Annotated in this window: 62 protein-coding genes, 2 tRNA genes, 2 rRNA genes, 1 other RNA gene and 4 pseudogenes (2 of these 71 only partly in view); 56 read left to right on the forward strand and 15 right to left on the reverse strand. The window is 65.3% G+C overall.

The annotated features are described in order from the left end of the window. The 3 genes from RGUI_RS12750 to RGUI_RS12760 form a co-directional block, all read left to right on the forward strand. A 23S ribosomal RNA gene (locus RGUI_RS12750) occupies nt 1–1,508 on the forward strand (it extends 1,350 nt beyond the left edge of the window). 77 nt (nt 1,509–1,585) lie between these two features. Continuing rightward, a 5S ribosomal RNA gene (rrf, locus tag RGUI_RS12755) occupies nt 1,586–1,700 on the forward strand. A 106-nt stretch (nt 1,701–1,806) separates the two neighbouring features. Next, a tRNA-Met gene (locus RGUI_RS12760) sits at nt 1,807–1,883 on the forward strand. Here the strand turns inward: RGUI_RS12760 and RGUI_RS12765 are convergent. The 4 genes and pseudogenes from RGUI_RS12765 to RGUI_RS12780 all read right to left on the reverse strand — a co-directional run. Beyond that, nucleotides 1,862–2,164 (reverse strand): hypothetical protein, encoded by a 303-nt coding sequence (locus RGUI_RS12765; protein WP_081533503.1) that lies wholly within the window; start codon nt 2,162–2,164, stop codon nt 1,862–1,864. The genes RGUI_RS12760 and RGUI_RS12765 overlap by 22 nt on opposite strands. 91 nt (nt 2,165–2,255) lie before the next feature. Continuing rightward, nucleotides 2,256–2,527, reverse strand: a pseudogene (locus RGUI_RS12770) (IS1634 family transposase); the annotation flags it as partial. 154 nt (nt 2,528–2,681) lie between these two features. Further along, nucleotides 2,682–4,328: an IS1634 family transposase gene (locus tag RGUI_RS12775; RefSeq protein WP_081532493.1), complete on the reverse strand. Its 1,647-nt coding sequence runs from the start codon at nt 4,326–4,328 to the stop codon at nt 2,682–2,684. Between the two features lie 279 nt (nt 4,329–4,607). Beyond that, a pseudogene (locus tag RGUI_RS12780) lies at nt 4,608–4,826 on the reverse strand (ATP-binding protein); the annotation flags it as partial. A 64-nt stretch (nt 4,827–4,890) separates the two neighbouring features. Here RGUI_RS12780 and RGUI_RS22170 point away from each other — a divergent pair. The 3 genes and pseudogenes from RGUI_RS22170 to RGUI_RS12800 form a co-directional block, all read left to right on the forward strand. Continuing rightward, nucleotides 4,891–5,846 (forward strand): annotated as a pseudogene (locus RGUI_RS22170) (IS3 family transposase); the annotation flags it as partial. A 170-nt stretch (nt 5,847–6,016) separates the two neighbouring features. Then, complete coding sequence (locus RGUI_RS12795) at nt 6,017–7,663, forward strand: IS1634 family transposase (protein WP_081532493.1); 1,647 nt, start codon at nt 6,017–6,019, stop codon at nt 7,661–7,663. Between the two features lie 73 nt (nt 7,664–7,736). Beyond that, nucleotides 7,737–7,973 (forward strand): annotated as a pseudogene (locus RGUI_RS12800) (integrase core domain-containing protein); the annotation flags it as partial. 130 nt (nt 7,974–8,103) lie between these two features. Here RGUI_RS12800 and RGUI_RS12805 read toward each other — a convergent pair. Continuing rightward, nucleotides 8,104–8,919, reverse strand: a complete 816-nt coding sequence (locus RGUI_RS12805) for a DUF5131 family protein (protein WP_156882956.1) — start codon at nt 8,917–8,919, stop codon at nt 8,104–8,106. 525 nt (nt 8,920–9,444) lie between these two features. Further along, the gene (locus RGUI_RS12810; RefSeq protein ID WP_081533510.1) at nt 9,445–11,190 is read right to left on the reverse strand and encodes a site-specific DNA-methyltransferase; all 1,746 of its coding nucleotides are present in this window, start codon (nt 11,188–11,190) and stop codon (nt 9,445–9,447) included. Between the two features lie 257 nt (nt 11,191–11,447). Between RGUI_RS12810 and RGUI_RS12815 the strand changes: the two genes are divergently transcribed. Both RGUI_RS12815 and RGUI_RS12820 read left to right on the forward strand, forming a co-directional pair. Continuing rightward, nucleotides 11,448–12,323, forward strand: a complete 876-nt coding sequence (locus tag RGUI_RS12815) for a DUF3800 domain-containing protein (protein WP_081533512.1) — start codon at nt 11,448–11,450, stop codon at nt 12,321–12,323. Between the two features lie 274 nt (nt 12,324–12,597). Further along, nucleotides 12,598–13,008, forward strand: coding sequence for a hypothetical protein (locus RGUI_RS12820; RefSeq protein ID WP_081533514.1), 411 nt, complete (start codon nt 12,598–12,600; stop codon nt 13,006–13,008). A 38-nt stretch (nt 13,009–13,046) separates the two neighbouring features. Here the strand turns inward: RGUI_RS12820 and yecR are convergent, their stop codons facing one another. Further along, a complete protein-coding gene (gene yecR / locus RGUI_RS22535) occupies nt 13,047–13,451 on the reverse strand; it encodes a YecR family lipoprotein (protein ID WP_081533516.1) in 405 nt (134 codons plus the stop codon). A 50-nt stretch (nt 13,452–13,501) separates the two neighbouring features. Continuing rightward, complete coding sequence (locus RGUI_RS12830; RefSeq protein ID WP_156882957.1) at nt 13,502–14,191, reverse strand: S24 family peptidase; 690 nt, start codon at nt 14,189–14,191, stop codon at nt 13,502–13,504. Between the two features lie 98 nt (nt 14,192–14,289). Between RGUI_RS12830 and RGUI_RS12835 the strand changes: the two genes are divergently transcribed. From RGUI_RS12835 to RGUI_RS13065, 48 genes are all read left to right on the forward strand, one after another. After that, nucleotides 14,290–14,535 (forward strand): hypothetical protein, encoded by a 246-nt coding sequence (locus RGUI_RS12835; protein WP_081533520.1) that lies wholly within the window; start codon nt 14,290–14,292, stop codon nt 14,533–14,535. Between the two features lie 213 nt (nt 14,536–14,748). Beyond that, nucleotides 14,749–15,582, forward strand: a complete 834-nt coding sequence (locus RGUI_RS12845; protein WP_081533523.1) for a ParB N-terminal domain-containing protein — start codon at nt 14,749–14,751, stop codon at nt 15,580–15,582. A gap of 1 nt (nt 15,583) precedes the next feature. Next, nucleotides 15,584–17,899, forward strand: a complete 2,316-nt coding sequence (locus RGUI_RS12850; protein WP_081533525.1) for a Mu transposase C-terminal domain-containing protein — start codon at nt 15,584–15,586, stop codon at nt 17,897–17,899. Nucleotides 17,900–17,929: 30 nt separating this feature from the next. Continuing rightward, nucleotides 17,930–18,706 (forward strand): AAA family ATPase, encoded by a 777-nt coding sequence (locus RGUI_RS12855; RefSeq protein ID WP_081533527.1) that lies wholly within the window; start codon nt 17,930–17,932, stop codon nt 18,704–18,706. Next, nucleotides 18,706–19,302: a type IV toxin-antitoxin system AbiEi family antitoxin domain-containing protein gene (locus RGUI_RS21265; RefSeq protein ID WP_156882958.1), complete on the forward strand. Its 597-nt coding sequence runs from the start codon at nt 18,706–18,708 to the stop codon at nt 19,300–19,302. The genes RGUI_RS12855 and RGUI_RS21265 overlap by 1 nt, the downstream gene beginning before the upstream one ends. Then, nucleotides 19,287–19,670 carry a hypothetical protein gene (locus RGUI_RS12860; protein WP_253798369.1) on the forward strand — a complete coding sequence of 128 codons (384 nt, stop codon included), beginning with the start codon at nt 19,287–19,289 and terminating at the stop codon, nt 19,668–19,670. Before RGUI_RS21265 ends, RGUI_RS12860 begins: the two co-directional genes overlap by 16 nt. Then, nucleotides 19,667–20,317, forward strand: a complete 651-nt coding sequence (locus tag RGUI_RS12865; protein ID WP_081533529.1) for a DUF3164 family protein — start codon at nt 19,667–19,669, stop codon at nt 20,315–20,317. The genes RGUI_RS12860 and RGUI_RS12865 overlap by 4 nt, the downstream gene beginning before the upstream one ends. 11 nt (nt 20,318–20,328) lie before the next feature. Beyond that, complete coding sequence (locus RGUI_RS12870) at nt 20,329–20,688, forward strand: hypothetical protein (RefSeq protein ID WP_081533531.1); 360 nt, start codon at nt 20,329–20,331, stop codon at nt 20,686–20,688. Between the two features lies 1 nt (nt 20,689). After that, complete coding sequence (locus RGUI_RS12875; RefSeq protein ID WP_081533533.1) at nt 20,690–20,935, forward strand: hypothetical protein; 246 nt, start codon at nt 20,690–20,692, stop codon at nt 20,933–20,935. Next, nucleotides 20,932–21,111 carry a hypothetical protein gene (locus tag RGUI_RS12880; protein ID WP_081533535.1) on the forward strand — a complete coding sequence of 60 codons (180 nt, stop codon included), beginning with the start codon at nt 20,932–20,934 and terminating at the stop codon, nt 21,109–21,111. Before RGUI_RS12875 ends, RGUI_RS12880 begins: the two co-directional genes overlap by 4 nt. A gap of 21 nt (nt 21,112–21,132) precedes the next feature. Continuing rightward, a complete protein-coding gene (locus RGUI_RS12885) occupies nt 21,133–21,402 on the forward strand; it encodes an HU family DNA-binding protein (protein ID WP_081533537.1) in 270 nt (89 codons plus the stop codon). A gap of 3 nt (nt 21,403–21,405) precedes the next feature. Next, an RNA gene (locus RGUI_RS12890) (hammerhead ribozyme type II) lies at nt 21,406–21,483 on the forward strand. A 7-nt stretch (nt 21,484–21,490) separates the two neighbouring features. Beyond that, complete coding sequence (locus tag RGUI_RS12895) at nt 21,491–22,018, forward strand: hypothetical protein (protein ID WP_081533539.1); 528 nt, start codon at nt 21,491–21,493, stop codon at nt 22,016–22,018. Continuing rightward, nucleotides 22,011–22,196: a hypothetical protein gene (locus RGUI_RS12900; RefSeq protein ID WP_081533541.1), complete on the forward strand. Its 186-nt coding sequence runs from the start codon at nt 22,011–22,013 to the stop codon at nt 22,194–22,196. The genes RGUI_RS12895 and RGUI_RS12900 overlap by 8 nt, the downstream gene beginning before the upstream one ends. Then, a complete protein-coding gene (locus RGUI_RS12905) occupies nt 22,193–22,402 on the forward strand; it encodes a hypothetical protein (protein ID WP_081533543.1) in 210 nt (69 codons plus the stop codon). Before RGUI_RS12900 ends, RGUI_RS12905 begins: the two co-directional genes overlap by 4 nt. 1 nt (nt 22,403) lies before the next feature. Then, nucleotides 22,404–22,757 carry a hypothetical protein gene (locus RGUI_RS12910; RefSeq protein WP_172841143.1) on the forward strand — a complete coding sequence of 118 codons (354 nt, stop codon included), beginning with the start codon at nt 22,404–22,406 and terminating at the stop codon, nt 22,755–22,757. After that, complete coding sequence (locus RGUI_RS12915; RefSeq protein WP_081533547.1) at nt 22,750–22,965, forward strand: hypothetical protein; 216 nt, start codon at nt 22,750–22,752, stop codon at nt 22,963–22,965. Before RGUI_RS12910 ends, RGUI_RS12915 begins: the two co-directional genes overlap by 8 nt. Then, entirely contained in the window at nt 22,962–23,390 is a 429-nt protein-coding gene (locus tag RGUI_RS12920) for a gp16 family protein (RefSeq protein ID WP_081533549.1), read from the forward strand. The genes RGUI_RS12915 and RGUI_RS12920 overlap by 4 nt, the downstream gene beginning before the upstream one ends. Beyond that, the gene (locus tag RGUI_RS12925) at nt 23,390–24,049 is read left to right on the forward strand and encodes a hypothetical protein (protein WP_081533551.1); all 660 of its coding nucleotides are present in this window, start codon (nt 23,390–23,392) and stop codon (nt 24,047–24,049) included. The genes RGUI_RS12920 and RGUI_RS12925 overlap by 1 nt, the downstream gene beginning before the upstream one ends. Beyond that, nucleotides 24,046–24,417: a hypothetical protein gene (locus RGUI_RS12930; RefSeq protein ID WP_081533553.1), complete on the forward strand. Its 372-nt coding sequence runs from the start codon at nt 24,046–24,048 to the stop codon at nt 24,415–24,417. Before RGUI_RS12925 ends, RGUI_RS12930 begins: the two co-directional genes overlap by 4 nt. 78 nt (nt 24,418–24,495) lie before the next feature. Further along, nucleotides 24,496–25,236, forward strand: coding sequence for a TIGR02594 family protein (locus tag RGUI_RS12935; RefSeq protein ID WP_081533555.1), 741 nt, complete (start codon nt 24,496–24,498; stop codon nt 25,234–25,236). Between the two features lie 10 nt (nt 25,237–25,246). Further along, the gene (locus RGUI_RS12940) at nt 25,247–25,528 is read left to right on the forward strand and encodes a hypothetical protein (RefSeq protein WP_081533557.1); all 282 of its coding nucleotides are present in this window, start codon (nt 25,247–25,249) and stop codon (nt 25,526–25,528) included. A gap of 17 nt (nt 25,529–25,545) precedes the next feature. Beyond that, nucleotides 25,546–25,794, forward strand: coding sequence for a hemolysin XhlA family protein (locus RGUI_RS12945; protein WP_081533559.1), 249 nt, complete (start codon nt 25,546–25,548; stop codon nt 25,792–25,794). After that, nucleotides 25,781–26,290, forward strand: a complete 510-nt coding sequence (locus tag RGUI_RS12950; RefSeq protein WP_081533561.1) for a DUF1804 family protein — start codon at nt 25,781–25,783, stop codon at nt 26,288–26,290. The genes RGUI_RS12945 and RGUI_RS12950 overlap by 14 nt, the downstream gene beginning before the upstream one ends. Beyond that, nucleotides 26,287–27,948: a phage terminase large subunit gene (gene terL / locus RGUI_RS12955; protein ID WP_081533562.1), complete on the forward strand. Its 1,662-nt coding sequence runs from the start codon at nt 26,287–26,289 to the stop codon at nt 27,946–27,948. The genes RGUI_RS12950 and terL overlap by 4 nt, the downstream gene beginning before the upstream one ends. Further along, nucleotides 27,945–29,330, forward strand: a complete 1,386-nt coding sequence (locus RGUI_RS12960; RefSeq protein WP_172841144.1) for a DUF935 family protein — start codon at nt 27,945–27,947, stop codon at nt 29,328–29,330. The genes terL and RGUI_RS12960 overlap by 4 nt, the downstream gene beginning before the upstream one ends. 11 nt (nt 29,331–29,341) lie before the next feature. After that, on the forward strand, nt 29,342–30,886 hold the full coding sequence (locus tag RGUI_RS12965) for a PBECR2 nuclease fold domain-containing protein (RefSeq protein ID WP_253798372.1): 1,545 nt from the start codon (nt 29,342–29,344) through the stop codon (nt 30,884–30,886). 101 nt (nt 30,887–30,987) lie between these two features. Next, nucleotides 30,988–31,554 carry a phage virion morphogenesis protein gene (locus tag RGUI_RS12970; RefSeq protein ID WP_081533564.1) on the forward strand — a complete coding sequence of 189 codons (567 nt, stop codon included), beginning with the start codon at nt 30,988–30,990 and terminating at the stop codon, nt 31,552–31,554. Nucleotides 31,555–31,830: 276 nt separating this feature from the next. Beyond that, nucleotides 31,831–32,940: a hypothetical protein gene (locus tag RGUI_RS12975; protein ID WP_081533566.1), complete on the forward strand. Its 1,110-nt coding sequence runs from the start codon at nt 31,831–31,833 to the stop codon at nt 32,938–32,940. 12 nt (nt 32,941–32,952) lie between these two features. After that, complete coding sequence (locus RGUI_RS12980; RefSeq protein WP_081533568.1) at nt 32,953–33,297, forward strand: capsid cement protein; 345 nt, start codon at nt 32,953–32,955, stop codon at nt 33,295–33,297. 12 nt (nt 33,298–33,309) lie between these two features. Next, nucleotides 33,310–34,263: a major capsid protein gene (locus RGUI_RS12985; RefSeq protein ID WP_081533570.1), complete on the forward strand. Its 954-nt coding sequence runs from the start codon at nt 33,310–33,312 to the stop codon at nt 34,261–34,263. A gap of 10 nt (nt 34,264–34,273) precedes the next feature. Beyond that, the gene (locus RGUI_RS12990; protein ID WP_081533572.1) at nt 34,274–34,546 is read left to right on the forward strand and encodes a hypothetical protein; all 273 of its coding nucleotides are present in this window, start codon (nt 34,274–34,276) and stop codon (nt 34,544–34,546) included. Then, nucleotides 34,546–34,728 carry a hypothetical protein gene (locus RGUI_RS12995; RefSeq protein WP_081533574.1) on the forward strand — a complete coding sequence of 61 codons (183 nt, stop codon included), beginning with the start codon at nt 34,546–34,548 and terminating at the stop codon, nt 34,726–34,728. Before RGUI_RS12990 ends, RGUI_RS12995 begins: the two co-directional genes overlap by 1 nt. Before the next feature lie 4 nt (nt 34,729–34,732). Next, on the forward strand, nt 34,733–35,167 hold the full coding sequence (locus RGUI_RS13000) for a hypothetical protein (protein ID WP_081533576.1): 435 nt from the start codon (nt 34,733–34,735) through the stop codon (nt 35,165–35,167). Beyond that, nucleotides 35,164–35,583, forward strand: coding sequence for a phage protein Gp36 family protein (locus tag RGUI_RS13005; protein WP_081533578.1), 420 nt, complete (start codon nt 35,164–35,166; stop codon nt 35,581–35,583). The genes RGUI_RS13000 and RGUI_RS13005 overlap by 4 nt, the downstream gene beginning before the upstream one ends. After that, nucleotides 35,583–36,023: a hypothetical protein gene (locus RGUI_RS13010; RefSeq protein ID WP_081533580.1), complete on the forward strand. Its 441-nt coding sequence runs from the start codon at nt 35,583–35,585 to the stop codon at nt 36,021–36,023. Before RGUI_RS13005 ends, RGUI_RS13010 begins: the two co-directional genes overlap by 1 nt. Beyond that, on the forward strand, nt 36,020–36,166 hold the full coding sequence (locus RGUI_RS21270; protein WP_156882959.1) for a hypothetical protein: 147 nt from the start codon (nt 36,020–36,022) through the stop codon (nt 36,164–36,166). Before RGUI_RS13010 ends, RGUI_RS21270 begins: the two co-directional genes overlap by 4 nt. A gap of 3 nt (nt 36,167–36,169) precedes the next feature. Then, the gene (locus RGUI_RS13015; protein WP_081533582.1) at nt 36,170–37,096 is read left to right on the forward strand and encodes a phage tail tube protein; all 927 of its coding nucleotides are present in this window, start codon (nt 36,170–36,172) and stop codon (nt 37,094–37,096) included. Nucleotides 37,097–37,157: 61 nt separating this feature from the next. Beyond that, nucleotides 37,158–37,532 carry a hypothetical protein gene (locus tag RGUI_RS13020; RefSeq protein ID WP_081533584.1) on the forward strand — a complete coding sequence of 125 codons (375 nt, stop codon included), beginning with the start codon at nt 37,158–37,160 and terminating at the stop codon, nt 37,530–37,532. After that, entirely contained in the window at nt 37,478–37,897 is a 420-nt protein-coding gene (locus RGUI_RS22175) for a DUF1799 domain-containing protein (RefSeq protein WP_253798387.1), read from the forward strand. Before RGUI_RS13020 ends, RGUI_RS22175 begins: the two co-directional genes overlap by 55 nt. Beyond that, on the forward strand, nt 37,894–39,726 hold the full coding sequence (locus tag RGUI_RS13030; protein WP_081533588.1) for a phage tail length tape measure family protein: 1,833 nt from the start codon (nt 37,894–37,896) through the stop codon (nt 39,724–39,726). The genes RGUI_RS22175 and RGUI_RS13030 overlap by 4 nt, the downstream gene beginning before the upstream one ends. After that, nucleotides 39,723–39,884, forward strand: a complete 162-nt coding sequence (locus tag RGUI_RS13035; protein ID WP_156882960.1) for a hypothetical protein — start codon at nt 39,723–39,725, stop codon at nt 39,882–39,884. The genes RGUI_RS13030 and RGUI_RS13035 overlap by 4 nt, the downstream gene beginning before the upstream one ends. Further along, complete coding sequence (locus RGUI_RS13040; RefSeq protein ID WP_081533592.1) at nt 39,881–40,549, forward strand: hypothetical protein; 669 nt, start codon at nt 39,881–39,883, stop codon at nt 40,547–40,549. Before RGUI_RS13035 ends, RGUI_RS13040 begins: the two co-directional genes overlap by 4 nt. A 1-nt stretch (nt 40,550) precedes the next feature. Next, entirely contained in the window at nt 40,551–41,144 is a 594-nt protein-coding gene (locus RGUI_RS13045; protein WP_081533594.1) for a hypothetical protein, read from the forward strand. Further along, nucleotides 41,141–41,554: a hypothetical protein gene (locus tag RGUI_RS13050; protein ID WP_081533596.1), complete on the forward strand. Its 414-nt coding sequence runs from the start codon at nt 41,141–41,143 to the stop codon at nt 41,552–41,554. The genes RGUI_RS13045 and RGUI_RS13050 overlap by 4 nt, the downstream gene beginning before the upstream one ends. Next, nucleotides 41,554–45,363 (forward strand): phage tail protein, encoded by a 3,810-nt coding sequence (locus RGUI_RS13055; RefSeq protein ID WP_081533598.1) that lies wholly within the window; start codon nt 41,554–41,556, stop codon nt 45,361–45,363. The genes RGUI_RS13050 and RGUI_RS13055 overlap by 1 nt, the downstream gene beginning before the upstream one ends. Nucleotides 45,364–45,410: 47 nt before the next feature. Then, nucleotides 45,411–45,677: a hypothetical protein gene (locus RGUI_RS13060; protein ID WP_081533600.1), complete on the forward strand. Its 267-nt coding sequence runs from the start codon at nt 45,411–45,413 to the stop codon at nt 45,675–45,677. Further along, the gene (locus RGUI_RS13065) at nt 45,674–48,418 is read left to right on the forward strand and encodes a glycine-rich domain-containing protein (RefSeq protein WP_156882961.1); all 2,745 of its coding nucleotides are present in this window, start codon (nt 45,674–45,676) and stop codon (nt 48,416–48,418) included. Before RGUI_RS13060 ends, RGUI_RS13065 begins: the two co-directional genes overlap by 4 nt. Nucleotides 48,419–48,644: 226 nt before the next feature. Here RGUI_RS13065 and RGUI_RS13070 read toward each other — a convergent pair whose 3' ends face one another. The 7 genes from RGUI_RS13070 to RGUI_RS13095 form a co-directional block, all read right to left on the reverse strand. After that, nucleotides 48,645–49,049 (reverse strand): hypothetical protein, encoded by a 405-nt coding sequence (locus RGUI_RS13070; protein ID WP_081533603.1) that lies wholly within the window; start codon nt 49,047–49,049, stop codon nt 48,645–48,647. Then, a complete protein-coding gene (locus RGUI_RS22375) occupies nt 49,039–49,161 on the reverse strand; it encodes a hypothetical protein (protein WP_256387850.1) in 123 nt (40 codons plus the stop codon). The genes RGUI_RS13070 and RGUI_RS22375 overlap by 11 nt, the downstream gene beginning before the upstream one ends. A gap of 159 nt (nt 49,162–49,320) precedes the next feature. Next, nucleotides 49,321–49,842, reverse strand: a complete 522-nt coding sequence (locus RGUI_RS13075; RefSeq protein ID WP_081533605.1) for a hypothetical protein — start codon at nt 49,840–49,842, stop codon at nt 49,321–49,323. 466 nt (nt 49,843–50,308) lie between these two features. Beyond that, nucleotides 50,309–50,385: transfer RNA gene (locus tag RGUI_RS13080), tRNA-Arg, on the reverse strand. 60 nt (nt 50,386–50,445) lie between these two features. Next, a complete protein-coding gene (locus RGUI_RS13085) occupies nt 50,446–51,912 on the reverse strand; it encodes a HAMP domain-containing sensor histidine kinase (RefSeq protein ID WP_081533607.1) in 1,467 nt (488 codons plus the stop codon). 29 nt (nt 51,913–51,941) lie between these two features. Beyond that, nucleotides 51,942–53,354 carry an NAD(P)/FAD-dependent oxidoreductase gene (locus RGUI_RS13090; RefSeq protein ID WP_081533609.1) on the reverse strand — a complete coding sequence of 471 codons (1,413 nt, stop codon included), beginning with the start codon at nt 53,352–53,354 and terminating at the stop codon, nt 51,942–51,944. A 1-nt stretch (nt 53,355) separates the two neighbouring features. After that, nucleotides 53,356–53,811 carry the 3' portion of a TVP38/TMEM64 family protein gene (locus RGUI_RS13095; protein WP_081533611.1) on the reverse strand. 273 nt of this gene lie beyond the right edge of the window, so the window shows 456 of its 729 coding nt (coding positions 274–729); its start codon lies off the right edge, out of view — the gene reads right to left on this strand; its stop codon occupies nt 53,356–53,358.

A 53,811-nucleotide genomic window follows, 5' to 3' on the forward strand; every position in this document is an offset into this window, starting at 1 on the left:
GATCACTAGCGAGAATGATGACATGAGTAGCGACAAGGAGGGTGAGAGACCCTCCCGCCGAAAGTCCAAGGGTTCCTGCTTAAAGCTAATCTGAGCAGGGTAAGCCGGCCCCTAAGGCGAGGCCGAAAGGCGTAGTCGATGGGAACCAGGTTAATATTCCTGGGCCAGGAGGATGTGACGGATTGTGGCGGCGTGCGTGCCTTATCGGATTGGCGCGTATCCAAGACAGTTCCAGGAAATAGCCCTCCGCCAGACCGTACCCTAAACCGACACAGGTGGACTGGTAGAGCATACCAAGGCGCTTGAGAGAACGATGTTGAAGGAACTCGGCAAAATACCTCCGTAAGTTCGCGAGAAGGAGGCCCGGCGTATGAGCGTCGGGGGCACAAACCAGGGGGTGGCGACTGTTTACTAAAAACACAGGGCTCTGCGAAGTCGCAAGACGACGTATAGGGTCTGACGCCTGCCCGGTGCCGGAAGGTTAAAAGGAGGAGTGCAAGCTCCGAATTGAAGCCCCGGTAAACGGCGGCCGTAACTATAACGGTCCTAAGGTAGCGAAATTCCTTGTCGGGTAAGTTCCGACCTGCACGAATGGCGTAACGACTTCCCCGCTGTCTCCAACATCGACTCAGCGAAATTGAATTGCCTGTCAAGATGCAGGCTTCCCGCGGTTAGACGGAAAGACCCCGTGCACCTTCACTACAGCTTCGCACTGGCATCAGGCACAACATGTGCAGGATAGGTGGTAGGCTTCGAAGCAGGGACGCCAGTCCCTGTGGAGCCATCCTTGAGATACCACCCTTGTTCTGCTTGATGTCTAACCGCGATCCGTTACCCGGATCCGGGACCCTGCGTGGCGGGTAGTTTGACTGGGGCGGTCGCCTCCCAAATCGTAACGGAGGCGCGCGAAGGTTGGCTCAGAGCGGTCGGAAATCGCTCGTTGAGTGCAATGGCAGAAGCCAGCCTGACTGCGAGACTGACAAGTCGAGCAGAGACGAAAGTCGGCCATAGTGATCCGGTGGTCCCGAGTGGAAGGGCCATCGCTCAACGGATAAAAGGTACGCCGGGGATAACAGGCTGATACTGCCCAAGAGTCCATATCGACGGCAGTGTTTGGCACCTCGATGTCGGCTCATCTCATCCTGGGGCTGGAGCAGGTCCCAAGGGTACGGCTGTTCGCCGTTTAAAGAGGTACGTGAGCTGGGTTTAGAACGTCGTGAGACAGTTCGGTCCCTATCTGCCGTGGGTGTAGGATACTTGAGAGGAGTTGCCCCTAGTACGAGAGGACCGGGGTGAACGATCCACTGGTGGACCTGTTGTGGCGCCAGCCGCAGTGCAGGGTAGCTATGATCGGACAGGATAACCGCTGAAGGCATCTAAGCGGGAAGCCCCCCTCAAAACAAGGTATCCCCGAGGGCCGTGGTAGACCACCACGTCGATAGGCCGGAGATGTAAGTGCAGCAATGCATTCAGTTGACCGGTACTAATGGCCCGATAGGCTTGATCCGATCCAGTAAAAGACAAACTCGGATCAAAAGCATACACACATGAAACTGTACTACTTGGATAACTGGATTTTCCTCGGTTTGGTGGTCATAGCGCGAGCAAAACACCCGGTCCCATTCCGAACCCGGAAGTTAAGTGCCGATGCGCCGATGGTACTGCGCCAATAGACGTGGGAGAGTAGGTCACCGCCAAACCTAGAAAAATCCAAAATAACTCTCAATACGAAAAAAATCAGGTCGCGCCAGAAGAGAAGACCCCAAAAACGCGCGGCACCGGCGAAAAGCCAATACAAAACCCTGTCGCGGGGTGGAGCAGCCCGGTAGCTCGTCAGGCTCATAACCTGAAGGTCGTAGGTTCAAATCCTACCCCCGCAACCAACGCGTCGCAGTAGCCAGTTGAATCCGGTGAGAGGCGTCCAAAGCGCCCTCCCGCAACCAACGATCGACCGGAAGTCGGGGTTTTGCTGTCCGGCTGCAAAGCGCAGGATCGCTCTCAGGTCGCCGGGCAGAACGATGAAGAGTTCGCCGTTCTGCGGCACGAGGCTGATTTCATCTAGTCGTGATCGAAGCACGTCGACGGCGGCGCCATCATCGTCCTCGGATTGCAGGTTCTCGCACAGATTCCCGATCCGATCCTGATACATTATGTCAATCGGCATCAGTTCAGACCCCTCAAGTTCACCAGTAAAACGCGTAAGTGATTGATATCGTTATGGCGAGATTGGCCAAAATGTAACTACGCGAGGGTGATCAGGCGGGTTTTGGCAGGTTCAGGGTGTCGAAGAGGTCCAGTTGTTCGGGGTCGGGGTGGTGAGGCCGTCGAGCTTTCGGTCGGCGATCCGGGCTTCGTGGCGGTGGATGCGCGCGAGCATGTCGAGGGCGGTTCGTGGGCTGGCGTCATGTCCTTTTGCCTTCAGCCGCATGCGCATGACGCGGTAGAGGACGAGGGCGAGAAAGCAGATCAGCGCGTGGGCGCGGATGCGGTCGGGCAGCCGATGGTGGACGGCGGCGCCATCATCGTCCTCGGATTGCAGGTTCTCGCACAGATTCCCGATCCGATCCTGATACATTATGTCAATCGGCATCAGTTCAGACCCCTCAAGTTCACCAGTAAAACGCGTAAGTGATTGATATCGTTATGGCGAGATTGGCCAAAATGTAACTACGCGAGGGTGATCAGGCGGGTTTTGGCAGGTTCAGGGTGTCGAAGAGGTCCAGTTGTTCGGGGGTCGGGGTGGTGAGGCCGTCGAGCTTTCGGTCGGCGATCCGGGCTTCGTGGCGGTGGATGCGCGCGAGCATGTCGAGGGCGGTTCGTGGGCTGGCGTCATGTCCTTTTGCCTTCAGCCGCATGCGCATGACGCGGTAGAGGACGAGGGCGAGAAAGCAGATCAGCGCGTGGGCGCGGATGCGGTCGGGCAGCCGATGGTGGACGGGGGCGATCTCGATATCGGATTTCAGGACGCGGAAGCCGCGTTCGATATCGGCCAGCGACTTGTAGCGGGTCACGGTTGCGGTCGGCGTCAGGTCGGGGGCATTGGTCAGCAGGGCGAGCTTGCCGTCGAAGAGTTCGGCTCGGGCGACGGCGTCTTCGTCGATGCTGTAGCTGAACCGGTCGGCCTGCAGGTCTGCCTTGAGGAACCGGGTCAGTTCGGCCTCGGCCACGGCGCGCGTGAAGCGGCTATAGGCGCCGCGGTCGGAGGCGCGGCGGCCCCGCGCCGTCTGGCCGTCGTCTTGCGCATCGAGCTTGGCGACCATCTTTTCGGCCTGGGCTTCAAGTTCGGCGATGCGGGCGCGACGTCGTTCGGATTGGTCGGCGGCTCGAACGGGATCATGGGCGACGATCAGGCGATGGCCGGCAAAATTGCTTTCCGCCAGGCCGCCTTCGTCGAAGGCAAGGCCCCGAAAGGTCTCGACCAGATCGGCATAGCGACGGGCGGGGACGGCGAGGATGAACTCCAGCTTGCGGTCGTCCTGATCGGCCAGGGCGGTCAGTTCGTCGATGTTTTCAAGGCTGAGCAGGCCACGGTCGGCGACCAGGATGACACGCTGCACGGGAAACCGCTGCAACACCGTCTGCAGCATGCCCTGCAGGGTTTTCGTCTCCCCGACATTGCCGGGGTGGACCGTGTGCATGAGCGGCAGGCCGTCGGCGGTTTGCACGACGCCGAGCACGAATTGCCGGGCGATGCCACCGGTTTCCTTGTTCATGCCATAGGCGCGGAGGTCGTCGTCAACCTCTCCGTCGCCATGGATGCGCACCGTGGTCAGGTCGTAGAAGACCACGGCCAGGTCCCGATCGACCAGCGGACGGATTTGTCTGGCCAGTTCCATCTCGACCCGCTCGGCATGGTCCATCAGCGCATCCATGGCGCGGAGCAGATGTTGATGCGTGACGGTGTCCGGCATCGCGGGCATCGCGACCGTTTCCAGCCAGCGCAGGCAGCCCAGCTTGCTTGTGGGGTCGCACAACCGATTGAACACCATGGCGCGGACCAGCGCCTCCACGTCGACTTTCCGCTTGCCGGAACGCAGCGCACGGCCGAGGGCATGATCGAAACCAAGGTCCTTCCACAACTCGTGCAGGGCAAAGACGTCGCCATAGCTGCGCGCCGCCTCGTAGGTGATCTCGGCCTTCTCGGGCTCGACCCGACCCGCGGCGCGACTGAGCCCCCGGATCAGCGCATCGAGCTGGCCATCCTTCATCCCGTCCACGCGCCCCAGATTGGCCACGACGCGCAGCCGGGGCTTGCCCGCCTCGTTACGGAAGGACTCGACAATCTGCAGATAGCGACGCCCGCCGCTCTCGGTGATGCGCGTGAACATGGCATGCAGGATATCGCACGTTTGGGCGCATTCATAGGGTCTTAAACATCATAACGTGTAACTACACGACTTCGGCCGAACTGCCCACCTCGCGCGCCTTAAGCTATTGAAATCCCATACCTGCGCTGAACGCGCTCACGCAGATTCCCCCGGATTTTGTCGAAGTTCGGAGACCCCCTATCGGCGCCGAAAATTGACCCCCTTGGAGCTGAGCTGGCCCGGCGCTGCGTAGTCCCCATGTAACGCAGCGGCGGCGGGCCAGCGTGGTGGGCCATTTCGCTATGCTCGGTTCTTGAAGCGCCAGCTTTCGTTTCCGGTCTCGACGATCTCGCAGTGGTGGGTCAGGCGGTCGAGCAGAGCGGTGGTCATCTTCGCGTCGCCGAAGACGGTGGGCCATTCGCCGAACGCGAGGTTGGTTGTCACGATGATCGAGGTCCGCTCGTAGAGCTTGCTGATCAGGTGGAACAGGAGCTGGCCGCCGGTCTGGGCGAAGGGGAGAGAGGTGGTCGCGGGAGTTTGGACCTGGTGTTAAGCTGTAGCACCTGAGGAAGAACGCACAGAAATGACCAAACGGAAACGCTATTCGGCAGAGTTCAAGGCGAAGGTGGCTCTGGAAGCCATCCGCGAGGAACTGACGACGGCCGAACTGGCCAAGAAGTATGACATCCACCCCACGATGATCAGCGGCTGGAAGCGGACTGCGATCGAGAACATGGCTTCAGCCTTCAATGGCCACGCGACTGCTGAGCCGGCGATATCGGCGGCAGAGGTTGAAAAGCTGCACGCCAAGATTGGCCAGTTGGTCGTGGAACGGGATGCTCCGCAGCGCTTACGCGGCCCCACTGGGGCCACGGTCGCTGCTACGATGTCGGAAGCCTCCAGTCTCATCCCCGGCACTGGAGGCAAAAAGCGGTGAAGAAGGGCCATCCTGATCTCAGCGTCCGGCGGCAATGCAGCCTGCTGTCGCTGGCCCGCTCGAGCCTTTACTACCAGCCACGCGGCGAAAGCGCGGAGAACCTGAAGGTCATGGAAATCATCGACCGGCAGTTCCTGGAGACGCCGTGGTATGGGTCCCGACAAATGGCCCGGCACTTGGCTCGCGAGGGACATAGGTGCGGACGGCATCGTGTGCGGCGGCTGATGAAGCTCATGCGGTTGGTGCCGATCTACCAGGAACCGAAGACCAGCAAGAAGCACCCGGAGCACAAGATATATCCATATCTTCTGAAGGACTTGCCCATCACCCGGCCGAACCAGGTCTGGTGTGCTGACATCAGCTACATTCCCATGCGCCGGGGATTTCTCTATCTCGTGGCTGTCATGGACTGGCATAGCCGGAAGGTGCTGAGTTGGCGGCTCTCGAACAGCATGGACGCGGGGTTCTGCGTGGAGGCGTTGAAAGAAGCGCTGGCCAGATACGGCACCCCCGAGATATTCAACACCGATCAGGGTTCGCAATTCACCAGCACCGATTTCACCGACGTGCTGCGCGATGCGACGGTGAAAATATCGATGGATCCGAACTTCGACAAAATCCGGGGGAATCTGCGTGAGCGCGTTCAGCGCAGGTATGGGATTTCAATAGCTTAAGGCGCGCGAGGTGGGCAGTTCGGCCGAAGTCGTGTAGTTACACGTTATGATGTTTAAGACCCTATGAATGCGCCCAAACGTGCGATATCCTGCATGCCATGTTCACGCGCATCACCGAGAGCGGCGGGCGTCGCTATCTGCAGATTGTCGAGTCCTTCCGTAACGAGGCGGGCAAGCCCCGGCTGCGCGTCGTGGCCAATCTGGGGCGCGTGGACGGGATGAAGGATGGCCAGCTCGATGCGCTGATCCGGGGGCTCAGTCGCGCCGCGGGTCGGGTCGAGCCCGAGAAGGCCGAGATCACCTACGAGGCGGCGCGCAGCTATGGCGACGTCTTTGCCCTGCACGAGTTGTGGAAGGACCTTGGTTTCGATCATGCCCTCGGCCGTGCGCTGCGTTCCGGCAAGCGGAAAGTCGACGTGGAGGCGCTGGTCCGCGCCATGGTGTTCAATCGGTTGTGCGACCCCACAAGCAAGCTGGGCTGCCTGCGCTGGCTGGAAACGGTCGCCATGCCGGCGATGCCGGACACCGTCACGCATCAACATCTGCTCCGCGCCATGGATGCGCTGATGGACCATGCCGAGCGGGTCGAGATGGAACTGGCCAGACAAATCCGTCCGCTGGTCGATCGGGACCTGGCCGTGGTCTTCTACGACCTGACCACGGTGCGCATCCATGGCGACGGAGAGGTTGACGACGACCTCCGCGCCTATGGCATGAACAAGGAAACCGGTGGCATCGCCCGGCAATTCGTGCTCGGCGTCGTGCAAACCGCCGACGGCCTGCCGCTCATGCACACGGTCCACCCCGGCAATGTCGGGGAGACGAAAACCCTGCAGGGCATGCTGCAGACGGTGTTGCAGCGGTTTCCCGTGCAGCGTGTCATCCTGGTCGCCGACCGTGGCCTGCTCAGCCTTGAAAACATCGACGAACTGACCGCCCTGGCCGATCAGGACGACCGCAAGCTGGAGTTCATCCTCGCCGTCCCCGCCCGTCGCTATGCCGATCTGGTCGAGACCTTTCGGGGCCTTGCCTTCGACGAAGGCGGCCTGGCGGAAAGCAATTTTGCCGGCCATCGCCTGATCGTCGCCCATGATCCCGTTCGAGCCGCCGACCAATCCGAACGACGTCGCGCCCGCATCGCCGAACTTGAAGCCCAGGCCGAAAAGATGGTCGCCAAGCTCGATGCGCAAGACGACGGCCAGACGGCGCGGGGCCGCCGCGCCTCCGACCGCGGCGCCTATAGCCGCTTCACGCGCGCCGTGGCCGAGGCCGAACTGACCCGGTTCCTCAAGGCAGACCTGCAGGCCGACCGGTTCAGCTACAGCATCGACGAAGACGCCGTCGCCCGAGCCGAACTCTTCGACGGCAAGCTCGCCCTGCTGACCAATGCCCCCGACCTGACGCCGACCGCAACCGTGACCCGCTACAAGTCGCTGGCCGATATCGAACGCGGCTTCCGCGTCCTGAAATCCGATATCGAGATCGCCCCCGTCCACCATCGGCTGCCCGACCGCATCCGCGCCCACGCGCTGATCTGCTTTCTCGCCCTCGTCCTCTACCGCGTCATGCGCATGCGGCTGAAGGCAAAAGGACATGACGCCAGCCCACGAACCGCCCTCGACATGCTCGCGCGCATCCACCGCCACGAAGCCCGGATCGCCGACCGAAAGCTCGACGGCCTCACCACCCCGACCCCCGAACAACTGGACCTCTTCGACACCCTGAACCTGCCAAAACCCGCCTGATCACCCTCGCGTAGTTACATTTTGGCCAATCTCGCCATAACGATATCAATCACTTACGCGTTTTACTGGTGAACTTGAGATGGATGGTCGGGGGCGCTGGATCGACAATCGGATGATCGAGCGGCTCTGGCGATCCCTCAAATACGAATGCGTCTACTTGAACGCCTTCGAAACCGGGTCCGAAGCCCGAGAAGGGATCGGCGGCTGGATCACCTACTACAACGAAAGACGCCCACACTCATCACATGGGCTCCTGACGCCGGACGAGGCCTATGGTAGACAATCTCCGGACCTGAAGGTCGCCGCCTGAAATGAAACCCATGCTATAGCTTAGCACGGCGGCAAACTGGTCGAAATTCCAGGACCACCTCTGTTGGTCGGTTTGCGTGGTCTGTCTTGTCACGGGCGACTCGCGCATAGAGCGCGAGAAGGCTAGGCCTTCATCCGCTGGGATGGCAAGCCATCATGCGTTTGTCCGTCCAAACTGCGTCCTGCAACCTTTTTCCCCACGCGCACCATGACTGTCCCATCGGGGCTTGCTGCGTGCGCCGCTGCGGTAGATTGATGCCGTCGCCCGGGACCCAGTCGCCCCATTGTTTGAAATGGAACGGCACATCAGCCTCCATGCACTGAACCAGAAGTGACCGAAACCAGGAAGGGCTGGCCGGCCGCGCCTTCGGCCCACTTTCGCCACCAGTGATCACCCATGAAATCGCATGGAGATACGCGCGCAGGTCCAGCGGCCCAAGTAGAGGTTCAGCCGAAATGAACCTCACCTTCGCTGGTACGCTGGCAAGTTCGGGAAGGTTTTCATCGGCACGTTTCTGGTTTTCGACCGTCGTGCCAAGCCAGACATTCAGCGGCCATTCCGCGCCCCAAGGCGCCAGGCCCCGCACCAGTTCCGGACGTTTTGTCAGGAGCAGCCAGTCGAGGTTCGGGGTGGCTTCGATCAGCGCCCAAAGGCGGGCGCGATGTGGGTCAAGGTCACGCCGATCCTCAAACACATCTGCCATGGAAGCGCAAAATACACGCGCCCTCTGCCCCGTCCCCTCAAGCCGTCGGTTCCAGGCCTCTGGCGCTTCCCAGTGCGTTTCGCCGAAAAACCGTCGGTCGCTTTTCGGGCCCCAAACATCCTGACCGACACGCCGCGCCCATGCTTCGGCATAGCAGTGCTTGCAGGCCTCAGACACCTTCACACAGCCCCACCATGGGTTGAACGTGTGCGTCGTCCACTCGATCTTCGAATTCTCGCCCATCGCATCCTCCTGCTGGATTGGCCGGCCGACAGTTCCGTCTTGTTTCCGGCGTGGCGCCCGCGATCCGAGACTCACCCACAGTCCAACATGTTGCAAGTTGTTCTTCGCGCACGAGTATAGGGGGGTGCAAGCTTTCGGACAAAGCAACAAAAGCACCCGCCCACCGGTAACCATATGTGAATACGACACAAAAGGCAGGTCCGGGGCGCTGGACGGGATGCGGAGTTGTGCAAGTCGGGGGCCGGGAATGCGCGATTGAGAGTGTGTGAGCCGTCAAAGACCGCGCAGGAAACACCTGTAAAACCAGCAACGTAGGTCATTTGGGCCGCATTTACGGCGGTCCGGTTTCGGATGCTTCGTCCGAAACCTCCGCATCAGGTGTGGCCGCATCGAAACGAGCCAATAATCAAAGGGTTGTGGCTTGGGCGGGTGCGGGAGAACGGAGAGGCGGTTTCGGACGTTGGCGACCTGTCAGAATTGGGGGCGCCGTGGCGATCCTGACAGGTCGTTCGAAGCGCCTGGCATTTAGACAGCCATGCGGAGTTGGGCGGGCATGGGGCGGTCGGCTTCGGGCCGCGCTGCGGCAACGGAAGGACCTGTACCATCGAAAGTGAACAGCATGGCGCGCTGGCGCGCCAGTTCGCGCGGGTCGACAAAGCCGCTGGCAGAGCGACCGCGCTGGCGCCCGGCCGCGGCCGCAGCGACGCTGTCAAATAGTGCCGGAACCCGGATGGCCGCGCCTTCAAATATCTCACGCACGGTCAGGATCTGCACCGCCGGGAACGGGCCGGTCGCTGTTTCGATAGTGCCAGCCTGGCGGGCCTCGTTCAGCATGCCGCGCGATGGTTCGTGCGCGCAGACGAAAACGGCGATTGCATCCGGGTCGCGCGTTTCGCGGCGTTCGCGGTCTAGCGTGCCGACAAGGTCGCGGATCATGCCCGGGTTGAGGTTGCGTCCACCCTTGACCGAGATGATGCCCCGGCTCTTCTGGTCGTTTCCGGTGAGGAAATAGAAGATGCCATCGATCCCGCGGTCGCCGCGATACTTGCCGGAATGCATGCCCCCAATGCGTGTGACAGCCCATTCCTCGAACTTGAAGGGGTGGTTCTCGGCTAGGTAAAGCGCGCCGTCGATGCTGCGCGGGATGCCGAAGACATCGTAGTCGATAGCCGGGAAATGGGTGCGCAGACGGTCGCCCACTACGCTCATGGCCTGAATGGCGACATCGATCCCGATCCACCGCCGGCCCATGGCGTGGGCGGCGTGTAACGTGGTGCCACAGCCGCAGAACGGGTCGAGTACGACGTCGCCTTCGTTCGAGGACATCGCGATAATCCGCTCCAGCAGCGCCAGAGGTTTCTGCGTCGGATAGCCGAGACGCTCCCGGGCCTGGGAATTCAGGGGCAGGATATCAGTCCAGACATCGGTAAGGGGCAGTCCCTTCATTTCGTCGAGATACCTCTTCAGGCGGGGCACCTTTCCGGGCGCGCTCTGATGGATCAATCCAGCCTCGTAGGCCGCCTGCATCCGGTCTTTCGTCCAGCGCCAGACACGCCTGACGCCAAGAAATTCATAGTCGAGGTTCGGGCGGTTCTTGTTCGGGTTCAGAAGGTCGCCGAGCGTATAGCGCCGCCCATCCGGATCGATATTGCAGTATTTCTGCGCCGTCTTCTCGGGCAGATTGTCGGGGTCATAGGGCACGTAGATCGCGTCGTCGTTCCAGGTGGCGTCATCCGACTTGCGATAGGCGAGCAGCAGATCATGCGTGTTGGGAAGCCGCCTTTTCATCAAAGACTTGCCGGTGTTGCGCTGCCAGACGATTTCGTTCTGGAACAGACCGACCCCGAAGATCGCGTCCATCACCACCTTCAGGTAGTGGCTGGCCGTGGGGTCGCAGTGCAGGTAGAGACTGCCGGTGGGTTTTAGAACGCGGTCGAGCTCGGCCAGCCGCGCGGCCATCATCACCAGATAGGCCAGCATGTCGTTTTCGCCGAGGATGCGCCGCAGGGCGCCCAGAACGTCGCCCACGCGGCCAGGCCGCATTTCCAGCATCGCGAAGGTTTCCTCGGCCGGGTCGCCCCATTTCCACGTATCCTCGAAGGTGGCGATCTGCGCGTCGGCCCAGCGGGTTTTGTCGGGGCTCTTGAATAGCAGGTTGTAGCTGGCGTTCGAGTTGAAGGGCGGGTCGAGATAGACTAGGTCGACGCTTTCATCGGGGATGTATTCCCCAAGAATATTGAGATTGTCGCCGAAGTAGAACGCGTTTTTCATAGTCTCCTCCCCCGCCGAACACGGCCCTAAAAGCATTGCGCGGTGCGATTCGTCGACCAAAGGAAAACGGAATACGTTCCCGAATTTTCCGCGTTCCGACTCGGCCTGATGCCAGAATGGCACGAACGGAGGGGGAACAATTTATCTGGTTCAGGCCGCACCTAGAGCTTGGGCGCGCTCGCCCTTCCAAACCAAAGGGACAATGTTCCCGATCTGGTCGAATTGACTCTCTTTTGCGCCGAGTGTTCCCATGCGGTATGCCCACATCTTCCGAACCATACGAGTACGTTCTCTATATTGACGAAGCCGGCGACGATGGCCTCAAGCGAGTGCGCCCGATAGACGAAAAAGGGGCGTCGGAATGGTTGGTGGTTTCAGGTGTACTTATCCGGCACACCAATGAGTCCTCCGTTGTTGAATGGGTTCGGGACATTCGCCAGGATATAAACGCGCGACAGGCCCCTGCGTTACACTTCCGAAACCTCTCTCCGACAAAGAAGAGGCGCGCGTGCGAACTCCTAGTCGAGAAGCCCGTGGTCTGTTTCGCGGTGTGTTCAAACAAGAAGAACATGCGCGGCTGGAATAACGAGCGCGCCGCGCGCATGGGCGGAAAGCAATGGTTTTACAACTTCTGTGTCCGTTTTTTGATGGAGCGCGTCACGGATTTTTGCCTCAAGGACAGCACCAGGAAGTACGGAGCATCGAGATATCTGAAGGTCGTCTTCAGTCAGCGAGGCGGTCATTCCTACGGGCAGACAAAAGCTTATTGGGAGCTTCTCAAGGCGCAATCTCTCGCAGGAACAACCTATTTGGACAGGTGGGTGATGCGCCATGAAGTGCTTAGGTTCCGGCTAGTGGACTACGTGCCGCACACATCGAACGCAGGGCTTCAGTTGGCAGACGCCGTCGCCAGTGCGTTCTATCAGGCCTGCGATACGCTTGACGTCGTGAACGACCCTGAACCCGCGAAGCTGCTTCGTCCAAGAATGGCGAGGGCGGGTGGATTGATAGCCGACTACGGGATTGTTCTGCAGCCCACGCCCCCTACGAAGGCACGGCTTTCCGAAAAACAGAAAGCAATCTTCGCGTTCTACGGCTATGACTTCGGAGCGCGTGGGCCCCGGCCCCTCTAACCTGGGCCCCAATAGGCTGCGATCCGTTGCGCAACCGTAAACCTAGGCGCGGATGCGTCCTAGCGCACCAGCAAAGGGGGTCCTCCGGCGTATCCCACGCACTGAATCGTTGCACATCAATCGAATTCTGTCACCAGCCTTGTCGGGGATTGCGACATCCCGGCCGTTTCCCGCGCATTCGCTCAACTAGTCACTGGTGGGGATTTCCGGTCTTGCGGGGTCGTTCTTGCGGGGGGAGCATGGAGGTGAAGGCCGCTGTGCAGAGGAGGCGCCGATGCCGGAATGGATGAGACCGCTTGCGATGGTGGCGGGTTTGGCTGCTGCCGGAACAGGATGGGCGGCGCAAGCCGCGCCACCAGAACTGGATGCGGTGCTGGCGCGGGTTGAGTCGTCGGAGATGTTCCTTTGCCGGATCGATGGTGATGACACGTCTAAGCCATTTGCCTTCGCCAAGGCTAAAGATGGCACACTGATCGCGATCGCACCTTGGGAAGGCGTCTACAACTGGTCCGGTGAAAGGCTAATGAGGCTTACGAAGAAGAGCCGCGTTACTGTTGTCGGCGATGGACAATACGTCACCATGCGTGGTGCCACCGTCGAAACAGGTAGCTGCGAGGTAGTCACGGCGGATGTGATCTACCTACTGAAGATGATCTATCAAACAGAGCCTTGGGCCCAGAAATAGGTTTTGCGAGAAGAGTAGCAGCTCTCTAGGACCAATAGTTACCCGCGGCCCAGGCATTGATAGGTGCGCGATACCATACCGCGAATGCAATTTCCCCAGCCGTCGGATTGATTGCACTGTGTGCGCACCCCTTCGAAGGGATCTGCTCGACGATAACCCCAAGCACGGCAACGCGCATCGGCTGCAGCCTGCGCGGCAGCCCAGTCGGCTGTTACTTTCTCTGCTGACGTGAAGTCGTAGGAGAGCACGACGCTAGCATCGGCGCGGCTTCCACCTGTTGGTACGGGCGTTTTGGTAACTTCGACACAGCCCGCAAGAGCAACTAGACACAGGGCGGACAGAGAACGAGAGCGAAGGTTCATTGCGGTACTTTCGGATAAATGAACGAAACTTACGGCAATCTTGCACTGACATAGATAAGCGAACTGTCCCGCGGAGTGCATTTCACTGCGGCAAGCCGACGCACCTCAGCAGCTTCGGACGCGATGCCGCATCATCCCGGCGCCACGCGGCCCCACCAGCGCACGCGGCCGAGGATGACGATATCAGCATCCGAAGCGATTTCCGGTGGGGTGGCTGGGTTGTCAGAAATCAGCAGAAGTCGCCCGGCTTCAACCCGGTCCAGGCGTTTGACACGGGCCCCAGTGCCGTCCCGTAGGGCGAAAATTGGGGGGCGCCGCCGGTCGTGTGCCGCCCTGCGATGAGCCGGCGGGGTTGTCCGCGCCGTATCTAGCAACAGAAGGTCGCCGCATTCAATTGTGGGCACCATACTGTCGCCGCGCGCGCGAACCAATGCAGCGTTTGATGCCGATAACCCAAGACGATTCAACCAGTCGGCCCGGAAGGCAATGTAGTCATCGATGCCCTCCATGCCGTTTTCGGCCCCTGCGCCTGCAGCCAGTTCAGCCAAGTGGACCGGAACCGGGACGAAAGCGGAATCCTCAGCTGGACCTGCTGGCTGATCCGTAACCGTAAGTGCGCGAGGTGGGCCAAAGTAAAATTCAAGGTCCAGGACCTCGGCCAATTTCTGGAGATTCTCGACTGGGTGATCGCGCTCTCTTGCTCGGCGGTTTTGGAGGTTCTTGATCAAGGACGGATTTCCCACCGCCAGCCGCGACGCCGCGGCGGCAGACAACTTTTTCCGCGCAAGGGCGGCATCTATCGCGTCCAAAATGTCTTTCACGATGCAAATATAGCCCCACAGGGCTACGCGGGAAAGTAGTGTTATCCGTAGCCCTAAAGGGCTTGCTTTAATAAGCCCTTTAGGGCTACTGTGGTCGTATGAGCAGGCAAATTGACCACATCCTTACACTGGCGAAGCTCCTGGGCGCGCACGAGGGCATAACGCACTGGGCCGTTTCCAGCCGGATTTCGACAAAAAGTGACCTGATCGACCGTCTAAAACGGGGTCGTGACCTGCACACGCGCACCGCGGAAGCGATGCTTGTGCGCCTTTCAGAAATCTGGCCGGCCGATCTTGATTGGCCCGACGACATCGAACGGCCGGAGCGCGCCGATGCGCGCTGATCGTCCCCGCCTCCGCCCTGCCGAACAGGCAGCCACCGCTCACGGACGGCTGGCAGGGCGTGAGCCTGCCGGCCTGCGCGCCTCCTCCTCCCTGCGCGCGGGCCGGCGGCCGTTGGTGCACCGGATACAGGACAGTTGGCTTGGCGATGTTCTTGGCGGGCTGTCGCTGGCAGTCCTGGTGATCGCCTTCTGTTTTCTGCCGCTGGTGTGGCCATGAGCGGTGCGGGCAAGGTCATCTCCGCGCCGGTCGACCGGATCGACGTGCCGGGCAACCGAGCGCGGGCCTACAGCGCGGAGACCGCGCAGGCGCTGGCCGGGGTGATCGAGGCGCAGGGGCTGTTGCATCCGATCACGATCCGGCGCGACGGGCCGCGCTTTCGCCTTGTCGCTGGCCTGCACCGGCTGCGGGCGTTCGAAATCCTCGGCCGGGAAACGATCCCGGCGCGGCTGTCGACAGCCGAGACGGAAGAGGCTGAACGCCTTGAAGAGCTGATGGAAAACCTTGGTCGGGGCGAGCTGATCGCGCTGGACCGCTGCCAGCATCTGTTCGAGCTGAAGGTGGTGTGGGAGCGGATGCATCCGGAGACCGCCCACGGGAAGGCGTCACCAAAGACGCAAAGTTTGCGTCTTTCCGATGAGGCGCCCGAAGTCTTCGGGTTCGCCCCGTCCGTCGCGGAGACCGTCGGCCTGTCGAAGCGGTCGATCCAACTGGCCGTGAAGATCTGGGCGGGCCTGTCTGTGGCCTCGCGTAAGCGGCTGATCGGCACCGATCTGGCGAAAAAACAGACCGAACTCAAGGCGCTTTCCGAACTGAAACCCGCGCAGCAGGCCAAGGTTCTGGACCTGATCCTGGGCGAGCTGCCGCCCGCGAATGTCGCGCAGGCGCTGGAGTATCTGGAAACCGGCTGCGCACCTGACGTGGTCGAAAAGCGGTTCCATGCCGTCAGCCGCAGCATCGCCGCGCTTGACGACGACGTGTTCGATCGGGTGATCGCGGCGCATGAGGATCGCGTGATCGCCTCGCTCAGGCGGCAGGGGGGCTTGTGACATGCCCGACCTGTCAGGGAATTTCTTCACCGCGCGGGAACTGGCCGAAATCGTCCGGGACCGGGGGTTGACCAATTTCCCGTCCACCGAACGAAACATTCGGGCCCATGCAAAGCGCGCGGGCTGGGAAGCCCTGCCGGACACACTTGTGCGGCGGCGCCCTTCAGGCGCCCAAGGCGGGCGGACAAGCTGGGAGTACCATTTCTCGCTGCTGCCCGAGGCGTTGCAGGCCGCGATTGCGAGCCGTCAGGCACATGCGAGCCTGCGGGCACGTCACGACCTGCGGGCCGAGGCGGACCGCAGGCGCGTTCAGGCCATCGGCATGTCCGCGCTGGGGCAAGGTCCACGCCGGGCGATGGAAGCCCGGGCAGAGATCCTGACCGCGATCGACGGCTATGCCACCGCGCACCATCAAAGCCGCGCATGGGCCATTGCCAGGTTCCTGGCTGCCCAGGACCACTGGCAGGCCTGTCAGGAAATCCAGGCACGCCGGGATGCGGGCGAAATCCTGACAGAGGCCGAAGCGGAGCAACTGGCCCAGGTGCCACGCCTGATCGCGCCCAGAACGCTTGACCTGTACGCGGACTATGGCGTGGAGCATGGCGGATTCGGCCTGTCCCCGGCCACGCTGGAAGCCGCGAACGACCGCCGGAAATCGCCCGTGGTCAAGCGCAGCGCGGTCTATGACTGGTTCAAGGCCCGCGGGCGCGACGGGGTGCTGGCGCTGGCACCGGTGCCGCCCAAAGCGGAAGCGCCGATCCCGCCGGCCTTTGCCGATTTCCTGAAATTCTATGCGCTGCCGGGCAAGCCCACGGCGGCGGATGCGCATCGCCAATGGGCCGAGGCCTGCGATGGCGGCACCCCGCCGATGAGCCTGCAACAGGTGCGTTACATCCTGCGCAACCGCCTGAACAATATCGAGAAGCATGTGGGGCGCGAGGGGCTTTTGACGCTGCGTGCGCGCCTGCCCTTTGTCACGCGCACGACCGAGGGCATGTGGCCGACCACAATCTACACCGCCGATGGCAAGACACTCGACGCGGAGGTGGCCGACCCGGTCTCGCACCGTCCGATGAAGCCCGAGATCACCTCGATTCTGGATGTTGCGACCCGCCGATGCGTGGGCGTGGCGGTCAGCCGCAAGGAAGGCGTGATCGCGGTGACCGAGGCGTTGCGCCGCGCGAGTTGCGCGCATGGCATACCGGCCATTTTCTACACCGACCGAGGGCCGGGCTACAAAAACAAGGTCTTCGACGCAGATGTTGGCGGTCTGATGGGGCGGCTGGGCATCACCAAGATGCACGCGCTGCCCTATAACAGCCAGGCAAAGGGCCTTGTCGAACGCTTTCAGGCGCTTTGGAACGATGTCGCCCGGCGTCTGCCGACTTATCTGGGCGCCGACATGGACAAAGAGGCCAAGCAGGTCGTCCACAAGGAAACCCGCGCGGAAATCCGCGAATTCGGCCGGGCGCGGCGCCTGCCCACATGGGACGACCTGCTGGCGCTGATCGACGCGACCGCCGCGGCCTATAACGACCGCCCGCATGCCGGTTTGCCGAAATTCGAGGATCCCGAAACTGGCCGTATGCGGCACATGTCGCCGAACGAGGCCTGGGCCGCGCATGTGGCCGCGGGCTTCGAACCGGTCCCGGTGGACGCGGCCGAGGCCGACGATCTGTGGCGGCCCTACGAGATCCGGACCGCCAGCCGCGGACTCGTCCAGTTCAACACCAACAGCTACTTCCACGCCGCGCTGGAGCCGTATCACGGCGAAAAGGTCTGGGTCGGCTACGACTTCGCGCAAGCCGACAAGGTCTGGGTCCGCGAATTCGATGTGTCCACCGGCCAGCCGGGCCGGCTGATCTGCGTCGCCGACTTCGAGGGCAACGCGCAGCGCTATGTGCCTGTCAGCGTCGAGCAGAAAGCCATCGAAGACCGTGCGAAGGCGCGACTGAAGCGGCTGGAGCGCAAGATCGACGATGTCGAGGCGGAGCGCGATGGCGTTGCGATGCTCGATCACGAAACGCCCGCGCCCTTCTTTGACGCCGCGCTTGCTGAACCTGCGGCCGAGCCGGTGGCGCTGGCAATCGATAACGATGTCGAGGAGCCGGCCGCGATGCCGGCCACACCGCGCCGCCGGGTGTTTGCGAGCGACGAGGAGCTGGCGCTCTGGGCGCTGGACCATCCGGATGACGTGACGCCGGGCCAGATCGGGGTGCTGCGGGAATGTCTCGCCAGCCCGTCGGCACGGGAGCTGTTTCGAATGTCAGGCATCGACCTGGAGGCGCTTCGAACCCTCCTCCGGGACGCCGCCTGACACCCATACGAGCATGAGGGGAAGAATAACATGAAACCCACCTTTGTCGAGACGAGCAACGTGCGCCGCTTCATGGCCGCACTGAAGACGCTGGACGAGCGCGGCGCAGTCGAGGCCTGCATGGTCGTGGTCGACGGCAAGCCGGGCCTGGGCAAGACCACCACGTTGTCGCGCTGGGTCGCCCAGACCGGAAGCGTCTATCTGCGCGCGCAAAAGGGCTGGGATTACAGCTGGTTCATCCAGGACCTGCTGACCGAACTGTCGGTGAGCTATCAGCAAATCCGCGGCAAGCGCGAGCGGTTCGCCCGCGTCTTGCAAGAGCTGCAGATCCGCGCGGAACAGGCCGCGCTTGAAGAGAAGGTCTTCGGCCTTGTCATCGACGAATGCGATCTGGTGTCCAACCGTGGCGAGATCATGGAGGCGATCCGCGGTATCAGCGACATCCAGTTCATGCCGACGATCCTGGTTGGCATGGGACGCCTGCGCGACAACCTGCGCCGGTTTCCCCAGATCGAAAGCCGCGCGCCCAACAAGGTGGAGTTCCTGCCGGCCAGCATCGAGGACGTCACCGCGTTGGTCGAGGGCCGCTGCGAAGTGGCCGTCGCGCCCGACCTGATCGCCTTCGTGCACCGGGTGTCGAAAGGCTACACGAGGGAAATCCTTGACGCGATCGCGGCGATCGAACGCTTCGGCCGCCGGTTCGAGCCGGGCCCGGGCGGCGTGACGCTGGCCGACATGGCCGGTCAGCCGGTCATGAACGACCGATCCACCGGCAAGCCGATCATGGTGCCGGGCGGGGCCGCGTGATGGTGCGGTCCCCCGATAACGGCGTGGCCACGCGCATCCTGCAGGCACTGGACCTGTCATCGGGCGACGGGCGCGCGACCGACGAACTGGCGCACGCGCTCGGTTTGAGCCGCCGGCAGGTGTCGCGTGCCGCGGCCCTTCTGATCAGGCGCGGGTTGGCCGAGCGCCTTGGGCCGGGCTGCTACCGCCTGACCGGCGAAGGTCGGGGGGCCGCCGCCGCCGGGGCGTCGATCACCTCCGGCCCCACCGGCCCGACAGGCGCCGTTTCCCGCCCCGGGAAGGACACGTTCCGCGACCGCGCCTGGCGGTCGATGCGGCAGCGGCGTGCATTCACGGTGAACGATATCCTGTGCGATGCCGCGCGGGACGAAAAGAATAGCCGCAACAACGCGTTAAGCTATCTCGGGCGGTTGCGCCGCGCGGGATATGTGCGCGAGCTTCCGCGGCGCCAGTCCGGCGTTGCCCCGACGAGCCCGGGTTTCAAGCAGTTTCTGCTGGTCAAGGATACCGGCCCGCTTGCGCCGGTCTGGCGGTCGCGCCGCGGCTGCCTGCACGACCCCAATATCGGGGAGGATGTGCCATGCGTGACGGCCTGAACCTCGGCCTCGGCGATCCCGAATGGGTCGGGCTGCTGCGCGCCGAACGCGACGGCGGCAAGAGCGTCAGCCAGATCGCGCGGGAATGCGGCATCGCGCGCTCCTCGGTCTCGATGCTGATTGCCGGCACCTATCCGGCGCAAAGCCTCGACCTCGCCACGCGCAAGCATGGCGCCCGCGTGGTGGCGCTCTACCGCGACGCGATCCTCTGCCCGCATTTGCGCAGGGGCATCCCGGCCGAGGAATGCCGCCGCCAGGCATCGGCGCCGATGTCGACCTCCAATCCCGACCGGCTGCGGCAATGGTCCGCCTGCCGACGCTGCGATCTCAACCCGCTCACCCTGACACAGGAGGATCCCAAGTCATGAGCGACTTCACCCCCGCGCCCCTGCCCGACCCGACGGTCGAGGTCGGCGGCCAGAAGTATTTGCCCGACGCTTCGGGTCGATTGACGCCCGTCGAGGCGATCAAGCCCCAGCACATGCTGGAGCACGAAACTGTCAGGAAGATCATGGGGTTCGCCCTAGCGTTGTCGGATCAGGTCGCGCGCTTCAAGGGGCATGCCTTCGAGGACCTTGGCGATTTCGACGCGATCCTCGAACAGCAATACGACCTGAAGAAGGGCGGCAAGAAGGGCAACCGCACCTATTCGACCGTCGATGGTTGCATGCAAATCCAGGTGCGCAATGCGGATCTTCTGGATTTCGGGCCCGAGCTGCAGGTCGCCAAGGGGCTGGTCGACGAGTGCCTCTCCGAATGGGCTGAGGACAGCCGCGCGGAGATCCGCACCATCGTGATGCGGGCCTTCAACGTGGACAAGGAAGGCCAGATCAACCGCTCGGAAATCTTCATGTTGTTGCGGTTGGAGATCGAGGACGACCGCTGGAAACGCGCGATGGAGGCCTTGCGCGACGCGATCCGCATCACGGGGTCGAAGAAATATCTCTGGTTCCGGATGCGCGACTCGGCCGAGGCGCCGTGGACGACGGTCACCATCGACCTGGCCGCGGCGTGAGGGCGCGTGCGATGACCATCTCCCGCGCCGTTTATACCGACGAATACGACCTCGCCCTCGATCTGGCGCAGCAGCCCCGTGTGCTTCTGGGGGTGTTGGGTCACCTGACGGAGATCGCCCATGCCGGGCCTGACGGCCAGCGCATTGCGGCCCGCATCCCCGTCGGCGGCCTCGGCCCGGCCGCGGCGCCGATTCCTGGCTTTCTGCGCCGGCTGGCCGACGAGATCGAAGCCGCGGCCGTGATCCGGGCCGACGGGCAGGCGGTGGAAGAGGCCGATCCGGTGCTGACCGAGGGCGATTTCGCGCATTTCGACCGGCTGACCGGCGAGGCGCTGGACACTGTCGACACCCTGCGGCGGGAGGGCCTCTGAGATGACCGTGGAGGAGTTCCAGGCCGCCCTTCGCGCGCTTTACGACGCGCATCTCACCCGCGTCGGCGACAGCGTGGCGACCCTGCGCGCCGAGGCCGACGAAATCTTCGCCACGGCGGATGTCCTGGCGCTGTGCGCCACATCCACCGACGAGATGATGACCGCCGTGGCGACCGAGCAGCAGCGCATGCATGACGCCATCGTCGCCATGCGCGAGGCACAGGCCGCCGGCGGGGCGCGGCAATGACCTCGCGCGCCCAACTCGCCACGCTGGTGGCGCTCGCTGCCGCGGTCCTCGTCGTTGACGCGCTGGCGATCTATGGCGCGGCGGCCCTGTGGCGCCGCCAGACCATCGCGCCCGCGGCCTGCATGGCCCCGGCACCCCCCGAAAACACCGCCTCCGGCATGCTGCCGGACCTCTGAACCCGAAAGGAGAAACCCGACATGGGCACTGTCAACAAATCCGACATGATCCGCGAAGTGGCCGAGGCCACGGGCCATACGGCCGCAGCCGCGCAGGCGGCCGTGGACGCCTTCCTGGCCGCCGTGAAAACACGCGCGGAGGCGGGAGACACGATCAGCCTGCGCGGCTTCGGCATCTTCAAGGTCCGGGCCCGGCCGGCCCGGATGGGCCGCAACATTCGGACCGGTGAGCCGATGGAGCTGCCGGAATCCCGCAAACTGACCTTCAAGGCCGCGAAAACGAAGGCCTGAGTCCCGCGAAACCCCGCCAGGCCCATCGGTCTGGCGGCGGTCGGCCGGGCGTGGTGGCCCGACCCTGATGAGCAGCCGGAGGTGAGAGATGAGCTATCACATGCGCGACCGCGCCGACGGTCAGATCGAGATCATATTTCTGCGGCCGACGCTGATCGGCATCTTTCCCGACCGCGATCTGGCACGGCGCGTTTGCATCCTGCTGGAGGCCGACGACGAGGGTATCCGGGACGATGATGACGCCGCCCCGACCGAAGCGGATACCGCGCCGGAAACGGCGTCGGAGCGGGCCCCGGAGACACCTGTGGCTCTGCCGGTGCCGGTCGCGCCCCGTCCCACAAGCCCGGCCAGGCTGCCGCCGGCCCCGCCTGTAGAGCTTTCGGAAGAGCAGCGCGAGGCCGCCTTTGCCCGGATCATCGACGGCGAGAAGATCGCAAGGATCGCGCCGGATTTCGGGCTGAGCATGGGCCAGTTGCGCGGCATGTGGGCGCATCACTGCCGCACCGCGCAACGGCATATCGCCGAGGCCGGCCCGCAGGAATGCCGACTGTGCGGCAAGACCTTTACGCCGTCGGTCACCAACCCCGACACCTGCGCCCGGTGCAGCCATGGGTGAGCGGTTTACCTTCCTTCAGATGCTGGCCCTGTCCGGCTCCGCAGTGCGCAAGGTCGCCACCCGCGGCCGCCACGGAACGACGCAGGTGACACTCGACGAAATCGAGGCGCTGGTGTGCCTGGTTGTGGCCTACGCGATGGAAGAGGCGACCCGTCCCGGCCCCGGGGAGAAGATATGAGCGCGACGTTCACTTGGGATGACGACCCCTATGAGGCGCTGACCGTGGCCATGACACTTATCGACGCCGCGCTTGTGGCGCTGGGCGATCACGACGAGGCCCCCGCCCTTCTGGACTGCCGCAACCGCATCAACAGCGAGCGCGTGGCACTGTTGGGCAATGGCGCCGCGCGCCCGTTTTCTGTCGCCGACATGCGGGGCCGTTGACATGCCCGCCCCTCATCCAAGACGCGATACGGTACTGACGCTGGCGCGGAGTGGCGTGCGCCCGGTGGACATCGCCCGCCAATTGGAAATCGCGCATCCCACAGTGCGTAACATCATCACCTGCGCCCGTTCTCAAGGCGCGGACGTTCCGCGTTTCAATCGGCCTCGCGGTCCCGGCTCGGGGCCTCGCAAAGCGCTGCGCGTCCCCCTGACCGGGCGCGCCCGCGCCGATCTGGCCGAAGCTGCGGCGACGCGGGGCGTCTCGCTGCCCGTGCTGTGTTCGCGCCTGCTGGAGGCTATTGCCAGCGACGACATGGCCGCGGCCGTGCTGGACGACGGAGACCCGGATGCCTGAGACGATTTACTCCTCGGCCTCGATCATCGACCGCCGGATGATGCTGGAAGACGCGCTGGCCGCGGCGCTGGACCGCGACGACAATCTGCGGGTCGGCTGGGCCGATGGCGAGCGTATGGTCTGGGTGCCGGCGCGGGGCGACGGGGATGTCAGCTATGGCTTTTCGCTGTGGGATATCGCCTGCGAGATGGAGGCGCGCCTGAAATGAACAGCAAGGCTGTTATCAACATCGCCAAGGGGCAGCTCGGGCTCGACGAAGACACGTATCGCGCGCTCCTGGCCCGCGTCACCGGCAAGGACTCGCTCCGCGCCATGACCGATGCCGAACATCGGGCGGTGATTGCCGAGATGAAGCGGCTGGGATTCCGGCTCAGGTCAGGGGGCAAGTCGATCCCGCCCTCGGTCAAGCCCTACATCCGCCTGCTGCATGCGCTGTGGAAGTCGTGCCACCGTCTGGGCGCCATCGAGGACGGCTCGCGCCCCGCGTTGCGCGCCTTCTGCAAGCGATTCGTCGCCTATGGCGTGGACGACGTGGCCGTGGATCCGGATCTGCTGAGTTACGACCAGGCCCACCCGATCATCGAGGCGCTGAAGAAGATGGAGGCGCGGGCGAAAGCCGCGCAGGAGGGCTGATGGCGCAGAACACAAGCCCCGCGGTCATGGCGCAGCGGCGCGAGCCGAAGGATGCGCTGGACGACTTCCCCACGCCGCCCTGGGCGACGCGGGCGCTGTGCGAGTTCCTGCTGACACTCCCGATCGAGGGTCTTTTCCATCCGGATTTCTGGGTCGTGCGGGAACCCGCCGCGAACCGTGGCTACATGCTGCGCCCCCTGCTGGAATACTTCCGGGTCGTGCATGCGTCCGACGTGGCCGACTATGGGCTCGGCTATGAACTGCGCGACTTCTTGTGGCCCGACGAGCTGCCTGAAGTCCATTGGACGATCACCAACCCGCCTTTCCGGTTGGCGGATCAATTCGTTCGCCGCGCGCGAGAGACCAGCAGGGAAGGCGTGGCAATCTTTGTCCGCACTGCCTTTCTGGAGGGCGCTGGCCGATATCGGGACCTCTTCCAGGTTGATCCGCCGCAACACATCCTCCAGTTTTCCGAGCGCGTGGTGATCCATCGCGGCCGCGTGGTTGAAAAGGGCAGTTCGGCAACTGCCTATTGCTGGCTGGTCTGGCGCGGGCCGGCCACCCCCGGAACGCCGCCACAGTTTCACTGGGTCGCCCCTTGCCGCGCGAGGCTGGAGCGGCCGGGCGACTATGCGCCTCACGGTCGGGTGCGCCCATGACCGCCCCCCATCTGCCCGACTCGCTGATCGACGTGGCCGAAACGCTGGGCCTGCGCGTCGCGCTACGGCTGATGCAGGAATTCGGCGGGCGCGACCTGCGCATCCCGAAAAGCGCGCGGCCCGGTCATCCGCTCGTCAAGGCGCTTGGCGAAGAGGACGCGGCTCGGCTATGTCATTTTCTGGGGGATGCGGTGATCTACATCCCTCACGGCCGCGCGCAGGGCCGCCGCCGATCGGTCGACGAGATGTCGGCGGCAGGTCGCACGCGGGGCGAAATCGCCCGTGCGCTGGGACTGTCAGAGCGCCATGTGCGCCGGCTGGCCAATCGCGGCGACGATCGCCAGACCGACCTGTTTTCCCGATCCTGACACCTGCCGCGGCCGATCGGGCGGACGCATGTCCGGACCGGCCTGTCCGCATCCTCCGGTAGACCTGCGCAAAAGCGCATGAGGCCCCGGGCAATGAGCCTTTCCAAAGACATCGTCGCGACGCAGCAGCAGCGTCTGGTCGATCTCGGATTCTACACCGGTCCGGTCGACGGCATCGCCGGAGAGCGGACGCGCTTTGCCCTTCTCGACTTCAAGGCGGCAAACGGCTTGCGCGCGCGGCCGTATCCGGGCCCGGTAACGATGCAATACCTTTGGCAGCCCGGCGTTGCCTTGCGCCGCCCCGCGGCCCAGCCCCGGCCGGACGAGCCGGCAAACGTCGCCGAGGCCAGACGTCTTCTGGGCGTGCACGAGGCAACGGGGCCGGCAAACAACCCGGTGATCATGGACTGGGCGGAGGAGCTGGAGCAATGGTATCCGGGTGACGATACGCCCTGGTGCGGCTTGTTCGTCGCCCATTGCAATGCCGTGGGCTTTCCCGGTGCACAGCAGACGTTCAACCGGCTGTCGGCGCGTGCCTGGCTGGACTTCGGGCGCCCGGCCGACGCGGATGTGCCGCCGCTGGGGGCCACTTGCGTTCTTTGGCGCACCCACCGAACCCAGAGTTGGCATGGGCACGTGTTCCTGGTCACCGGTCACAGCGGCGAAGCGATCCGCGGAATCGGCGGGAACCAGCGCGACGCGGTGCGCGAGGACTGGTTCCCGCGGTCTCGCGTTCTGGGTCTGCGCGTGCCCGCCGGCACCGATCTTCCGCCGTCACCGCAGGCGGCGACCGGCACCTATTCCACCGATGAGGCCTGAGAGGACCCCAATGACGAACACCTCGCTCCCCGTTCTGAACCCGCTTTTCGCACGCTCCACCGTGGCCGCCATTCTTGCCCTGTTCGGGGTTCTCGGCCCGCTTCTGGGCGGTGGCCTCGGCGCGCTTGCCGCCGACCTGGCCGGCAATGCGCAATCCATCGGCGACGGTGCCGCCGACCTGGTGGCCGCGGTCAACGCCGGCGTCTCCATCGTCGGGGGCGCGTGGATGTGGTGGGAACGCCGTGCCCCGAACTACCGACTTTCGGTTTTGGGCCGCATCGTACCCGACTGACCCGAAAGGCCCGACCGATGACTGAGATCGACCAACACCCGCACGGCATCGCGCAGGCGCACAGGCGTCTCGACGCGCATGAACAGCGCATCGCCTCGCTGGAGACGATGGCCGCCGTTGCCACCGAGCGCGACCGCCAAATCCGCGAAGACCTGGGCACGATCAAGGGCGGCATCAAGTGGCTGATGGTCCTTGTTCTTGGCGGACTGGGTGCCGCGGCCGTCGATTTCATCCTGTCCGGAGGGCTTGCACATGTCGCGCCGTGACAGCCGGGCGGAGATCCGCCGCAAGGTGCGCGCCGACTATATCTACCGGCGCATGCAGCAATCGACCATTGCCGCAGCCCATGGCATTTCGGAATCGACCGTCGGGCGCTGGAAGAAGGCCGACCGGGCCGCCGGCGACGACTGGGACAAGGCGCGCTCCGCCGCCGTGATCGCCGGCGAGGGCGTGGAAGTCGTCGTCTCGACCGTGGTCGAGGACTTCATGCTGCAGGCGCAGTCGATCATGGAGGAGATCAAGCACGGCGGCCACACGGCGGCCGAGAAGATCGACATGCTTGTCTCGCTGTCGGACGCGATGACGAAGATGGCCGCCAGCGCCAAGCGGTTCGCTCCCAACATAAGCGAGCTGGGCGTGGCCCATGACGTGATGAGCCGGCTGCTCGACTTCGTGCGCGAGGAATTCCCCCAGCACAGCCATGTCGTGCTGGAGATCATCGAGCCCTTCGGCGCGCGCCTGTCCGAGATCTACACGACATGAGTCGCAAACCCCGGCAGCGTCCGACGCTCAGCCGGCGGGAGTTCCGCGACGCGATCGCGGACATGGCGGCAGAGTTCGCCCGCCATATCGAGCTGAATGTCGAAGCCTTCCCCGCCGATCCGGAGGCGCGAAAAGCCCGCCTGGAAAAGGTCGAAGGCGACGACGGCTTCCGGTTCTTCGTCGAGACCTACCTGCCGCACTACGTGCGGGGCGAGGCCAGCCTGTTCCACGACCACATCTTTGCCCGCGTGCCGGAGATCCTCGCGTTGGAGCAGGGTGTCAGGGATCTCGTCATCGCCCCGCGCGGGTCGTCGAAATCGACCCATCTGTCGCTCGGCTTCGCGCTTTACTGCATCGTGCGCGGCCTGAAGCGCTACATCCTTGAGGTCTGCGACGTCTACGCCCAGGCCGCGCTTCTGATCGAGGCGATCAAGGCGGAGCTGACAACGAACCCCCGTCTGGCGAACGACTTCCCCGAGGCCTGCGGGCAGGGCCGCGTCTGGCGCGAGGGCGAGATCGTCACCCGCCAGAACATCCGCGTTGAGGGGCTGGGCGCCCTGCAGAAGCTGCGCGGCCGGCGCCACGGACCCTACCGCCCCGATCTGCTGTTTCTCGACGATATCGAGAACGATGAACAGGTGCGAAGCCCCGAGCAGCGCAAGAAGCTGCAGACCTGGGTGGAGCGCGCGGCGCTGAAGGTCGGCCCGCCCGACGGTACGATGGACGTGGTCTGGGTGGGCACGGTCCTGCATTTCGACGCGGTGATCGTGCGCGCCGCGAAATCGCCGGTGTGGAACGTGACCGAGTTCCGCGCCATCGTGCACTGGCCCGACCGGATGGACCTGTGGGACGAATTCGAGGAGGTCTTCCGCGCCGAGGGCGAAGAGGCCGCGCGCGCGTTTTTCGCCGCGCACCGGAACGAGATGGAGGCCGGCGCCGTCGTCAACTGGCCATCGATCCAGCCGCTGCTGTGGCTGATGCTGGAACGTGCGGCGAGCCACGACGCCTTCGCCACGGAATACCAGAACAAGCCGGTGGCCGAAGGCAACCCGTTTGGTGACCTGACCTTCTGGGTGCAGCGGCAAACGAGCTGGATCTTCTTCGGTGCGATCGACCCGAGCCTCGGCAAGAAAGGCCGGGGGCGTGACCCGTCGGCTATCCTCATCGGCGGCTTCGATCGGCTGGAAGGGCGGATGGATGTCGTCGAGGCCTCGATCCGCAAGCGCCTGCCGGACCTGATCATCGCCGATACCATCGCGCTGCAGCGCGAGTATCGCTGCCTGCTGTGGTTCGTCGAATCGGTCCAGTTTCAGGAGTTCTTGCGGACGAGCCTGATGGCCGAGGCCGCGAAAGCGGGTGTGGGCGTCTCGGCCGTGCCGGTCGTGCCCTCGGCCGACAAGGATCTGCGCATCGAACGCCTGCAGCCGCCCGTCGCGGCCGGGCTGATCCGCTTTCACGCGAGTCAGACCACGTTGATCGACCAACTGCAGCAATGGCCGAACGGCGACCATGACGACGGACCCGACGCGCTCGACATGCTGTGGCAGAACGCGCTGCACTACGCCGGCAGCGGAACGGGCGGCGGCGAGGTTCTGACAGCGCCGGCCGTCGGCGGCGACCGGCTGGGCGGCTACCGGTTGGGAGGGCACGGGCGATGAGACTGACAGACCGGGTGCAGGCGGCGATGGCCGCCTTTGCGGGCGATGGCCGGAAGAACCTGCCCACCGCGGCGAAAACGCTGATCGCAACTGCGGCCAACGACATCACCATCCCGTACTTTTCGGGGGTGATGCAGAATGCCGACGCCACGCTGATCGACCAGGGTGGAGGTCGCGGTCTTGCGATCTATGACGAGATCGAGCGCGACACCCACGCCTTCGCAATGCTGCAGAAGCGCAAGAAAACGCTGATCGCGCGCGCCTGGGAAGTCGAACCCGGCGGCGATCGCCCCATCGACCAGGAAGCGGCTGAACTGGTGCAGGAGCAACTCGGGCTGCTGCCCTTCGACCGCATCTGCGAGGATCTGCTGGACGCCACACTGAAGGGCTTCGCGGTTTCGGAAATCGTCTGGATGCGCGATGGTGCGCGCATCCGCCCCGAATGGATCAAGTCCCACGACCAACGCCGGTTCGCCTTCGATTTCGAGGGCAAACTTCGGCTGCTGACCTGGGCGGCGATGCGCCAAGGGGTGTCGCTGCCGGATCGGAAGTTCATCGTCCACCGCGTCGGCGGCAAGGGCAACGCGCCCTACGGCCTTGGCCTCGGCCATCGCCTGTTCTGGCCGGTGCTCTTCAAACGCGAGGGCATCGCCTTCTGGCTGCACTTCCTGGACAAGTTCGCCGCGCCCACGGTGGTGGGCAAATCGCCCTATGGTTCGCTGTCGGACGAACAGCGCCGGCTGCTGGACGAACTGGCCGCGGCGCGGTCGCGGTCCGCCATCGTGGTGCCGATCGGCACGGATGTGGAGTTTCTGGAGGCCAGCCGTTCGGGCAGCGTGACCTATGAGCAGTTCCTCGATTACTGGGACCGCCAGATCTCGATCTGCACCACCGGCGAGACGCTGACCACGCAGGTCAATGACGCAGGCGGCAGCCGCGCCCTGGGCGAGGTGCACCAGGAGATGCTGGACCTGCTGGTCGATTCCGATGGCGATCTGCTGGCAGACACGCTCCGCGATACGCTCACCGCCTGGATTGTCGGTTACAACATCCCCGGCGCAGCGCTGCCGTCCGTCTGGCGCGTGCGTCCCAAGAACGAGCGCGCCGCAGCCGAGATGGGGCAGGCCCGCGCGAAGGCGGCTGAGGATACCACGCGGGCGCTGCGCGCGGTCCTGGCGCAGGCCTCCGAGATCGAGGACGACACCGTGGCGCGGGAATTCGTCGTGTCGTTCGAGGTGACCGATACGCTCCCCGATGCAGCGATCGACGAGCTGGTTGTAGCGCGCCATGCCTTTGCCACCGTGCCGGCGGCCCCTGACCCGGCCGTGACATCCGATCCGACGGCCCCCGCCTTCGCCGCCCGGCTCAAAAAAAAACGGTAACGGCCGGACATGTGTGCCTGGCCGCGCCTGACAGCCCGGCCGCGCAGATCGCGGATCGGGCCGTCGCCGCAGCCGAGCGGCATTTCGCCCGGCGGCTCGCGGCTATCCGTACTGCCATCGAGGGGGCGGATGATTTCGATGCCGCTGGCCGAGCGTTGCTGGAGCTTGCCGCGCGCTGGACGCCCGATGCGCTGGCGGCCCTTTTGGCCCAGGCGATGGACCTGGCGGCCCTTGAAGGGCGCGAGGCGGTTTTTGCCGAGTCCGAGGCGCCCGCGCCCGGATTCGCAGAGCCCGAATTCACCCGGCTCGATTTCGCCGAGCAGATTGCGTATCTGCGTCAGAAACGCGGCAAGCCCACCCGCGCATGGACCGATGCGATGGGGGGAGATCACGACCGCGCCTTCGTCGTGGCGGGCGTGACCGACTTGGCGATGCTGGAGGAATTCCAGGCCGCGGTGATCGCGGCTGTCGAGACGCGGGATATCAAGGGGTTTGCCGCGGAGTTCGACCGCCTCGTCGAGACATACGGGTGGGACTACAACGGCGGCCGCGGCTGGCGCATCCGCACCATCTTCGAGACCAACATCCGAACCTCCTACATGGCCGGGCGGCTGCGCCAGATGCGCGACCCGGAGGTCGTCAAGACCCGCCCCTATTGGCAATACCTGCATGCAGACACGCGGGTGCCGCTCAAGCCGCGCCCGGAACATGTGGCCTGGGACGGGCTGGTGCTGCGCTGGGACGATCCATGGTGGGACACGCACTTCCCGCCGAACGACTGGCGCTGCAGCTGCGGCGTGCGCACGCTCACCGAACGCGACCTGGCGGGTATGGGCAAGGACGGCCCCGACACCGCGCCGGACGACGGCACGCGGACGCACACCCACAAGGCAACCGGCGATACCGTCCAGTTGCCGAGCGGCATCGGCTATGGCTGGGACCACATGCCCGGCGATCTGTGGGAGCGCGGGCTGGTGCCATCTGCGCTGGCGGAGGAGGCGGGCGCGTTGCAGACCGCCGGACGCCACCGTGTGGAAATCGACACGCCCGTCCCGATCGAGGCGCTGATTTCGGCAGCCCGCCCTTTCCGGTCCGCGCGCATGGCCCCGGGCCTTGACGATGAGACCTATATCTCCGCCTTCCTCGAACCATTTGGCGCGACGCTCGATCAGGCCGCAATCTGGACGGATGCGACCGGCACACGCCTGCCGATCTCGGCAGAAATGTTCCGCGGACGGGACGGGCTTCTGAAGATCAGGAAGCGGGGGCGCGAGGTGTTCGCACGGCAATTCGCGGAGGTGCTGCGCGATCCCGACGAGATATGGATCGGAGTCGCGGCCAAGAGAAACGCGATCGATCCGGATGTGGAGGAACTGGTTGTGGATCGCCGATACATCCGGGTCGATCCCGACACCGGGCTATACGCCGTCTTCGAGGTCGGCCGGCGCTGGTGGGAGGCGGTGACAGCCTACCCGACGCAAGACCGAAAGGGCCAACCGACCATCGGCGGGATCGACAAGCGCCGCGGCGGCAAACTGGTGTGGAAACGAAAATGACGGCCGGGGCGATCCAGCCGTCGTTGCGGGGAGCTACCTGGACAATCACCTGTCATCGCGTGCCCGCACCTATAATATAGTGTCAGGAGGCCCTGCCAACAATGGCCGGCATTGTCATTACCGCCGAACTGAAAGACAGGGTCGCCCGCGCGCGGCTGGCTGAAATCCTCGCCACCCTGTCCGACCGCCGGCCGCTGTTTCAGCAGATCGGCGAGCGGCTGCAGTCATCGACCAAAGACAGGTTCCGGAGTGAAAGCGGCCCTGACGGACGGCCCTGGGTGCCGCTGGCGCCTGCGACGATCAAGGCCCGGAAGAAGCGCGGGCGTGCGCAGATCTCGATCCTGCGGGAAACGGGCGTCCTGGCGGGCTCGATCGTGACCCAGGCATCGAACGACGAGGTGCGGATCGGGTCGCCCGTCGCCTATGCCGCGATCCACCAGCTCGGAGGCACGATCAGCATCCCCGCGCGCCAGGGCACGGTCTATTTCGGTCGCAAGCGGAAAACCGGCCCTCGACGCTTCGCAAAGAAGAAGAACAAGACGAGCGAAGCGCATGTCGTCGCGATCCCCGCCTACACGATCACAATTCCCGCGCGGCCCTATCTGGGTCTTTCCATTGCGGACGAAGCCGCGATCGTCGAGGAGGCTGAGGACTGGTTGAGCCGCTGAAAAACGACCATCGCCTGAGCGGCCGCAGAACGCATGAACGGCGGCACGCGCACCGACGCCCCGAAAAAAGGCGGTGCACCCTGTCAGACCCCTGTCAGGATCGCTCTCAGGCCATGTTCCGTCTCATGCCAGCCACTATCGGGGATTGACCGGCCGGCTCAGGCCGCGCCATGCTGCGGACAGGGGGCCCATGCGGCGCCCGGACGGATGTCCGGACCAATGCACCCCCAGCCCCATGCGACAACCGGCGGGACCACCAGCCACCCCCGGTAGACCATGCCCCGCGACCCCGACCGCCTGACTGCCCGTATCGAGGTTTTCCGCCCCGGTACCTTCACGCCGCTGAACGGCGCGCCGATCACTTATTCGGCGGCTGACCTGAAGGCCATTGCGGACAGCTACGACCCTGAAACCGCGCCCGCCCCGATCGTCGTCGGCCATCCCGAGACCGACGCCCCGGCCTTCGGCTGGGTGGAGCGGTTCGAGTACGATGCCGGGGCCGAGCGGCTGAACGCACATCTGGGCGACATCGAGCCGGCCTTCGCGGACCTGGTCAAGGCGGGCCGCTTCCGCAAAGTGTCTATGGCGTTCTTTCGCCCCGACCAGGGCCACAACCCGGTGCCGGGTACCTGGTATCCCAAGCATATCGGGTTCCTCGGGGCGGCTGCCCCGGCTGTCAGCGGTCTGAAAAACGCGAGTTTCGCCTCGGCCGAGGGTGCGATCTTTACCACCGACTTCGGCGCCGGCGAGGAAGCTGCGCGCCTGTTCCGCGGCCTGCGCGATTTCTTCATCGAACGGTTCGGTCTGGAGGAGTCCGACCGCGCCTTGCCGGCCTGGCAGATCGACTGGCTGGAAGATGCCGACGATCCGAAGCCGCGTTTCGCCGCCCCCGCTACCCCCGAAAGCAAGGAGCCCAAAGTGACGAAACCCGATCCCGCCCCCGATGCCGCCGATGCGACCCGCACTGCCGATCTCGACGCGCGCGAGGCCGAGCTTGCCGCACGCGAGGCCGCCGCGGCCCATGCGGAGCACGCCGCCTTCGCGGAAGGCCTGGTGACCGAGGGTCGGCTGCTGCCCGCCTCGAAGGACCAGGTGACGGCGCTGCTCGACGCGTTGCCGGGCGAGGCCACGGTCGCGTTTGCCGAGGGGGGCGAGAAAATCGCACCCGGTGCGGCCCTGCGCCAGCTGCTGGCCGCGCAACCGAAGATCGTCGCCTTCGGAGAGCACGATCTTGGCGACGATCCCGAGGCCGGGGCCGCCGCCGCCTTCGCCGCAGACGGAAAGCCCGTCGACCGCGCCGCCCTCGACCTGCATGCCCGCGCGATGGCCTGGCAGAAAGAGCATCCCGGCACCGACTACATCTCGGCCGTCAAGGCCGTCTCCTGAGGAACCCAAGCGATGCAATATTTCCAGGACGTCCTGACGGTCACCGTCACTGCAACCACCGGGCTGTTCGATGCCTACGACCTGATCGACTTTGCCGGGGCGAAGATCGTTGCCGACGATGCCGCCGTGCTGGGCGTCGCAAAAAGCCCCAACACCGTGATCGGCGATCCTGCCGCGGTGATGGTGCTGGGTACCGCCCGCGTGGCCGCCGTGGGGGCGATCACGGCTGGCACCCAGGTCGTGACCGCGGCCGCCGGCGGGGTGCAGGCCTATGACGACCAGACCCATTCGAACCCCTTCGCCGTGGCGCTGACGACGGCCGCGGACGGGGAATTCGTCACCATCCTGATCCGCTGAAGGACCTGACCCATGCCCCCTGTCAACACTCGTACCGCCGCCGTGATCGACCCGATCCTGTCGACCCATGCCCGCGGCTATCGCAATTCCGAATTCGTGGCGGGCGTGCTCTTCCCGCGCGCCTCGATCCCCAACCGTTCGATGCGGGTCATCAAGTTCGGCAAGGAATCGTTCCGGATGATGAACACCCGCCGCGCGCCCGGCGCCGACAAGAAGCGCGTGCAGTACGGCTATGCCTCCGACCCGGTCAGCCTGCTGCAGGATGCGCTGGAGGCCGTGGTGCCCGTCGAGCACCAGGAGGAGGCCGAGAAAGTGCCGGGGATCGATCTGGGCGCCAATGCCGTCAACATGGCGCTCGACGTCGTCGATCTGGGGCTGGAATACGAGTGTGCGACGCTGGCGCGCAACGCGGCGAATTACGATGCCAACCACAAGGTGGCGCTGGTTGGCGCCGACCGCTGGACCGGCGGCACCAGCACACCGGTCGCCGATATCGACGCCGGCCGCGAAGCGATCCGCCAGGCCATCGGCCGCTATCCCAACACGCTGATGCTGGGGCCCAGCGCGTTCAACGCGCTGAAGGGGCATTCGACGATGAAGGAACAGTTCAAGTACACCTCGTCGCGGTCGATCACGGCCGAGATGCTGGCCGCCGCGCTGGATCTGAAAAAGGTCGAGGTCGGCAAGGCGGTCTACCTGCCCGAGACGGCGGCCGACACGGACCCGGCGACGGATATCTGGGGCGATGACGCGATCCTCGCCTACGTGCCGGAGACGGGGGACAACTTCCAGGTGCCGGCCTATGGCTACACCTATGAGCTGATGGGCTATCCGCAGGTCGAACAGCCCTATTTCGAGCGTTCCAACGACAGCTGGATCTACCCCACCAAGACCGAGCGTCGTCCCTATCTCGTGGGCGCGGAAGGCGGGTTCCTGATCCAGAACGCCGGCGCACCGGCAGCGTAAGGGGCAGGCGATGGTACGCGTGACCCTGACCGGGCCGGCCAAGATCGGGGGCGTGCGCCATGCCCCCGGCGCAGAGGTCGAGGTGGATGCGGCGGTCCTGCGCCATCTGGCGGAGGCCCGGGCCATCGACACGCCAAAGGCCGAAGCCCCGCCGGCGGTCCCGCCGAAATCACCCGCCGAGGTGGTTGCAGAAACAGCAAACCGGCTGGACGCCGCACTGGCCGCCCGTCCGAAGCACCCCCGGCGCAAGGCGCCGCGTCGCGCGAAATCGGCAAAGAGCTGATGGCCTGGCGCTGGAAAGCCCCGGACGGGCGCACGGGCGATGCGTGGGCGACGCAGGGTGAAGCCATCGACGACGCGATCCGCCGCCAGGTGCGGTTCGAGCCGACAGACCTGCACGTGAAAGAACGCGACCAGCTCTGGTCCGGCCTCGTCCGGGCCGGCTGGCGTCTGACCGAGGAGTGACGACGTGACCACCACCGTAACCGTTTCCGCACATGCCGGCTGGGCCGTTCAGGTCACGGCCGTCTGCCCGCGCACCGGCCATCCGGAGCCCCCGCAAACCGTCGCTGCCGGCGAGGAGGGAACCTTCTACGTCCATTCCGGGCAGGACTTGCGCATCCACGAGGTGCAGCCCGAACCCGGGGCCGCAGAGCCCCGGACGTTCGCGGCGCTGCCGGTCGCCGGCTACAGCGCGCAGGACGAAGACAAGGTCGCCCTGGTCAACGCCAACAAGTTCACCGAAGAGGGCATCCTGCGCGTGCTGGACGAGATGAAGGGCGACCCCCAGTTCGATCAGCGCTGGCTGGCCGTCGCCCGCACCGGCATCGAGCAGGGCTTCATGGCGCTCAACCGCGCGATCTTCCAGCCCGGCCGCGTGGCCCTGCCGCAGGATCGGGTATGAGTTACGCCACGCTCTCCGACCTCATCGAACGCGCGGGCGAGGCCGAGATCGTGCAGATCGCCGACCGGGACCGCGACGGTGCGGCCGACGCGGATGTCATCGCCGCCGCACTCGCCGATGCCGACAACGCGATCGACGGCTATCTGGCCACCCGCTACGACACGCCGCTGGACGATGTGCCGGACCTGGTTGTCACCTGGGCGGTCAGCCTTGCGCGCTACACGTTGCACCGCAACGGCGCCCCCGACCATGTCGAGGCCGATTACAAGGCCGCGATCGCTGCGCTCAAGGATGCCGCGCGCGGGCTGATCGCGCTGCCGCTGGCCGCAGGGGGCACCGTGACCGCCGGCGCCGGCGGCACGATGGGCTGCCACCCCGACGAGGTGTTCACCGCGGATCGGCTGAGGGGCTGGTGATGCTGGGCGATATCCTCGCACGTCTCTCATCCACGTTGCCCACCGACCGGTGGGCCGGCGTCGAGATCGCCGAGGACATCGACGCGCTGACCGAACGGGCCGGGCAGGTCGCGACCGAACTGGGGACCGCTATCGTCATGCCCTGGCGCGAGCGGGCCGATCCGAACCCGCTCGCCACCGGTGGGTTCCGCCAACGGGTGGAGGTGCAGTTCGCGGTTGGCGCCGTCGTGCGGCTTTACGATCACCTGATGGGCGCAGACCGCGCGCTGCGCTTCGACGCGCTGAAATCGGATGTCGAGGCGGCTCTGGCCGGGTGGGAGCCCCCGACCGGTTCCGACCCCTGCGAACTGATCGGGGGCGAGGCGAGCCCCGTCGAGACGGGTGTCAGCATTTACGTTCAAACCTGGGCGACGGCCCGTTTCCTGACAGGTGCGCAATGAGTGACCGACCGACCGCCGGCGGCCGCTATCGCCGCGATCCGGACAGCGGAGAGTTGATCCGCGAACCGTCGGCCGCCGCCGCCGACCCCGAAACCGGCCCCCAGACCGAGCCCCCCGAACCGCCGCGCAAGAAAAGGACCTGACCCATGCCCGCTCGCCGCTGGCGCAAGCTCGCCATCCTGCACAAGATCGAAGCGACCGAAGGGGTCGACGCCGCCCCCGCCGCCGCCGATGCCATCGTCGCCACAAATGTCAGCTTCTCGCCGATCGAGGCCGAGGAGGTCCGGCGCGATCTGATCCTGCCCTATCTCGGAAACCAGGGCATGCTGCTTGCCGCCGAATACGGCCGTATGGAATTCGATGTCGAGATTGCGGGCGCGGGCGCCGCGGGCGACGTGCCGAAATACGGCTCGCTCCTGCGGGTCTGCGGCCTGGCCGAGACGGTCAGCGCAGGCGTGTCCGTCACCTATTCGATCGTCGAGGACGGTGTGGAGTCGGGGTCGATCCACTTCAACTCGGACGGCGTGCGGCATGTCTTCCTGGGCGCACGGGCCAATGTGGCGATGTCCTTTGCGCCGTCGCGGATCCCGCATTTTCGCTTCACGATGATGGGCGTTAAGGGCACGGTCGCCGACGTGGCGCTGCCGACCGTGTCCCAGGCGGGCTGGACCACGCCGGTGATCGCGTCGTCGGTCAATACCGCGATGACGCTGCACGGATCGTCGGCCGTGACCGAAAGCCTTGAGATCGACCTGGGCAACACGGTCACGCCCCGTTTCCTGATCGGTGCGGAGCACATGCAGATTGCCGACCGCCAGAGCACTGGCACGGCGGTGATCGAGGGCCGGCACGTCGCCGATTTCGACCTGTTCGGCAAGATCGCCGCCCGCGACCGCGGCGCGCTCAGCCTGGTGCACGGTACGGCCGCGGGCAACATCGTCGAGATCGACGCGCCGGCCGTTGAATTCGGCCGCCCGTCCCAGGGCGAATCCGACGGCTTCGTCACCTATTCCGTCCCCCTCGCTCTCTGCCCCGTTGCGGGGTTGGACGAGCTGACGATCACCGTCCGGTGATCCGCGCCGCGGGCGGCCCCGGTCGGCCGCGGCACCCTGACCAACCAGATCGGAGACCCACATGAAGTTCGTGCTGTCCAATACCGACCGCTATTGGTGGCCGGTCACCGTGCACACCCCCGACCCAGAGAGCCCCGGCGCCTTTGCCGAGCAGGCATTCGAGATGCAGTTCGAGGCCCGGACCACCGACGAGGAACGCGCCGAGCAGGATCGCATCCTCGGCCTGCCCGACATGGCCGCGCAGATCCGGGCCGAGCGCGCGTCTCTCGCCGCCGTCTGCACCGACTGGCGCGGCGTCGTGACGCCCGACGGCAATCCGCTGCCGTTCTCGGCGACCAATCTGGAAGCCGCGCTGCAGAAGCCGTGGGTGCGGCAGGGCATTTGGAACGCGTATTTCGGCAGTCTGGCGGGAGAGGCTGCACGGCTGGGAAACTGACGGCCGCGGCCCGGGCCTGGGCGCTGGCGCGACAGGGACGCACCGACGCCCGCGCGCCGGTCGGGATCGACGCCGATCTCGCGCGGGACTTCGAAGACCTGGGCGTGCGTGTTGCGCCGACCGCAACTTCGGGCGAGGAGCGATTTGAGGTGATGGCCGTGAACTGGCAATCCGTCTGCACCTTTCTGGATGTCGAGACCCAGTGGCGCGCTGCGGCGGGGCTGGCCGGACTGATCTGGCTGGGGCTCGACTATGCCGGCGTCGACGTGGTCTTGCGCCGCCGCGGTCTGCCCGATTCGGTGTTCGCCGATCTGCAGGTGATGGAGACTGCGGCGCTGGCCGCCCTGTCCGAGGGCGCGCCATGACCAAACCGCTTGTCGTCTCGCTCCTGGTCAATGCCGACACCGACGCCGCCCGGGCGGAGATCCGCGGCGTCACGGCAGATGTCGCGGCGATGGGCCCGGCGGTCGAAAGCCTGTCAGGCCCGGCCCAGGCGGGGCTGGCGCCGCTGACGCGCGGGGTGACCGCCACCGGGCAGGCCAGCCAGATCGCGGCCGGGCAGGTCGCCAACCTCGGCTCTCAGTTCAACGACATCGCGATGATGATGGCCGCGGGGCAGAACCCCCTGATGCTGGCCATGCAGCAGGGCACCCAGATCAGCCAGGTGCTGGGCCCGATGGGCGCGCGGGGCGCGGTTTCCGCCCTTGGCGCGGCGTTCCGGACGATGGTCAGCCCCGTCAGTCTCGCCACGATCGCGATCACCGCGGGCGTGGCGGCGGTTGGGCAGTGGGCAATGTCCGCGGGCGCGGCGGGGGAGGAGACGCTGACCCTGGCCGAAGCGACCGGCAAGCTCTCCGATTCGATGGACCGGTTGAAATCGGTGACCGAGACCTACTCGGCCGATGGACTGGTCGACCTGCGCGAGAAGTACGGGGCGGTCACGACCGAAATCCTGAGCCTGGTCGAGGCACAGCGCGAGCAGGCCATGTTCGAGGCGACCACGGCCGCCCGGCAGACGGTGGAAGCCGTCGCTAAAGAGTTGTCGGGGGCATTCCGAGAACTCGGTCGAACCGACTGGATCGACACAAACCGCATCGAATTGTTCACTCGGAAGTTTGGAGTTTCCATTGAGCAAGCCACCGAGCTTCAGACTGCACTGCAAAGAGCGGCTGAGGCGGGCGATTTTGCATCGAAGGCTGCCGCACTCGCCCGGATTCGAGACATCCTTCGCGAGAGTGCCTTAAAAGGCACCGACCTCTACGATTCACTTCTGGACGCCGAAGGCAGCATGCGGGAACTGGCTGCGGCGGCACCGCAGTCGAACTGGCTTTCGGGCATGATCGGCGAGGCGAAGACGCTGGCCACCGCGCTGTGGGATGCCGCTGCGGCACGGGCGGCCGCAGCCGAGAAAGAGGCGACCGACGATGCCGGCAATCCTGTCCAGCCAGGCGTCAATCGTACCTTCCGGCCCAGGCGCGCGCCCTCCTACATGGGGGCGCCAGACAGCGGCGGTTCGTCGGGCGGTGGCGGGGCGCAGGCGGATGCCGCGGCCGATTTGATCGGATCGCTGCAAAAGGAAATCGATCTCCTGCGCGTGCTGGATCCGGTGCAGAAGGCCCTGATCGAAAATCGGGACATCCTGGCAAAGGCAACGGGCGTGCAGCGGGCGAAGATCGAAAGCCTGATCGCGACGCGCGAGCGCGAGACGCAGGCGGCTCAGCGGGCGCAGGAGATGAGCGAGCTTTTCGGGCGGACAACCCTGGACGCCTTCGACGCGCTGATCTTCCGGGGCGGCGAACTGGACGACGTGCTGAACCAGGTCATTGCCTCGCTCGGCCGCGCGGCGATCGAGGCTGCCATTTTGGGCACCGGGCCGCTGGGCGGGCTGTTCGGCGGTGTCAGCATCTTCGGCGGGCTGATCGGAGGGGGCGGCGGCGCGCTGGCGACCGCAGGCAGCGTCACGCCGCTGTTTCCGATGGCAGCGACCGGCGGGCGCATCGTCGGGCCCGGCACCGGCACCTCGGACAGCATCCCGGCGTTTGTCAGCAACGGCGAGTATATCGTCAACGCCGCGGCGACCGAGCGGCACCTGCCCTTGCTGGATGCGATCAACTCCGGCGCGGTGGCGCGCTTTGCCAGTGGCGGGCGCGTGGGGGCGGGGGTGCCGTTGTGCCGGGCGCCGCGATCAACGTGACTGTCCGGGTCGAGGGGGCGGTTGGCGACCGTGACCTGGAAGAGCGCGCCTATGCCGGCACGTCCCGGGCCATCGCCGCGGCGCTCGACCGCTACGACGCCGAACGCCTGCCGCTGCGCATGCGCGAGATCAGTGACGAACCGGAGCGGATCGGATGACGCTGAGCGTTCCCGTTCCCCTGGCCGATTTCTGGGACCGCGTTCCGCTGGCCCAGGGCAGCACGTTCGAGCTGGACGAGGCGATGGAGATCGACCGCACCGCCGGTGGCATCGTCCTGCCCGCCGCGATCGGGGCGCGGCTGTGGTCCGGCGAGGTGCGGTTCGATGTCAGCTTCCGGGCTGAACGCGCCCGCCCGGCTGCGATCCTGACGGCGCTGCGCCGTCCGGGCATGCCGTTTTTCGCCTATGACCGCCGCCGGCCGTACCCTCTGGCCGATCCTGACGGGTCGGCGTTGGGTGCTGCGACGCCGGTTCTGGCCGGGATCGACAGCGCTGACCGGTCGCGGGTCGCCCTGTCCGGCCTGCCGGCGGGATATGTGCTCAGCGCCGGCGACCTGGTCGGCTGGTCCTATGGCAGCGCGCCCGTGCGCTACACCCTGCACGAGCTGGCCGAGGACGCCACCGCCGACGGCGCCGGGGGCACCGGCGATGTCTCGATCGCGCCGTTCTGGCCTACCGGTACCGCAAGCGGGCTGGCGGTCACGCTGATCCGCCCCGCGATCGTCGCCGTCTACGACCCCGGCACATTCCAGCCGGGGCAGGGCCGTGCCGGCGGGATGGAAACCGGCCGCGGCTTCCGCTTCCGTCAGACGCTGGAGTATTGAGATGCGCGACTATGGCCCCGCCACGAATGCCGCACTCGCCGATCCGGGGCCACGCCTGGCCGAAATCCTGATCTGGGTCGAGGCGCGCAACCGCGAAAGCGGCGGGGTCGAGGCGCTCGGCCTCTGGACCGGGGCGCAGACCGAAACCTTCAGCATCGGCGGCGCGGACCGCACATATGTGGGGGCGGGCACGATGGTGGGGGTGCCGCAAATGACGCGGGCCATCGGGCTCGACGTGCGGGTCCTGACCCTGCGGCTTCTGCGGGCCTCGCCCGCCGTGCGGGCCGCCGTGATGACCTACGACGCCCGCCATGCCCCGGTGGAAATGCGCCGGGCGCTCTACGACCCGGCGACCGGCGGTCTCGTGGACGAGCCCCATGTCGTCTTCCGTGGCTTCCTCGACGAACTGGACGCCAAGACGGCGCCGCTTGGGGATGCTGCCGAGATGCCGGCGAAGCTGGTGCCGCGCGTGCAGACGCTGACCCGCACCTTGCCGGCGCGCTGGGCGGCCGAGACGGGCCGCAGCAACGACGACGAAATCCTGAAATACGCCGTCCTTTCCGGCGAGACCGACTTCAGCTGGGGGACGGGATGATCGAACTGACGCGGGCCAGCGACTGGCAGAAGCGCCTGATTGCCTATCTCGCCGCGCGGACCCGCGTGCGGTTCGCGTATGGGTCGCACGACTGCGTGGCGTTTGCGGCCGGCGCGGTGGAGGCGATGACCGGAACCCGGCCCGCGCCCGATCTGACCGCCTACGGATCGGAGGCCGAAGGACTGGCCGCGGCGATGGCGGCGGGCTGGGGGTCGGCCGCGGACTGGTGCGATGCGCACCTGCCGCAGGTGGCGGCGTCCTTCGCCCGTCCGGGCGATCTGGTGCTGGTGGACGCGGCCGAAGGACCGGCGCTGGCCGTGGTGCAGGGCGCGGGCGCCTATGTGCCCCGGACTGTCGGCTTCGGCATCGTGGCGCTGTCGACGGCCGTGCGCGGCTGGAGGATCGGCTGATGCCCCCCGTCGGCGCCGCGATCGCAGCGAGCTGGACAGCGTTCACCGCCACCAGCGTCGGCGCGTTCGTGACGGGGAATATCGTTGGCCGGCTGCTGGTCACGGTCGCGGTGTCGGCCCTGATGCGCTCGACAATCAAGATGCCAAGATATGGCGATCCCGGGATCGAGACGAAGGTCACCCAGACCGGTGCAGGAAACCCGCTAAATCTGCCGCTCGGCAAGACGTCGACGGCTGGCGTGCGCATTTCCCCGCCTGTCTCCTGGGGGAACAAGAACACTTACGGCACGTTCGTGATGGCACTGAGCGCGGCGCCGGGCATTGCGATCACGCGGATCGCGATCAACGGCGAATGGGTGCCGCTGGTGGCAAACGCCGATACGACCCGGCCCACCGCGACCTGGGCGCTGGGCGGCGACTGGGCGGGGTATGGCTGGGTCTATTTCTTCGATGGCAGCCAGACCGAGGCGTCCGCCTTTCTGATCGAGACGTTCGCCGACCATCCGGACTATCCTTGGTCGGCCGGCATGGTCGGGGCGGGAATGTGCTATGCCGTCGTTGAGCTGCGCTACAATCGAGCGCTCTATCCCACGGCCGATCCACGTTTCGTGTTCGAGACGACCGGCATACCGCTGTACGATCCGCGCGCGGACAGTTCTGTTGGCGGGGACGGCGCGCAACGCTGGGACGATCGGAGCACCTGGGCGCCCTCGGACAACCCCATCGTGCAGGCCTACAACATCGCGCGCGGCATCGCGCTGTGGACCGGCGATGTCTGGGGCGGCGACTATGACGCCGGAAGTCTGCCGCTGGCCAACTGGATGGCGGCGATGAACGCGTGCGATCTCGATCTCGACGGCGCGCCGACATGGATCGCGGGCTACGAGGCCCGCGTCAGCCAGAAGCCCAAAGAAGTGATCGAGGAACTGCTGAAGGCTTGCGCGGCCGACGCAACCGACGCCGGGGGCGAGTTGCTGGTCCGCGTCGGCGGGCCGGGCTTGCCGGTGCTCTTCATCACCGACGACGACTGGCTGGTCACCCAAGACCAGACCGAAACGCCGTTCCCCTCGACCACCGCGACTTACAACGGCGCGCGCGCCGCCTATCCCGAGCCGGCAAGTCTTTATTCCGCCGAAGACGCCCCGTCGCTGATCAACGCCGAGTATGAGGCCGCCGACGACAACCAACGGCGACTGGCCGATCTGCGCTATGCAGCCGTGCCCAACGGCGAACAGGTGCAGCGGCTGATGTGGTCGCTGGTTGAGGATAATCGCCGTTTCCGGCGCCATGCCGGCGTGTTGCAGGGCGCGGGCGTGCTGCTCGACCCGATGGATTGCATCGCCTGGACGTCCGAACGCTACGGTTACGACGCCAAGGTCTTCGAAGTGGCGGAGGTCACCGAGGACCTGCGCCAGTGCCGGGCCCGGCTGTCGCTGCTGGAGCGCGACCACGACGACTGGATCGTGCCGCCCGACGCAGTGCATCCGATCAATCCCATCAACCCGGGCTCGGGCGCGGACGGCTTCAACGCCCGGGGCGGCGACGGGGCGCAGTTTTCCGAACTGGGCGGCGTCGATGATGGGCCTGACGGCACCGACAACACAGCCGCCTTCAATGCTGCCGTTGAATGGCTCGCGGCCAATGGTGGAGGCAAGTTGACGCTCGGCCCCGGTGATTTCGGGCTGGGCTACTGGTTTGCCGGTCCGCTGCGGGTGCGCGCCACGATGGCACAGGGGTGTGTGCTGGTGGACGGAAACGTGCAGGTCGAATTCGCCGCCCCGGTCTGGTTCGGCGCGGGCGCGCATCTGCGGTTCGAGGGTGTCCTGGTCGAGGAACAGGCACTGGACGGGCCGAATACCTACGCGCAGATCCGCGCGACGTCGGGGGCGGGCACGGCATATCCGCGGCGGATCTGGCTGTCCGACAGCGCGGCCTCGCTTGCCAGCAATTTCAGCGTCGGCGACTACATCGTTATCCGCGGACAGGAGGACGAATGGGATGTCGCGATCGAGCGCGACGAGGCCATCGTCACCGCCGTCTCGGTCGGGGACAACTACATCGAGGTCGACCGCGACCTAATATACACCTACGAACCCGACTGGCCCGACAGCGCCAAACCCGGCGGCGGTGACGTTACGACCGTGGGCCGCTATGTGGCCTCGATGCTGGCCGCGGATGCCGCGGAGGGCGACACCTCGATCACCGTGTTGGACGGAGCGAAGTTCCAGTCCGGCGACTGGGTGCACCTGGAGGACACGCAGTATTCCCAGCGCTACGACGAGGACACGGGGCTGTCGGACACGACGAACGTCCAGCACGAGCAGGGCATGCAGATCGATCATGTGGATGGCAACACGATCCACCTGACGGAACCGTTGATCCACGATCTGTTCACGGCACAATCAGCGCTCTGCATTCTCTATGCGCCGGTTCTGGGGGGCGGACTGACCGGAGGCACAATCCGGTTCACGGCAGCACCGGAGATTGCCCGCTACACGGTCTGGCTGCACTACGCCGTTGGCTGCACGATCTCGGACCTGCGCATCCTGACCCAGCCTGGGCAGACCGACGCGGGGCTGCTGCAACAGGGTATCCGGATCGGACAAGGGTCTGTCCGCAATACCGTCGATGCTGTGCGGATCGAGCATGCCATCGATAGTTCGGGCGGCTACGGCTACGGCGTGATCGCGCTGAAGGGGGCACGGTCGAACACGATCAGCCGCTGCTTCTGCAGCGGACTGCGGCATTCGTTTATTGAGATGACGGGGGCGGCAAACAACCTCTGGATCGGCAATGTAAGCGAAAACTGCGGCGCGTCGGATTTCGACGTGCACAACGCGGCCGAAAGTGGCTCGGTTTTCAGTGCCAACATCGCCCGCTTCGGGCCCTTCCTCGCGGAGGGTCAGTCGGTCAAGGCGGCCTTTAAGATCGGCAATCCCAGCCACATCGGCGGGCACAAGAAGATCACCTGTATCGGCAACGTGGTCGACGGCTTCGTCGACCCACATGTTGCCTTCGATGTCATCCCGCCGAGCTTCGACGTCGTAATTAAGGCCAACGTGATCCGCAACTGCGGCACCGCCTTCCGGGTGCTCTACAACGCCCGCGCGGACGCCAACGGCGAGGTCGAGCCGACGAAATCGATGATCCAGGGTCTGCCGATCGAGCGGCTGTCGATCATCGATAACGACGTCCACCATTGCGCCCGGGCCCTCTATTGCGACGGCGGTCCGCTGAAATCGGTCCGCGGTCTGCGGTTCCGGCGCAACACCGTGCATGACGCCACGACCGACGACTTCATGATCTACGCCCGGCATGTCGACGGCGTGATTATGGGGGACAATGACCTGCTGGGCCTGACCGTCGGGATTGAGGAAGACGTTGTCTACCTGCGCGATATCGACGGGCTGCGGATGACTGACACGACATTCGAGGGCGGGTCGAAGCTCATCCGCCTGACCGATTGCCCCGGCGCCTTGGTCGAGCGCCTGACGGCATACGACCTCGACCCCTCGGCGTGGTGCGTGCTCGACGGAGGCGGCAATGACGACATGGTCGTCTCGGATATCCGGGTGCCGGGCGGCACGCCGCGCTTCTACACCTCCGGCACGCCTTCGCCCGGGCGGATGATCGCGGCCTCGATCGCCGCCGGCGCGCCGATGCTGGCGCCGGAATTCGAGATCGCAACGCTCCCCGACCCGGTAGCGGGTGGCCTGATCTACGTGACCGACGAAACCGGCGGCGCGGTGCTGGCCTGGTGCGATGGGGCGACCTGGCGGAGGGTGACCGATGGTGCCGCCGTCAGCTGACATCAACTCAAACCCAAATCAAACCCCCGTTTGAAAGGAGCTAAGACATGCCCACCACCCCCTACACCGTCGCCGCCGACTGGGGCGCCGGCGCCCGCTATACCGCCGCGACCGACGAAGACGTGCGCATCACGAACCCGTCGACGCAGCACGTGCTGTGGTGGGACGTCACGACCGATGACACGCCCCCGACCACGCCGCCCGCGGGCACCAACGCGGTCAAGCCGTTGGAGGGGCAACCGCTCGGTTTGATCGCCGGCGAACGGATATGGCTTGCCGGATATCCGGGCGATCCGGCTGGAGTGGTAAAATGAAGGTCGGCGGGCGTTTCGCGGGCGGCGGCGGAGAGGAGCCACTGGTGACGGGCACCGGCCCGAGTATCAACGCGGCATTGCTGGGCACCGGCGTCGCTCTGTCTGGGCCGGTCACGTGGGGCAGCTACACCGCGGCCCATGGCGGCACGCTGACCGGCGCGGTGCAGGAGATGCAGATCGATGGAGGCGGCTGGGTCGCATATGTCGGCACGACGACCTACACGCTGGGCCAGACCGTCGAAGTGCGAGAGACGCTGGGGTTCGTCGGTGCGCCTGATTATAGCCTTACGCGCCGAGCGTCGGGTGTGCGGGATGAGGTGCCAACGCTGGCGATCCCCGACCAGTCATTTGCCTATGGCCAGGCCGTATCCATCGATCTGGCGGCATTGGCTGGTGGGACCAACCTTCGCGATTGGACGTACAGCGGGCCAAGCTGGCTGACCTTGTCAGGATCGACGCTGGCGGGGGTGGCGCCATCGGCCGACGTATCGACATCGGCCACGGTGACTGTCAGCAATTCCGAGGGCACCGTGGCGGATACGTTCGCAATCAATGTGCAGGATATCGTTCTGGTCGCTGCCCTCGCCGAGTTCAATGTCTCGTCCGGCAGCCCGGTCACATCTTCGGATGACGATTTCGACTATCTCAGCTTCACCAGTGCCGGCGCGATCGAGGTCACCAAGGCTGGGTATGTCGACGCTGAGCTGATCGGGCCCGGTGGGTCTGGTGGCGCCAAGAGGTACGCACGGTCGGGCGGCGGCGGTGCGGGCGAGATTGTGCGCAGCGTCGTGTGGCTCGATGCCGGCGTTTACACTATCGACCCAGGTGACGGTGGCACCGCCGGCTACGATCCCGGGGACGGCAGCGACAACACGGAGCCCGTCCAGTCCGCCGCCACCACGGCCTTCGGGCTTACCGCGCTGTCCGGCGGTATCGGCGGGTCTGCGGTCCTGGACAATGGCGGCCCCGGCCCGGCGGCAGGCGGCGGCGCGCAGGGTACCGGCTCCGACTACGAAATAGGATCGATCGCGGGCTATGGCGGCGGAACAAGTGCGGGGTCTCAGGCCGCGGGCGGCGGCGGCGGGTGGAGCGCGTCCGGCGAGAGCAGCTCCGGTGACCAGGGCGGCGATGCCGGCGCGGGTTTCTACACCGATTTTCTCGGGGTGGGCGAATGGGTCTGCGAGGGCGGCGCTGGCGCCACGAACGTGGGGATCGCCGCAACGGCGCCGCAGGGCATTGGCGGTGTCGGGGCAATCAAGAATGGCTCCGGCCCCACGGCTGGCGGCATCGGATCAGGTGGCGGCGGCGCAGCCATCACGGCCTCGGCCGGGTACAGCGGCCGAGGCGGGGCCGGGCGTGTCGCGATCAGAACGCCGAAGGACACCACGATCGGAGCCATCGGGATCGCGGAGCCGGCGTCCCGAAACAAGCCGTACCCGTTGAATTTGACGCGCACCCATGCCGCGGTCCCGTTCGCCGGGACCACGGCTCTGCCAGATGGGGCGGTCATCCAGGCGCGCGTTGTCGACGCCGAGGGAACCATCGTTCTTGACTGGCATGACGCAGCCATCGCCAGCGGAAATGCGTTTTCCGCAACCATCCAGGTGCCCGCCCACAGGCACGCATGCCACTTCGAAGCGCGGAAGAAGGGATCGGCGATTTCCTGGCGCCAGGTCCAGGAATGGTTCACGGCGCTGTGCATTGCCTACTACGGGCAGAGCAATGCCGTTCGGGTGGGCTCGAACACGGGCGGTTCCTACGCCATGCCCTACCCGGCGATGTACGTTTACGACTCCGAGGGCGAAGACGCCGGCGGCGATGCAGTCGTCGCATCCGTGTTCGGGCCGAACGAAGACGGACGTGGCGTGAGCGCGCTGGTCGATGAGTTGACCGCGCTCACGAATGTGCCGGTCGCCGTTGCGGTGTTTGGCAGGGGGGCGACCAGCATCACGCAGATCCGGAGCGGTTTCGATACGTTTACCTCTCTCACGAAAGGGATTGATGAAATCGGTGGCTTCCTTCATGCCATCATCATCCACCACGGCGAGGCCGACCAGGCGTCGATGACGATGCCGACATATGCGGGCCACTTCGACGGGCTGCACGGCGATATCGCGTCCTACACCGGTCAGGCAAAATCGGATGTGCCTGTCTTCTTCTCAAGCCTGACCGGCGTGACCGCAACAAGCACAACCTGGCCGGCATTCCGTCAGGATCAGCAAGATACGCTCCCGGGCCTTGGGTCCAACTGGCACTTCGTTGCACCTTGGGACGACGCAACGCGCATCGACCAGTATCACGCGACGGTTGAAAGCTATGAGCGCCGGTGCCGTCGCGAGGCACGCGCCCTTGCGGCGTTCTGGGGCTATGTATCCGCCCTTTCGACGTTCCAGGTTTCGTCTGCTGTTGCGAACGACACGACAACGACCACGTTGACGCTCTCTCACGACCTGGGCGACGACGTCGCGCTGGTCGCCATCACCCATGGCGCCACTGACAACGTGACGACCGCAGGCAGCCTCACCGGCGCATTCCAGGTTTCCGAAGACGGCGGAGCGACCTGGGTGGCCGCAACCGCCGTCCGGACCGACGCGAACACCGTCACGCTGACACATGCTGCGGTCAGCACGACCGGCAGGACGTTCAGCTACAACTACAACGAAACGATTGACGAGGCAGTTCGCGACAACTCCGGTTACGCTTGGCCGCTGGGCCTCGTATACAACATGGCGGTGTCCTGATGGTCGAAACGGCGGGAAACCCTTGCCGGTCTGGGCGGAGGTGTTGTCCCTCCGCTACGGGGCGCGTCTGCACTCCGCGTAGGCCCCACCCGAATATCGCGGCCAGTCGTGGGCACAGCAGATATTCCCACGGTGGTGTCCCGGTCCGACATTCCCACGGTGGCGGCGGGTCAGGGCTCCCGACCGCGGCGGACGGGCTGCACCGTGCCCCTCCCGCCGGTACGGACTATTCGGCGCGGTCTGGGTCGGCAAACAGGATATCCACATCGATGCCGCGCTCTCGCAGTGCATCCCATGCGGTCAGTGCGGCGATCCGGAACGGGCCGATGAACCCGCCCGCCGCCGCGCCCCGGCCCGGAATGTCCGGCCGCGCGGCGCGCAGATCGGCGGTGGTGCCGTACATCCAGATCACGCCCTGACCCTCGGCCACGTCAGCCTCGATGCTGTCGGTCAGCACGTCGATGTCGTCTTGGATGTCGAGCAGCGCCTGCCCCACATCCGCCGGCACCGGCCGCCGCCCCGCCAGCAAATCGCGCGCAAACCGCTCGGTAAACCCCCCGATCTCTGCGAGTTCCTGTGACGACAGGCCCAGGCTGCGGGTGAGCGTGGCGTATAGGGCGTCACGATGCATGGGGGGCCTCGTACCGTCCGTTGGAGAGCGCCGCCATCCCGAGACAGCTCGCCATGTCGCAATCAGATGGCAGTCCGTGGGTGTCGAGGTCCAGGGTTTGCATGTCGGTCATCGTGTCTCTCCTGAGGGGCGCGCTTGAAATTTCCGCGGCCAGTTGTTACGGTCTCGCCATTGCCTGGCAAAGCAGACTAGTTGCGGCATCTGCGGGTGCCGTTAACAAGCTCCACCGAGCAACAAATTGAGGGGCGGGGCTACGGCCTCCCCCTCCCACTCATTTCTCACCATAGAGTTCTTGGTTCGCCCTTTTGCGGACCTTTGTTTTGTTGGTCTTGTTCAGGTTGTCATATTCCGGGCAGTTGTCGGCCAGCCAGACCTTCAGCCGCTCGATATGCGCCGCTTCTTCTGCGCGCCGCGCGGCCTTTGCCGCCTCTGCCTTGGCCTCGGCCTCTGCTCGCCTGGCGGCGCGCACTTCTGCTCGCGCCAGCGCCTCGTCGCCCAATCTGTCGAGTCTCGCTATATCGACGGTCAGGATGTCGATCAGGTCTGCTACGGTGACGTCGCTGCCGTCGATGATCGTCGGCCAGTCGTCGAGCGCCTTCCGGCGGTCGCCCACATCGTGGTCGGACAGCCGAAATCCGCGCTGCCCCTTGATGCCGCTGCTGCAGGTCGAGACGGTGACGTAGGCGCTGTTGCCGTAGCTCGTCGGGTGCGTGGTGATGCTGACATCATACCCCATGTTGCGCATGTGGTCGGCGGCGGCGGCGGCTTTTGCGAAGATCGTGTCTCTCGTCATCGTGTCTCTCCTGAGAGGCGCGGCCACATGCCGTCTGCCTATGCCTCGACTATAGTTCCGAAATCGGAACTTATCAACCGAAATCGGAGCACCGCGCCGCTATAGAGTTATGAGAAATTCTCGTCCGAAAGCTGGCGCATCACCGTCCGAAAGCTAGCGCGCCGCTATAGTTGCTTTGTCCGAAAGCTGGTACCCCCCTACAAAAAGGAGAAGCTGCTTGCCGAGGAGCGGGCCGCAAATATGGGGAAACCGCAGAATACCCTGGAGGAGTCGTTCGAACTCGCCATACGGTTTCTGTCAAAGCCTTGGGATATCGGGAACAACGGCGATCTGGCACTGCGAAAAACGGTGCTGAGACTGGCGTCTTCGGAACCTCTGGCCTATTGCCGGAAACAGGGTGTTCGAACCCCGAATATAGCCTTTCCGTTCAAGACTATAGCCGATTTGTCAGTTGGAAAAAGCGAGATGGCGCGCTGGGGAGGATTCGAACCCCCGACCCCTTGATTCGTAGTCAAGTACTCTATCCAACTGAGCTACCAGCGCGTAGGCTGTGGGATTACCGCGGCCAACCGGGCTTTGCAAGGGGCAAAGCTACACTTCTTTTCAGACCTTGCGCTCCACGTCTTGAAAGCCTGCGCCGATGCCACCGGGCGACGGCTTGGGCGAACTGGCGGGCGCTTGGAAGATGGCGTCGGACTTCGGTAGCCGGATTTCGAATCGCGTCCCCGAACCGTCGGTTCTGCACAAGGTCAACGTGCCGCCATGGCCGCGTACGAGTTCGGCCGAGATTGCGAGGCCAAGGCCTGTTCCCCCCTTGCGTGCGCCGCCCTGGAATGGCTGGAACAGGTGTTCCTGAGCCTTGGGCGGCAGGCCGGGGCCTGTATCCGTGATGTGGATCATCCAGGCGGTTTCGTCCTCGTCCGCCCGAATGCCGATCTCGCCCGGCTTGCCGCTGGCCGCGATGGCCTGGCGGGCATTCCGGATCAGATTGGTCAGGACCCTGTGCAACTGCTCGGGGTCGGCGCGCAGGGTCTGGCCGGCCGGCACATCTTCCGAGAAACTGATCTCATCATCGCCCGCGGCCAGTCTTTCGCTGTCAACAACATCGTTCACGATCCCGGCGAGCAGGACGCGCTCCAGCCGCGGCGGGGGTTCCTGGGCCCGACCGAAGGCGAGGGTGTTTTCGCACAGGTTCACGGCCCGGCTGAGGGCGCCCACGATCTTGGGCGCGGCGCGGGCCACCGCCGGGTCGGCACTGCCTTCCATGCGGTCGGCGAAAAGCTGGGCTGTGGTCAGGATGTTTCGCAGGTCGTGACTGATCTTGGCCACCGCCGCACCCAGTTGGGCAAGCCGGTCTTTCTGGCGCAAGGCACCCGTCAGGTCGCTTTGCATCGATTGCAGGGCGGTCTCGGCCTCTTTCAGTTCGCGCACCCGCGCGGTGGGTGCTATGATCCGCCGGGCGTCTTCGGGGGCTTCGGCATAGACCTGCATGGCATTCACGACCCGCTTGATCGGGACCACGAGTAGCCGCCGGACCGCGAGAAACAGCAAAAGTGCCGTGAGGATCGAGATCACCGCCGAAAGGGCCAGGATCCGAAGGCCGTAGTCGATCATCGCCGCCCGCAAGGGACCGGTGCCCATGGTGACCTCGATCAGCAGCCCGGCCTCCCTGACCGGCTCTCCGATCACGCGGATCACCCTTGGTGTCGGGTCCACGAGCCGACGGAGCGCATCGGGGACAAGATCCGCCGCGCTTGCATTGCGCAGGTCGAAACTGTCATGCACGGGTTCCGGAATCGGGGAGGACAACACAAGCTCCCGCGCGGCATTGCGCCGGAGAACGACGTTGTAGACGCCGGCATTCTCCAGCAGCTCCGCCTCCAGATCCTCGCTGATCATTCCGTCGGACGCCAGAAGGGCGAGCGAGGCGATCTGGGCCCGCTCCAGCCGCGACAACAGGTAATCCTCCCGGAAGCGCGCGACCGAGGGCACGAAGATCAGCACCTCGGCCAGCATGACGAAGGCAATCGTCAGAAGCAGGAAACGACCAGAGAGCGAGTTCAGAAACATCGGCGCGATCCCGTTCCCCGCATCAAGGGTCAGGGAACCAGACGCTGGATGGTCCGCACCCCGACCTTGACCCAAGGATTTTCAAACAGTTTGGGAGAAAAATAGGCGCCCGCCACCCGCTTGTTAAGCTCCCCCAGTGTGGGATAGGGCGCAACCATCGCGGATATGGCCGTCATCTTCAGCCCGTTGGCCAATGCCAGTGCCCAAGGACCGATCAGTTCCCCGGCCTCGGCGCCGAGGATCGACACCCCCACCGGGCGGCCCCGGACCACCATGACCTTGATCATCCCTTCGGTCTTGCCGGTCGCGACGGCCCGGTCGTTGCCGGCATAGTCGAACTGCGCGACGGTAAGGCTTGTGCCATGTTTTTCTCGTGCTTCGCCCTCAGTCAGGCCGATCTGGGCAAGCTCCGGCTCGGTATAGGTGACGCGGGGGATATGCGCTGTTTTTGCCTTGGCGGGCAGGCCCAACAGGATCGGGCGAATGACGACGCCCGCGTGATAGCCGGCGAGATGTGTGAACTGCATGCCCCCGGCGGCATCACCGATGGCATAGACCCGCCGGTTCGTCGTGCGCAGGTCGGGCCCCACCGACACCCCGGTTTCCGTTGCGTCGACGCCGGCGGCCTTGAGGTTCAACCCTTCAAGGTTCGCCCGGCGCCCAGCGGCCACCAGCAGATGGCTGCCCGTGAGAACCTCCCCGTCCGTTTCCACACGGATTGCCCCGGGCCCGCCGTCAACCTTGCGCACTTGCGCCTCTGCGATGATCCGGATGCCCTCTGACCGCAGATGCGCCAGAAGGCGCTCTGATAGCTCCGCGTCTTCCCGCGCCAGCGGTCGGCCGGCCTCTACGACTGTGACCTTGGACCCAAGGCGCAGGAAGGCCTGCGCCATCTCAAGGCCGATGGGCCCGCCGCCGAGGATCAACAGATGAGCGGGACGTTCCTTTAGGTCGAACAGGGTTTCGTTGGTCAGGAACGGTACATCGTCTAGCCCCGGGATGGGGGGCACGACGGCCCGTGCGCCGGTTGCAACGACGAAGCGCCGGGCGCGGATGACGCTGTCCCCGGCTTCCAGTTCCCGCGGGTTGAGGAACCGCCCATAGGCCTGAGTGACACGTACCCCAAGCCCCTCGAACCGCTCGACACTGTCATGGGGGGCGATATCCGCAATCGCACGCCGCACATGGTCCATCACGGCGGTGAAGTCGATCTTGGGTTCCACCCCGGCGATCCCGCATCCGCCCTTCCGCATGCTCTGGGCCTGGCTCGCCGCGGCCAGAAGCGCCTTGGACGGTACGCAGCCGTAATTCAGGCAGTCCCCCCCCATCTTGTGCCCTTCTACAAGGACAACCCGCGCGCCCATCTGCACCGCACCTGCCGCCAGCGACAGCCCGGCAGACCCGGCCCCGATGATGCAAAGGTCGGTCCTGATCCGTTCCATCTCAGCGTGCCTTGCCCCGGACGGCCCGAATGACGATGGGCAGCGCGGCGAGAGCCGCCAGTGCCAGCAGCGGCCCCAGGATCTGCGGCTCGAAAACGATGCCCAGATCGGGCGTGTCACCGCGGGCAAAGACCTCTCCCAACCCCGCACCGACCCACGTGTAGACCAAAGCTCCGGGCATGATGCCAAAGAAGGTTGTGAAGACGAAACGCGACAGACGGATGCCAACCAGGGCGGGCAACAGATTCGCAACGAAGAACGGGACGGCCGGCACCAGCCGGATCAGGAACAGGACGGAAAGTTCGTTCTCACGCAGTCCCTGCCGCAACCTTGCGATCCGCCCCTCGCTGGTATCGATACGGGCGGCCAGCTGGTTCCCGAGCCCCGCCTTGGCGGCAAGAAAGATGACTGTCGCGCCGATTGTGGCCGCCGTGACATTGAACAGGACGCCCGGGAA

This window comes from Rhodovulum sp. P5 (assembly GCF_002079305.1).
In the GTDB taxonomy this organism is placed as follows: Bacteria; Pseudomonadota; Alphaproteobacteria; order Rhodobacterales; family Rhodobacteraceae; genus Rhodovulum.

What these genes read in the sequence shown, in the direction of transcription:
- RGUI_RS13010 (WP_081533580.1), top strand. Translation starts at nt 35,583, where the DNA reads ATGCTGGGCGATATCCTCGCACGTCTCTCATCCACGTTGCCCACCGAC.
- RGUI_RS12810 (WP_081533510.1), bottom strand. Translation starts at nt 11,190, where the DNA reads ATGAAAAACGCGTTCTACTTCGGCGACAATCTCAATATTCTTGGGGAA.
- RGUI_RS12940 (WP_081533557.1), top strand. Translation starts at nt 25,247, where the DNA reads ATGACGAACACCTCGCTCCCCGTTCTGAACCCGCTTTTCGCACGCTCC.
- terL (WP_081533562.1), top strand. Translation starts at nt 26,287, where the DNA reads ATGAGTCGCAAACCCCGGCAGCGTCCGACGCTCAGCCGGCGGGAGTTC.
- RGUI_RS12815 (WP_081533512.1), top strand. Translation starts at nt 11,448, where the DNA reads ATGCCCACATCTTCCGAACCATACGAGTACGTTCTCTATATTGACGAA.
- RGUI_RS12850 (WP_081533525.1), top strand. Translation starts at nt 15,584, where the DNA reads ATGCCCGACCTGTCAGGGAATTTCTTCACCGCGCGGGAACTGGCCGAA.
- RGUI_RS13075 (WP_081533605.1), bottom strand. Translation starts at nt 49,842, where the DNA reads ATGACGAGAGACACGATCTTCGCAAAAGCCGCCGCCGCCGCCGACCAC.
- RGUI_RS13015 (WP_081533582.1), top strand. Translation starts at nt 36,170, where the DNA reads ATGCCCGCTCGCCGCTGGCGCAAGCTCGCCATCCTGCACAAGATCGAA.
- RGUI_RS12980 (WP_081533568.1), top strand. Translation starts at nt 32,953, where the DNA reads ATGCAATATTTCCAGGACGTCCTGACGGTCACCGTCACTGCAACCACC.
- RGUI_RS12855 (WP_081533527.1), top strand. Translation starts at nt 17,930, where the DNA reads ATGAAACCCACCTTTGTCGAGACGAGCAACGTGCGCCGCTTCATGGCC.
- RGUI_RS12935 (WP_081533555.1), top strand. Translation starts at nt 24,496, where the DNA reads ATGAGGCCCCGGGCAATGAGCCTTTCCAAAGACATCGTCGCGACGCAG.
- RGUI_RS12820 (WP_081533514.1), top strand. Translation starts at nt 12,598, where the DNA reads ATGCCGGAATGGATGAGACCGCTTGCGATGGTGGCGGGTTTGGCTGCT.
- RGUI_RS12945 (WP_081533559.1), top strand. Translation starts at nt 25,546, where the DNA reads ATGACTGAGATCGACCAACACCCGCACGGCATCGCGCAGGCGCACAGG.
- RGUI_RS13070 (WP_081533603.1), bottom strand. Translation starts at nt 49,049, where the DNA reads ATGCATCGTGACGCCCTATACGCCACGCTCACCCGCAGCCTGGGCCTG.
- RGUI_RS12865 (WP_081533529.1), top strand. Translation starts at nt 19,667, where the DNA reads ATGAGCGACTTCACCCCCGCGCCCCTGCCCGACCCGACGGTCGAGGTC.
- RGUI_RS12895 (WP_081533539.1), top strand. Translation starts at nt 21,491, where the DNA reads ATGAGCTATCACATGCGCGACCGCGCCGACGGTCAGATCGAGATCATA.
- RGUI_RS12885 (WP_081533537.1), top strand. Translation starts at nt 21,133, where the DNA reads ATGGGCACTGTCAACAAATCCGACATGATCCGCGAAGTGGCCGAGGCC.
- RGUI_RS12990 (WP_081533572.1), top strand. Translation starts at nt 34,274, where the DNA reads ATGGTACGCGTGACCCTGACCGGGCCGGCCAAGATCGGGGGCGTGCGC.
- RGUI_RS12915 (WP_081533547.1), top strand. Translation starts at nt 22,750, where the DNA reads ATGCCTGAGACGATTTACTCCTCGGCCTCGATCATCGACCGCCGGATG.
- RGUI_RS12860 (WP_253798369.1), top strand. Translation starts at nt 19,287, where the DNA reads ATGCGTGACGGCCTGAACCTCGGCCTCGGCGATCCCGAATGGGTCGGG.
- RGUI_RS12925 (WP_081533551.1), top strand. Translation starts at nt 23,390, where the DNA reads ATGGCGCAGAACACAAGCCCCGCGGTCATGGCGCAGCGGCGCGAGCCG.
- RGUI_RS12985 (WP_081533570.1), top strand. Translation starts at nt 33,310, where the DNA reads ATGCCCCCTGTCAACACTCGTACCGCCGCCGTGATCGACCCGATCCTG.
- RGUI_RS13060 (WP_081533600.1), top strand. Translation starts at nt 45,411, where the DNA reads ATGCCCACCACCCCCTACACCGTCGCCGCCGACTGGGGCGCCGGCGCC.
- RGUI_RS21265 (WP_156882958.1), top strand. Translation starts at nt 18,706, where the DNA reads ATGGTGCGGTCCCCCGATAACGGCGTGGCCACGCGCATCCTGCAGGCA.
- RGUI_RS13090 (WP_081533609.1), bottom strand. Translation starts at nt 53,354, where the DNA reads ATGGAACGGATCAGGACCGACCTTTGCATCATCGGGGCCGGGTCTGCC.
- RGUI_RS12880 (WP_081533535.1), top strand. Translation starts at nt 20,932, where the DNA reads ATGACCTCGCGCGCCCAACTCGCCACGCTGGTGGCGCTCGCTGCCGCG.
- RGUI_RS22375 (WP_256387850.1), bottom strand. Translation starts at nt 49,161, where the DNA reads ATGACCGACATGCAAACCCTGGACCTCGACACCCACGGACTGCCATCT.
- RGUI_RS13030 (WP_081533588.1), top strand. Translation starts at nt 37,894, where the DNA reads ATGACCAAACCGCTTGTCGTCTCGCTCCTGGTCAATGCCGACACCGAC.
- RGUI_RS12920 (WP_081533549.1), top strand. Translation starts at nt 22,962, where the DNA reads ATGAACAGCAAGGCTGTTATCAACATCGCCAAGGGGCAGCTCGGGCTC.
- RGUI_RS12910 (WP_172841143.1), top strand. Translation starts at nt 22,404, where the DNA reads ATGCCCGCCCCTCATCCAAGACGCGATACGGTACTGACGCTGGCGCGG.
- yecR (WP_081533516.1), bottom strand. Translation starts at nt 13,451, where the DNA reads ATGCACTCCGCGGGACAGTTCGCTTATCTATGTCAGTGCAAGATTGCC.
- RGUI_RS13040 (WP_081533592.1), top strand. Translation starts at nt 39,881, where the DNA reads ATGACGCTGAGCGTTCCCGTTCCCCTGGCCGATTTCTGGGACCGCGTT.
- RGUI_RS12765 (WP_081533503.1), bottom strand. Translation starts at nt 2,164, where the DNA reads ATGCCGATTGACATAATGTATCAGGATCGGATCGGGAATCTGTGCGAG.
- RGUI_RS12970 (WP_081533564.1), top strand. Translation starts at nt 30,988, where the DNA reads ATGGCCGGCATTGTCATTACCGCCGAACTGAAAGACAGGGTCGCCCGC.
- RGUI_RS13065 (WP_156882961.1), top strand. Translation starts at nt 45,674, where the DNA reads ATGAAGGTCGGCGGGCGTTTCGCGGGCGGCGGCGGAGAGGAGCCACTG.
- RGUI_RS12805 (WP_156882956.1), bottom strand. Translation starts at nt 8,919, where the DNA reads ATGGGCGAGAATTCGAAGATCGAGTGGACGACGCACACGTTCAACCCA.
- RGUI_RS12900 (WP_081533541.1), top strand. Translation starts at nt 22,011, where the DNA reads ATGGGTGAGCGGTTTACCTTCCTTCAGATGCTGGCCCTGTCCGGCTCC.
- RGUI_RS13050 (WP_081533596.1), top strand. Translation starts at nt 41,141, where the DNA reads ATGATCGAACTGACGCGGGCCAGCGACTGGCAGAAGCGCCTGATTGCC.
- RGUI_RS12905 (WP_081533543.1), top strand. Translation starts at nt 22,193, where the DNA reads ATGAGCGCGACGTTCACTTGGGATGACGACCCCTATGAGGCGCTGACC.
- RGUI_RS12975 (WP_081533566.1), top strand. Translation starts at nt 31,831, where the DNA reads ATGCCCCGCGACCCCGACCGCCTGACTGCCCGTATCGAGGTTTTCCGC.
- RGUI_RS13005 (WP_081533578.1), top strand. Translation starts at nt 35,164, where the DNA reads ATGAGTTACGCCACGCTCTCCGACCTCATCGAACGCGCGGGCGAGGCC.
- RGUI_RS12995 (WP_081533574.1), top strand. Translation starts at nt 34,546, where the DNA reads ATGGCCTGGCGCTGGAAAGCCCCGGACGGGCGCACGGGCGATGCGTGG.
- RGUI_RS12930 (WP_081533553.1), top strand. Translation starts at nt 24,046, where the DNA reads ATGACCGCCCCCCATCTGCCCGACTCGCTGATCGACGTGGCCGAAACG.
- RGUI_RS12775 (WP_081532493.1), bottom strand. Translation starts at nt 4,328, where the DNA reads ATGTTCACGCGCATCACCGAGAGCGGCGGGCGTCGCTATCTGCAGATT.
- RGUI_RS13055 (WP_081533598.1), top strand. Translation starts at nt 41,554, where the DNA reads ATGCCCCCCGTCGGCGCCGCGATCGCAGCGAGCTGGACAGCGTTCACC.
- RGUI_RS13045 (WP_081533594.1), top strand. Translation starts at nt 40,551, where the DNA reads ATGCGCGACTATGGCCCCGCCACGAATGCCGCACTCGCCGATCCGGGG.
- RGUI_RS12870 (WP_081533531.1), top strand. Translation starts at nt 20,329, where the DNA reads ATGACCATCTCCCGCGCCGTTTATACCGACGAATACGACCTCGCCCTC.
- RGUI_RS12835 (WP_081533520.1), top strand. Translation starts at nt 14,290, where the DNA reads ATGAGCAGGCAAATTGACCACATCCTTACACTGGCGAAGCTCCTGGGC.
- RGUI_RS13085 (WP_081533607.1), bottom strand. Translation starts at nt 51,912, where the DNA reads ATGTTTCTGAACTCGCTCTCTGGTCGTTTCCTGCTTCTGACGATTGCC.
- RGUI_RS21270 (WP_156882959.1), top strand. Translation starts at nt 36,020, where the DNA reads ATGAGTGACCGACCGACCGCCGGCGGCCGCTATCGCCGCGATCCGGAC.
- RGUI_RS12950 (WP_081533561.1), top strand. Translation starts at nt 25,781, where the DNA reads ATGTCGCGCCGTGACAGCCGGGCGGAGATCCGCCGCAAGGTGCGCGCC.
- RGUI_RS13020 (WP_081533584.1), top strand. Translation starts at nt 37,158, where the DNA reads ATGAAGTTCGTGCTGTCCAATACCGACCGCTATTGGTGGCCGGTCACC.
- RGUI_RS12875 (WP_081533533.1), top strand. Translation starts at nt 20,690, where the DNA reads ATGACCGTGGAGGAGTTCCAGGCCGCCCTTCGCGCGCTTTACGACGCG.
- RGUI_RS12960 (WP_172841144.1), top strand. Translation starts at nt 27,945, where the DNA reads ATGAGACTGACAGACCGGGTGCAGGCGGCGATGGCCGCCTTTGCGGGC.
- RGUI_RS12795 (WP_081532493.1), top strand. Translation starts at nt 6,017, where the DNA reads ATGTTCACGCGCATCACCGAGAGCGGCGGGCGTCGCTATCTGCAGATT.
- RGUI_RS12845 (WP_081533523.1), top strand. Translation starts at nt 14,749, where the DNA reads ATGAGCGGTGCGGGCAAGGTCATCTCCGCGCCGGTCGACCGGATCGAC.